General features: G+C 70.9%; 41 protein-coding genes and 1 pseudogene (2 of these 42 running past the window's edge). 30 read left to right on the plus strand and 12 right to left on the minus strand.

Going from position 1 to position 57,671, the window contains the following annotated elements:
* Together ACSRUE_RS38640 and ACSRUE_RS38645 are read left to right on the plus strand one after the other, a co-directional pair.
* Window positions 1-1,704 carry the 3' portion of an ATP-binding protein gene (locus ACSRUE_RS38640; protein ID WP_441287939.1) on the plus strand. The gene continues 1,116 nt to the left of window position 1, outside the view, so 1,704 of the gene's 2,820 nt are visible here — the last part of the coding sequence; the start codon falls outside the window, past its left edge; its stop codon occupies window positions 1,702-1,704.
* Window positions 1,705-1,803: 99 nt separating this feature from the next.
* Window positions 1,804-3,453 carry a response regulator gene (locus tag ACSRUE_RS38645; RefSeq protein ID WP_441287940.1) on the plus strand — a complete coding sequence of 550 codons (1,650 nt, stop codon included), beginning with the start codon at window positions 1,804-1,806 and terminating at the stop codon, window positions 3,451-3,453.
* Window positions 3,454-3,477: 24 nt separating this feature from the next.
* Here ACSRUE_RS38645 and ACSRUE_RS38650 read toward each other — a convergent pair whose 3' ends face one another.
* Window positions 3,478-5,244 (minus strand): hypothetical protein, encoded by a 1,767-nt coding sequence (locus ACSRUE_RS38650; protein ID WP_441287941.1) that lies wholly within the window; start codon window positions 5,242-5,244, stop codon window positions 3,478-3,480.
* Between the two features lie 154 nt (window positions 5,245-5,398).
* On the opposite strand from ACSRUE_RS38650, the gene ACSRUE_RS38655 reads away from it, so the two are divergent.
* A complete protein-coding gene (locus tag ACSRUE_RS38655) occupies window positions 5,399-6,370 on the plus strand; it encodes a hypothetical protein (protein WP_441287942.1) in 972 nt (323 codons plus the stop codon).
* Window positions 6,371-6,890: 520 nt separating this feature from the next.
* Here ACSRUE_RS38655 and ACSRUE_RS38660 read toward each other — a convergent pair.
* Window positions 6,891-7,337, minus strand: coding sequence for an RNA polymerase sigma factor (locus ACSRUE_RS38660; RefSeq protein ID WP_441287943.1), 447 nt, complete (start codon window positions 7,335-7,337; stop codon window positions 6,891-6,893).
* A gap of 681 nt (window positions 7,338-8,018) precedes the next feature.
* Between ACSRUE_RS38660 and ACSRUE_RS38665 the strand changes: the two genes are divergently transcribed.
* The 4 genes from ACSRUE_RS38665 to ACSRUE_RS38680 all read left to right on the plus strand — a co-directional run bounded on the left by ACSRUE_RS38665 (window position 8,019) and on the right by ACSRUE_RS38680 (window position 11,850).
* Entirely contained in the window at window positions 8,019-9,077 is a 1,059-nt protein-coding gene (locus ACSRUE_RS38665) for a hypothetical protein (RefSeq protein WP_441287944.1), read from the plus strand.
* Between the two features lie 66 nt (window positions 9,078-9,143).
* Complete coding sequence (locus ACSRUE_RS38670) at window positions 9,144-9,869, plus strand: Crp/Fnr family transcriptional regulator (protein WP_441287945.1); 726 nt, start codon at window positions 9,144-9,146, stop codon at window positions 9,867-9,869.
* Window positions 9,870-9,966: 97 nt separating this feature from the next.
* Complete coding sequence (locus ACSRUE_RS38675; RefSeq protein ID WP_441287946.1) at window positions 9,967-10,695, plus strand: Crp/Fnr family transcriptional regulator; 729 nt, start codon at window positions 9,967-9,969, stop codon at window positions 10,693-10,695.
* Window positions 10,696-10,974: 279 nt separating this feature from the next.
* Window positions 10,975-11,850: a hypothetical protein gene (locus ACSRUE_RS38680; RefSeq protein ID WP_441287947.1), complete on the plus strand. Its 876-nt coding sequence runs from the start codon at window positions 10,975-10,977 to the stop codon at window positions 11,848-11,850.
* Window positions 11,851-12,011: 161 nt separating this feature from the next.
* Here ACSRUE_RS38680 and ACSRUE_RS38685 read toward each other — a convergent pair whose 3' ends face one another.
* On the minus strand, window positions 12,012-12,284 hold the full coding sequence (locus ACSRUE_RS38685) for a hypothetical protein (protein WP_441287948.1): 273 nt from the start codon (window positions 12,282-12,284) through the stop codon (window positions 12,012-12,014).
* A 27-nt stretch (window positions 12,285-12,311) separates the two neighbouring features.
* Between ACSRUE_RS38685 and ACSRUE_RS38690 the strand changes: the two genes are divergently transcribed.
* Both ACSRUE_RS38690 and ACSRUE_RS38695 read left to right on the plus strand, forming a co-directional pair.
* On the plus strand, window positions 12,312-13,016 hold the full coding sequence (locus ACSRUE_RS38690; RefSeq protein ID WP_441287949.1) for a hypothetical protein: 705 nt from the start codon (window positions 12,312-12,314) through the stop codon (window positions 13,014-13,016).
* Between the two features lie 448 nt (window positions 13,017-13,464).
* Window positions 13,465-14,061, plus strand: coding sequence for a hypothetical protein (locus ACSRUE_RS38695; protein ID WP_441287950.1), 597 nt, complete (start codon window positions 13,465-13,467; stop codon window positions 14,059-14,061).
* 1,486 nt (window positions 14,062-15,547) lie between these two features.
* On the opposite strand, the gene ACSRUE_RS38700 is transcribed toward ACSRUE_RS38695, so the two are convergent.
* The 5 genes and pseudogenes from ACSRUE_RS38700 to ACSRUE_RS38720 form a co-directional block, all read right to left on the minus strand.
* Window positions 15,548-15,871 carry a DUF7716 domain-containing protein gene (locus ACSRUE_RS38700; protein WP_441287951.1) on the minus strand — a complete coding sequence of 108 codons (324 nt, stop codon included), beginning with the start codon at window positions 15,869-15,871 and terminating at the stop codon, window positions 15,548-15,550.
* A pseudogene (locus ACSRUE_RS38705) lies at window positions 15,853-17,457 on the minus strand (RHS repeat-associated core domain-containing protein); the annotation flags it as partial. The pseudogene ACSRUE_RS38705 and the gene ACSRUE_RS38700, both read right to left, overlap by 19 nt.
* Before the next feature lie 50 nt (window positions 17,458-17,507).
* The gene (locus ACSRUE_RS38710; protein ID WP_441287952.1) at window positions 17,508-18,101 is read right to left on the minus strand and encodes an SMI1/KNR4 family protein; all 594 of its coding nucleotides are present in this window, start codon (window positions 18,099-18,101) and stop codon (window positions 17,508-17,510) included.
* A 645-nt stretch (window positions 18,102-18,746) separates the two neighbouring features.
* A complete protein-coding gene (locus ACSRUE_RS38715) occupies window positions 18,747-19,061 on the minus strand; it encodes a hypothetical protein (protein ID WP_441287953.1) in 315 nt (104 codons plus the stop codon).
* A gap of 12 nt (window positions 19,062-19,073) precedes the next feature.
* Window positions 19,074-25,790, minus strand: a complete 6,717-nt coding sequence (locus ACSRUE_RS38720) for an RHS repeat-associated core domain-containing protein (RefSeq protein WP_441293178.1) — start codon at window positions 25,788-25,790, stop codon at window positions 19,074-19,076.
* A 1,598-nt stretch (window positions 25,791-27,388) separates the two neighbouring features.
* Here ACSRUE_RS38720 and ACSRUE_RS38725 point away from each other — a divergent pair.
* The 11 genes from ACSRUE_RS38725 (at window position 27,389) to ACSRUE_RS38775 (ending at window position 38,800) form a co-directional block, all read left to right on the plus strand.
* A complete protein-coding gene (locus ACSRUE_RS38725; RefSeq protein WP_441287954.1) occupies window positions 27,389-29,677 on the plus strand; it encodes a putative monovalent cation/H+ antiporter subunit A in 2,289 nt (762 codons plus the stop codon).
* A gap of 5 nt (window positions 29,678-29,682) precedes the next feature.
* Complete coding sequence (locus tag ACSRUE_RS38730) at window positions 29,683-30,102, plus strand: Na+/H+ antiporter subunit B (RefSeq protein ID WP_437769190.1); 420 nt, start codon at window positions 29,683-29,685, stop codon at window positions 30,100-30,102.
* Window positions 30,099-30,446, plus strand: a complete 348-nt coding sequence (locus tag ACSRUE_RS38735) for a Na+/H+ antiporter subunit C (RefSeq protein WP_012234570.1) — start codon at window positions 30,099-30,101, stop codon at window positions 30,444-30,446. Before ACSRUE_RS38730 ends, ACSRUE_RS38735 begins: the two co-directional genes overlap by 4 nt.
* The gene (locus ACSRUE_RS38740; protein WP_441287955.1) at window positions 30,443-31,954 is read left to right on the plus strand and encodes a proton-conducting transporter transmembrane domain-containing protein; all 1,512 of its coding nucleotides are present in this window, start codon (window positions 30,443-30,445) and stop codon (window positions 31,952-31,954) included. The genes ACSRUE_RS38735 and ACSRUE_RS38740 overlap by 4 nt, the downstream gene beginning before the upstream one ends.
* A complete protein-coding gene (locus tag ACSRUE_RS38745) occupies window positions 31,951-32,424 on the plus strand; it encodes a Na+/H+ antiporter subunit E (RefSeq protein ID WP_441287956.1) in 474 nt (157 codons plus the stop codon). The genes ACSRUE_RS38740 and ACSRUE_RS38745 overlap by 4 nt, the downstream gene beginning before the upstream one ends.
* The gene (locus ACSRUE_RS38750) at window positions 32,421-32,687 is read left to right on the plus strand and encodes a monovalent cation/H+ antiporter complex subunit F (protein WP_441287957.1); all 267 of its coding nucleotides are present in this window, start codon (window positions 32,421-32,423) and stop codon (window positions 32,685-32,687) included. Before ACSRUE_RS38745 ends, ACSRUE_RS38750 begins: the two co-directional genes overlap by 4 nt.
* The gene (gene mnhG, locus ACSRUE_RS38755) at window positions 32,684-33,259 is read left to right on the plus strand and encodes a monovalent cation/H(+) antiporter subunit G (RefSeq protein ID WP_441287958.1); all 576 of its coding nucleotides are present in this window, start codon (window positions 32,684-32,686) and stop codon (window positions 33,257-33,259) included. The genes ACSRUE_RS38750 and mnhG overlap by 4 nt, the downstream gene beginning before the upstream one ends.
* A 137-nt stretch (window positions 33,260-33,396) precedes the next feature.
* A complete protein-coding gene (locus ACSRUE_RS38760; RefSeq protein ID WP_441287959.1) occupies window positions 33,397-34,671 on the plus strand; it encodes a trypsin-like serine peptidase in 1,275 nt (424 codons plus the stop codon).
* A gap of 186 nt (window positions 34,672-34,857) precedes the next feature.
* A complete protein-coding gene (locus ACSRUE_RS38765) occupies window positions 34,858-37,299 on the plus strand; it encodes a hypothetical protein (RefSeq protein WP_441287960.1) in 2,442 nt (813 codons plus the stop codon).
* Window positions 37,296-37,871 carry a hypothetical protein gene (locus ACSRUE_RS38770; protein WP_441287961.1) on the plus strand — a complete coding sequence of 192 codons (576 nt, stop codon included), beginning with the start codon at window positions 37,296-37,298 and terminating at the stop codon, window positions 37,869-37,871. Before ACSRUE_RS38765 ends, ACSRUE_RS38770 begins: the two co-directional genes overlap by 4 nt.
* On the plus strand, window positions 37,868-38,800 hold the full coding sequence (locus ACSRUE_RS38775; RefSeq protein WP_441287962.1) for an HTTM domain-containing protein: 933 nt from the start codon (window positions 37,868-37,870) through the stop codon (window positions 38,798-38,800). The genes ACSRUE_RS38770 and ACSRUE_RS38775 overlap by 4 nt, the downstream gene beginning before the upstream one ends.
* A gap of 25 nt (window positions 38,801-38,825) precedes the next feature.
* On the opposite strand, the gene ACSRUE_RS38780 is transcribed toward ACSRUE_RS38775, so the two are convergent.
* Window positions 38,826-39,047 carry a hypothetical protein gene (locus ACSRUE_RS38780; RefSeq protein ID WP_441287963.1) on the minus strand — a complete coding sequence of 74 codons (222 nt, stop codon included), beginning with the start codon at window positions 39,045-39,047 and terminating at the stop codon, window positions 38,826-38,828.
* A gap of 372 nt (window positions 39,048-39,419) precedes the next feature.
* On the opposite strand from ACSRUE_RS38780, the gene ACSRUE_RS38785 reads away from it, so the two are divergent.
* On the plus strand, window positions 39,420-39,785 hold the full coding sequence (locus ACSRUE_RS38785; protein WP_441287964.1) for a hypothetical protein: 366 nt from the start codon (window positions 39,420-39,422) through the stop codon (window positions 39,783-39,785).
* Between the two features lie 148 nt (window positions 39,786-39,933).
* Complete coding sequence (locus ACSRUE_RS38790; RefSeq protein ID WP_441287965.1) at window positions 39,934-40,326, plus strand: hypothetical protein; 393 nt, start codon at window positions 39,934-39,936, stop codon at window positions 40,324-40,326.
* A 108-nt stretch (window positions 40,327-40,434) separates the two neighbouring features.
* Here the strand turns inward: ACSRUE_RS38790 and fbaA are convergent, their stop codons facing one another.
* A complete protein-coding gene (gene fbaA, locus ACSRUE_RS38795; RefSeq protein WP_437769208.1) occupies window positions 40,435-41,508 on the minus strand; it encodes a class II fructose-bisphosphate aldolase in 1,074 nt (357 codons plus the stop codon).
* A gap of 212 nt (window positions 41,509-41,720) precedes the next feature.
* Between fbaA and ACSRUE_RS38800 the strand changes: the two genes are divergently transcribed.
* Complete coding sequence (locus ACSRUE_RS38800) at window positions 41,721-42,131, plus strand: nuclease A inhibitor family protein (protein ID WP_441287966.1); 411 nt, start codon at window positions 41,721-41,723, stop codon at window positions 42,129-42,131.
* Between the two features lie 9 nt (window positions 42,132-42,140).
* Here ACSRUE_RS38800 and ACSRUE_RS38805 read toward each other — a convergent pair whose 3' ends face one another.
* Together ACSRUE_RS38805 and ACSRUE_RS38810 are read right to left on the minus strand one after the other, a co-directional pair.
* On the minus strand, window positions 42,141-43,148 hold the full coding sequence (locus tag ACSRUE_RS38805) for a DNA/RNA non-specific endonuclease (protein ID WP_441287967.1): 1,008 nt from the start codon (window positions 43,146-43,148) through the stop codon (window positions 42,141-42,143).
* A gap of 124 nt (window positions 43,149-43,272) precedes the next feature.
* Window positions 43,273-43,440, minus strand: a complete 168-nt coding sequence (locus ACSRUE_RS38810; protein WP_441287968.1) for a hypothetical protein — start codon at window positions 43,438-43,440, stop codon at window positions 43,273-43,275.
* Between the two features lies 1 nt (window position 43,441).
* On the opposite strand from ACSRUE_RS38810, the gene ACSRUE_RS38815 reads away from it, so the two are divergent.
* The 7 genes from ACSRUE_RS38815 to ACSRUE_RS38845 all read left to right on the plus strand — a co-directional run.
* Window positions 43,442-44,332, plus strand: a complete 891-nt coding sequence (locus ACSRUE_RS38815) for a hypothetical protein (protein ID WP_441287969.1) — start codon at window positions 43,442-43,444, stop codon at window positions 44,330-44,332.
* A 586-nt stretch (window positions 44,333-44,918) separates the two neighbouring features.
* Window positions 44,919-45,920: an alpha/beta hydrolase gene (locus tag ACSRUE_RS38820; RefSeq protein WP_441287970.1), complete on the plus strand. Its 1,002-nt coding sequence runs from the start codon at window positions 44,919-44,921 to the stop codon at window positions 45,918-45,920.
* A 125-nt stretch (window positions 45,921-46,045) separates the two neighbouring features.
* Window positions 46,046-46,342 (plus strand): DUF2288 domain-containing protein, encoded by a 297-nt coding sequence (locus ACSRUE_RS38825; protein WP_437769213.1) that lies wholly within the window; start codon window positions 46,046-46,048, stop codon window positions 46,340-46,342.
* Between the two features lie 36 nt (window positions 46,343-46,378).
* A complete protein-coding gene (locus ACSRUE_RS38830) occupies window positions 46,379-47,278 on the plus strand; it encodes a WGR domain-containing protein (protein ID WP_441287971.1) in 900 nt (299 codons plus the stop codon).
* Window positions 47,279-47,501: 223 nt separating this feature from the next.
* The gene (locus tag ACSRUE_RS38835) at window positions 47,502-50,327 is read left to right on the plus strand and encodes a hypothetical protein (RefSeq protein WP_441287972.1); all 2,826 of its coding nucleotides are present in this window, start codon (window positions 47,502-47,504) and stop codon (window positions 50,325-50,327) included.
* Entirely contained in the window at window positions 50,324-57,226 is a 6,903-nt protein-coding gene (locus ACSRUE_RS38840) for a HEAT repeat domain-containing protein (protein WP_441287973.1), read from the plus strand. Before ACSRUE_RS38835 ends, ACSRUE_RS38840 begins: the two co-directional genes overlap by 4 nt.
* Window positions 57,223-57,671 carry the beginning of an SWIM zinc finger family protein gene (locus ACSRUE_RS38845; RefSeq protein WP_441287974.1) on the plus strand. Its footprint extends 1,441 nt past the window's final position, so only the first 449 of its 1,890 coding nucleotides appear in the window; its start codon is at window positions 57,223-57,225; the stop codon falls past the right edge of the window. Before ACSRUE_RS38840 ends, ACSRUE_RS38845 begins: the two co-directional genes overlap by 4 nt.

Below are 57,671 nucleotides of genomic sequence, written 5' to 3' on the forward strand. Positions count from 1 at the left end.
AGGCCGATCACGCGCCTCGCCCAGGCGGCGTCGCAGCTGGCGAGCGGGAAGCTCGACACCGCGGTCGAGGTGCGATCCCACGATGAAATGGGCACGCTGGCGGATTCCTTCAACCAGATGGCGCGCCAGATCCAGGGGTCGTTCGAGGAGCTCGAGCTCCGCGTCGAGCAGCGCACGGCCGAGCTGAAGGACGCGAAGATCGCCGCGGACGCCGCCAACAAGGCGAAGAGCGACTTCCTCGCCAACATGAGCCACGAGCTCAGGACGCCGCTCAACGGCATCCTCGGCTACGCGCAGATCCTCCGGCGCTCGCGGGGGCTGAGCGAGCAGGACCTGCGCGGGATCGACGTCATCCATCGCTCCGGCGCCCACCTGCTCACGCTGATCAACGACGTCCTCGATCTGGCGAAGATCGAGGCGCAGGCGATGGAGGCCCACGCGAACGACTTTCACCTGCCCTCGTTCCTGCGATCGACGGCCGAGATCTGCCGCATCCGCGCCGAGGAGAAGGGCATCGCGCTGGTGTATACGCCCGATCCCGAGCTCCCCACCGACGTGGTCGCCGACGAGCGGCGGCTGCGGCAGGTGCTGATCAACCTGCTCGGCAACGCCGTGAAGTTCACCGAGAGGGGCCGCGTCTCCTTCACGATCAAGCGGCTGGGCGACGGGCCGCGCCCGCCGCACGGCTCCAGGCCGGACTCCGCCGCGATCCAGAGCGCCCCGCGCAGGGCGCACCGGGTGCGCTTCGAGATCGAGGACACCGGGACGGGCATCAGCCCGGATCAGCTCGACCAGATCTTCCTCCCGTTCAAGCAAGCCAGCGACGGCAAGCGCCGCGTCGACGGGACGGGGCTCGGGCTCGCGATCAGCCAGCGCATCATGAAGCTGCTCGGCAGCTCCATCGAGGTGAGGAGCGAGCCCGGCAAGGGGAGCGTGTTCTGGATGGACATGATCCTCGCCGAGTCGCCCCGGCGAACCCAGCCCACGGCGCTCCGGCCCGCCTCGGCGGTCGTCGACTACGAGGGCAAGCGGCGCCACGTCCTCGTTGTCGACGACCAGCCCGAGAACCGCGCGGTGCTCGTGACGATGCTGCAGTCCGTCGGGTTCGAGACGTCCGAGGCGACGGACGGCAAGGAGGGCCTCGCGGCGGCGTCGGAGCGCGAGTTCGACCTGGTGATCACGGACCTCGCGATGCCGGAGCTCGACGGCTGGGAGATGATGCGGCTGCTCCGGAAGGCGCCGGATCGAGCAGGATTGAAGATCTTCGCGTCGTCCGCGAGCGTCTTCCTCTCCGATCAGGACAAGAGCCTGGCCGCGGGCGCCGACGATTTCCTCCCGAAGCCGCTGCAGATGGAGGAGCTCCTCGACAAGATCCAGCGGCACCTCGGGCTCTCGTGGATCTACGAGCAGCAGGGCGATCCCGGCGCGCCGGGCGAGGCGCCCACGGGCGCCCACCGCGACCCGAGCTCACCCGAGCCCGCCGGCGGCGCAGATACCCCGATGATCGCCCCGGCCGCCGAGGATCTGCGGCTCCTCTTCGATCTCGCGCACAGGGGGCTCTTCCACCAGCTCCAGAAGCACCTCGACAGGCTCGACCGCGCCGAGCCGAAGCTCGCGCCGTTTTGCAGGCACCTGCGCCGCCTGATGCAGGATTTCAAGATGGAAGCCGTGGAAGATTTCATCAAGATGCACCTGCGCGATTGACGTTGCTTGGACGGCGCGCGCCTTGATTGTGGCAATGGGAGCGCGCGCCTCCTGGAGGGTAGAACGATGGATGCCAGTGAAGCCGGGATGATACTCATCGTGGACGACAATCCGAGGAACCTCGGTCTCTTGTCCGATACCCTGACGGGCTCAGGCTTCGACGTCGCGGTGGCGGTGGACGGCGCGCGCGCCCTCCGGCTCGCGCGGGAGGGGATGCCGGATCTCATCCTGCTCGACGTGAAGATGGATGGGATGGATGGGTTCGAGACGTGCCGCCGGCTGAAGGGCGACCCGGCCACGGCCGCGATCCCCGTCATCTTCATGACGGCGAGCACGGACCTGTCCGCGGACCGGGTGAAGGGCCTGAACCTCGGGGCCGTCGATTACCTCGCCAAGCCGTTCCTGGACGAGGAGCTGCTCGCGCGCGTCCGGGTGCACACCAAGCTCAGGAGGCTGACGATGCGCCTCGCCGCGCAGGTGGACGAGCGGATCGCGGCGGAGGCGGCCTTGCAGCGGCTCACGCAGGAGCTGGAGAGGCGCGTCGGAGAGCGTACGGTCGCGCTGGAGCGCGCGCTCGAGGGGCTCACGCAGGCGCAGGCGCAGATGGCGACGGTCATCCGCGCGGCGCAGGCGGTCTCGGGCGAGATCGTCCTCGACGACGTGCTCGACCGGCTGATGCGGCTCACGCTGGAGCACGCCGGCGCGCGGAAGTGCGTCCTCGTCCTCTCGCGCGAGTCCGGGCTGGTGATCGAGGCGTCGATCACGAGCGATCCGGACACGGTGGTGCTCGGGCTCTCGACGCCGGTGGGCCCGGGCGCCGATCTCGCGGCGTCGCTCGTGGAGGAGGTCGCGCGGGCCCGGCAATCGATCTTCGTCTGGGACACGGGCCGCGAGGCTCGCCCGGCGGACGCGCGGTACCTCGCGGAGAAGGGGCCGAGGTCGATCCTCTGCCTGGCCATGATGTGCCAGGGCGAGCTGATCGGCGTCCTCTACATCGAGGGCGACGCGGCGCCGGAGCCGCTGCTCGCGGCGCAGCTGGAGACGCTCGGGCTCCTGGCCTCCCAGGCGGCGGTGGCCGTGAAGAACGCCCTGCTCTACGGGCACCTGGCGGACATGACGTCCGAGCTCCGCCGCTCGAACGAGCGCCTGGAGACCGAGGTGGCGCGCCAGACGGAGGAGCTCCGCCAGACGAACGAGCGCCTGCAGCGGGAGCTCGTGGAGCGCGCCCGGGCCGAGGAGGAGCGCGCCCGGGCCGAGGAGGAGCGCGCCGCGCTGCAGGCGGAGGTCATCGACGCGCAGAGCGCCCGGCTCGCGGAGCTCTCGACGCCGCTCATCCCGATCACCGATCATATCATGGTGATGCCGCTCATCGGGACGATCGACTCCGCGCGAGCAGAGCAGGCGCTCGAGGCGGCGCTGAACGGCGTCCAGGCGAACCGGGCGAAGGTCGTCATCATCGACGTCACCGGGGTGACCGTGCTCGACTCGGCCGTCGCGAGCACGCTGATGAGCACGGCGACGGCGCTGCGGCTGCTCGGGTCGAAGACGGTGATCACCGGCATCCGCGCCGAGCTGGCGCAGACGCTCATCGATCTGGGCGTCGATCTCGGCGCCATCGTGACCAAGGGGACGCTCCAGAGCGGCATCGGCTATGCGCTCCAGCAGGCCGGCGGCGGCGTGGCGGGCCTGCACGTCAACGGCAAGCACGCCCGCAACGACGCCGCGCCCAGGCGCAGGAACGGCCATTGAAGGGCGGCGGGGCGCGCCCCGCCCTCAGCGCCCGGCAGATCGCCGCCATTCGCTCGCCGCGCCGGGGAGCGCCGCCCGGTACCCCAGGTAGCGCCCGAACGCGCGCATCGCCTGGTTCCAGTGCTTGGGCTCCTTCACCAGCATCTCCTTCACGCCGACGTCGGCCAGCGCGTCGCCCACCTCGATCCACCGCGGCTCGCGCGTCAGCGCGTAGGCGGCGCCGAACACGGGCACGATCAGCAGGTTGAGGTCGGCGGTCCCGCTGTCGTCGTACGGGTCGGTCTCGCAGCCCCACAGGTACCGGAACGCGCGCCCGTCCGAGGTGATGGCGCGCTCGGCGAGCCAGCCTGCCGCGCGCGCGACCACCTCGCGGACGCGCGGGTCGCCGGTGAGCGCGTGGTAGTCCATGAGCGCGTCGACGAGCAGCGCGGTCATGAACGGCGAGCCGCCGCGCGGGCCGCGCTCGCACTCCGACGGGTCGGCGCGGGTCAGGTCGTGCTCGAACGCGCCCGACGCGCCCTGCCGCTGCCACGCGACCGTGCGATCCGCGAGCCCGCGCAGCGTCGACAGGAGCTCGGGCCGCGGGTCGAGCGCGTAGTAGCTCGACAGGGTCATCATCACCCAGGCCATGTTGCGCTCGGTCACGCGCAGCACGTCTTCCCTTCCGCCCGTGAGCGCGGCCTGGTTCTGCCGGAGCGCCTCGCCCATGGCGAAGACCGCCTCCCTGGCCGCCGGATCGCCGGTGAGCAGGTAGTCGTCGACCATCCCCTGGCCGAGCATGCGCCGCAGGACTTGCCAGGCGAGGGGCGCCGCCGGGCTCCAGTCTTCGCGCTCGCAGACGTGGACCGCGAGGCGGCGATCGGGCGAGAACCTGAGCTCGTGCTGCCGGTACCAGACGGCCTCGGCGCGCGCGCGCCGGTAGCACGCGGCGTCGCCGTTGCGGAGGAAGCGCTGGTAGAGCGCGTGCGGGCCGTCGTAGTACGTGCGGTACGGGGCCGAGCAGCTGACACCGTACGCGTCGTAGGCGGGCGTCATGCGGGCGAGCGCGCCCTCGATGCCGGCCTCGAAGCCGGGGAAGCGGCGATCGTCCATGGCCGGCAGCTGCGGCCCGGACACGAGGCTCGCCGCGTACCACGACGGCGGCAGCACCGCCGCGATCGGGCCGTCCGGGTTCGGCAAGAGCGCCTCGTCGAGCACGGCGGCCTGCGCAGACTGCGCGGCCTGCGCGCCGGCGCGCTGCGGGGGAGCTCCCGGCGGAGGGGCGCCGTACTCGAGGGTGTAGATCGCCCGCCCTCCTGCCGGGAGCGCGGCGCGAAAGGCGACGAGCGCGCTCCGGATCGAGCGGCCCTGGGGCCAGACCGCGAGCGGCTTCGCGCGGATCGGGACCGCCGCGCCGCGGTCGTCGAGCAGGCGGAGGAGCTGGACGTCGCGCAGCGCGCCCGGCGCAAACGGCACGGCCGCCGACACGGCGACCTCGGGCGGCGGCCCCGCCGCTCCCGGCGGGCCCTTCACGGGCGCGGGCGCGCTGCCCGCGGCGTCGGCGGCGCCTGCGGCCTCGGCGACGAGCAGCAGCGGGACCTTTCGTTCGCCCGGGGGCGCCGGACGCGCGGCGGCGACGTGCGCCTGCAGGACGGCTCGGACCTGCGGCTCCACCCGGCGCGCGGCGGGCGAGCGGGCGGACAGCCGGCTGCAGCCCGCCGAGAGGAGCGACGCAGCGAGGAGCAGCGCCGCGAGGACGCGGCAGAGGCCGACCGGCGCCGGGCGCCGCGCGTTCGGAGGAGGCGTGGCCATACAGCCTCCGATGACCCGGCGCCCGCGCGCGTCGCCGCTGGCCGCCGCGGCAGCTCGTGGCGTAGACGCACACGGGAGCGTCACGGCAACACGCAACCGTTGCCGGTACCCTTGAGCCCGCTCGTCGGTGTAGCCTCCCACGCAGGAGGATCTCATGAGCAAACCCAAGACATCGAAATCCCCGAAAGCCCCGAAGGCAACGAAGGCCGAGCGCACCGAGGCCGAGGCGCTCGCGCCGCTCGACAAAGCGCTGGAGGACGCCAGTCCGACGGAGCTCGACGCCGAGACGACGGCCTTCCTCGCCCGCGTCCACACCTTGCTCTTCAACATCCCGCGGTACCTCGAGCGGGCGAGGCGCCACGGATACACGCAGAAGGAGCACGATCTCGGCTGGGAGCTGTACACCACGGCTTCCGGCAAGAACCGCCGCTTCGAGCACTGGCTGGCTGAGGGCGATCAACGCGAGGTCGCGGCCGGCGGCTCCGTTGAGCGGATGCGCTTGCTCCAGGAGATCGACGACTTCGAGAACCTCTGGTTCCCGCGGATGCGGATGATCATCCCCCGGGTGATCCCGCGCGAGAACGCCGCCCGGTTCGCCGCCGCGTTCTTCAAGAACCTCTCGCAGCAGCCGCTCAGCCCCGCGGTGGTGGACTCGGTGAAGACGTTCCTGAACCGCATCGACGAGCTCGCGTCGAGCGCCGAGCCCGGCGCGCGGGAGCTCTACCGGACGCTCGGCGAGCGCGGGCTCACGCCGAAGAAGATCGAGTCGATGCGCCGGCTGATCGCCGCCGCGGAGGAGCACCGGACGCCCGACAGGACCGCGCCCGCGGTGAGCCCGGCGGAGATCGCGAAGGCCAAGGAGGCGCAGCTCGCCGCGCTCCAGTCGCTCCGCCTGTGGTTCAACGACTGGGCCACGACGTTCCGCGGCATCTTCAACACGCGCGAGCAGATCACGCTCGGGCTGACGACGCTCAAGCGACGGAAGAAGGACGCCGAGGCCGAGGATGCGGAGGCCGAGGCCGAGGACGAGGACGACGCAGAGGACGAGGACGACGCAGAGGCAGAGGACGAGGACGACGCGGGAGACGACGACGAGAAAGACGAGGACGGCGCCGCCGACCAGTGACGGCGCTGTCCGAGATACTCCAGCTGAGCCGCTGCTTGCCGACGCTTCCGATCCTCGTCCGCACTGCGCACCAGGGGGATGCTCACCACCGCGACCTCGCCACGGGACGTGCTCCGCGCGTCCCGCGACCGCAGCCGCGACTGTCATCCCCCTCCGCTCCACCGTCTTCAAGAAATCGCCGAGTCGCTCACCCAGCCCAGGCGGCGCATCCGCAGAAAGGCTGCCTGATCGAGCCTGAGGATCCGGTGCTTCGGCAGGTCTAGTACCGCGGGTCGGAAATCCTGCCAGGGATCCATCCCGCGAGCGAAGAGAGATTTCAACGCAAAGGCGCCAAGTCGCAAAGGCGCAAAACTGCATGAAATTTGTTCCTTTTTCGCGACTTTGCGTCTTTGCGACTTGGCGTTGAAATCTCTCTCCGGATCCCTGGCCGGACTCCTGGCGGGTGGAACTAGGCGCTCGACGTGCAGCGTCACACGTCGCGGGCAGGGGCTGTGCCGCCGGCTGCGGGGCGTCGCTCGGCCTAAGCACGCCGGGAGCCGGCCGTCGGGCATGCCTCGGCCATCCGCCAGAGGTGCTCGAGCTCTTCGCAGGCGCGGGCCAGGCGCTTGTACGCGGTCGAGACTGGGAGGGAGAGCTGCGATGCGATCTCCTTCATCGGCATCCCAGCCAGGTACCGCGTGAGCACCTCGCGCAGGTCGGGCGAGATCTGGTGCATCAGGGCGTGCGCGTGCTGGCGTCGCGACAGGTCCTCGACGAGCTCAAGGGCCGTCGGGCTCTCGTCGGGACTCTCGGGATCCGGCTCGACACCTGGCCGCTCCCAGGGGCGGCCCTTGATTTTCTCGTGATAGTGCAGCGCCGTGAAGACCGCGATTCGGTTCTGCCATCGCTCGACCGGTCCGATGTTCGCGTCGTACTTGCTCCATGACTTGAGCAGCTGCTCCAGGACGTCCTGCGCTACGTCGTGCACTTCTGATGGCGGAACACCTAGGCGTACAAGCCATCGCGCCAGGCGCTGGAGGGCGCGATCCGAAAGAAGCGCGTCAATTCCAGGATAGCGTTCATCTCTCGCTGCCATGCCCAATGGTGTCACAAATGCGACAGTCATTTAAGGACCGCGCGCCAATTTTCATCAGATAGGGGATCACGCGCCATTGCAGTGCATGGCGACATCGCGCAGGGCGTGCGCGGGAATCAGACCGGGGCGCTCACGTGCGCTCGCACGTCCAGCGTGGCGAGGCTGACGGCGCACACAAGCACGCAGGCCGCTCCTCAAATGCGCTCACGTCGCGGCAAGAGCCGGAGCCCGGGCGCACGTCCGTTCTGCGGGCGGCACCTCGCCAGCCTCGGGGGTCCTCGGCAGGACGGCCGGCCGGAACCAGGCGGCCCGCGGTCGAGAGCCCACCCGGCGAGCGGCTCGATCTGCTCAGGCTCGCCGCGCCCGTGGTGCACGTCGGGGAGCAGGCCGACCAGACCTTGCAGCACCTCTCGATTTCCCATTTTTGGTCTCCCCATGGTGTCGCAAATGTGACACCATGTACCGGCGGTGTCCAGCTCGCTCGGCGGCGTCCCCGACCGCCCCCTTGGAGGGACGACGCCGACGCGCGGTGCGTCCAAGGCTGGCTGGGCCGCGCTTTGTTCGGAGGTGCCTATGACATGGACACAGATACATGAGACGTTCCGCGCCAACGCCGGTGTGCTCGCTCTCGGTTTGCTTGTCTCTGTGCTCGCGATCGCCGGTCTCGTCGGGGAGCTCGCCCTGGCGAACCGAAAGCTCGGCAGAGCCAGAGGCGAGCGGGACGCCGCGGTCGAGCGCGAGCGCGCGGCGAAAGAAGCTGTAGGGGCGATTCAGAATTGGGACGTCGAGGAGATGCAGCGCCTCGTTCAGTTGTTCGTGGCGACCGCCGATGCCATGGTCGCCGAAATCGACGAGTTTCGCGGTCGATCCGTGCCGTCTCCCGCAGAAGCCTTTCGGCTGATCTGCCGCGGGGAGGACGATTGGCAGACCAGATTTGCTTACGCATGTGGCATCTCCCCCGGTGCCGCCGCGGCAGTCATTCACGGGCGTCGCGCCGTCAACGAACGGATGGCACGGCACCTCGCAGACTTTACGGGCGTCCCTGTCAACGCGTGGCTCACCCTCTCGCGCATTCATGGCGCCTATCGCCTGATCTCGGAGACGACCATGGTTCGCACGCACGACGCCCTCACGGCGGCGCTCTCGCGTCGTCGTGCCGCGTTCGCCGAGCTGGCCGAGCTCCCGGGCGTCCCCGCTCCTGCCGACAGCGCCGAGCCACCGACGCCGACCCCGGTCGAGCCGCCGGCGACGCCCCCGGTGCCGGCGGTGCCCCCAGGCGAGCCGCCTCCCCCGCCGATCGCGCCGCCGCCTACGGTCCCGGCACCGCCGCCGCAGCAAAAAGGACCGCCGCCGGGCCGGTACGTTCACGTCCCGGGGCCTGGCCCGAGCCCGCGCCCGTTGCGTCGTCCCGCCCCTGCGCCCGAGGTGAAGGTGGTCGCCGCGCCGCCCGCTCGTCCAGCCCCGACCGCTGGCGAGCGGCGCAGGCAGTGGAGGCCGGCCGATGATCGTGAGGCCGCCGCGCGCGCAGCCGCGCTGACCGAGCTCCCCGTGCTGAGCGAGCCGGGCGAGGAGGACGAGCCCACGTCACAGTTCCGGCCCGATCGCACCCTGCCCGGTGCGGGTCTGTCGTAATGTCGCAAAAGCGACACTGTACCTCCGCTCTTCCGGACACCGGGCGCGCTCGCGTACCATGCGCCCGTGCCCCCGCTCGCCGACGAGGCCCTCCGCAACCGTGTCGAGCTGCTGGCGCGCTCGCCGGTGCTCCAGCGTGCGAGCGCGGACACGTTGACCCAGATCGCGAGCACCGCCACGACCGCGCAGGCCGAGGGTCCGGCTCCCCTCTACTCCGAGGGGAGCCCCGCGGTGCACGCGCTGTTGCTCGTCCGAGGGGCCGTCCGGCTCGACGCCACACTCCGGGGGCGCACCGTGCCGACCGGGTGGTATCGCGCGGGCGAGATCATCGCCGAGGAAGCCGCGTATGTGCCCATGTACCGCGCGACGGCGGTCCCGCTCTGCCCGACGTCGATCGTCCAGCTGCCGGCCGGCGCCCTGCGCGCGGCGCTCGCGTCCGATGCCGCGCTCGCGATCGCGTGGGGCCACCTGGAGCACGAGCGCTTGGTCGAGACGCAGCTACGGCTGGGCGCGCTCGCCGCGAAGACGCATGTTCGTCTCGCGGGCTTCCTGCTGGACTACGCGCGCCGGTTCGGCAGCACGGAGCTCGAGACGACCAAGCTCTTGCTGGTCGAGCGGCCGACCGCCTCGCAGATCGCCGCGTATCTCGGGGTCGTGAGGCAAACGGTGCAGAAGGACTATGACAAGCTGGAGGAGCTCGGCGGAATCCTGCGCGTGAGCGCTGGCCTGTACCTCCATCCCGAGGTGCTCGAGCGCATCGCCGACCAGGAAGGCCCGCCATCGAGCAGGTGAATCGAGCCGCCGACCCTCGCGCGGTGTCGCTCGGAGGCACAACGACAGTCGAGATCGGGCCTTCCACGCGCCGGTCGCGCTCGTGTACGGTGCGCGCGTGCCGCCGCTCCCCGATGACCCCCTGCGCGACCGCGTCGATCTGCTCGCGCGCTCGCCGGTCCTCAAGCGTGCGAGCCCCGACACGCTGATCCGGATCGCGAGCGCCGGTAGCACGACGCAGGCCGAGGGGCCCGACCCGGTCTATACCGAGGGGAGCCCCGCGGCGTGCGCGCTGCTCCTCGTCCGCGGCACCGTTCGGCTCGACGCCACGATCGCCGAGCGCACGGTGCCGATCGGGTGGTACCGCGCCAGAGAGATCATCGGCGACGAAGCCGTCTATGAGGTCACCTACCGCACGACGGCAATCGCGCTCAGCCCGCTCACGTTCGTTCAGCTGCCGGCGCGTGCCCTTCGAGCCGCGCTCGCCTCGGATGCCGAGCTCAACTTCGCATGGGGGAACGAGCAGTACCGGCGCATGGTCGAGACCCAGCTCCGGCTCGGCTCGCTCGGGGCGACGACGCACGTACGGCTCGCCGCGTTCTTGCTCCATCACGCTCGCCGATTCGGCAGCAAGAAGGGCGGCGCGAACCACATCTTCCTCGAGGAGAAGCCAACCGCCTCGCAGATCGCCGCGTACCTCGGCGTGGTCCGGCAGACGGTCCAGAAGGACCTCGACAAGCTCGAGGCGCTCCGCGCGATCGAGCGCGTGAGCGGCGGCGGCCTGCACCTCTTCCCGGAGGTCCTCGCGCGCATCGCCGGCAACGAGGGGCCGCCGTCGAGCAGGTAGCGCCAGAAAAGAGCTGGCGTGGGCGTGTCCTGCGCGGGCGCGTGGTTGGAAATCGTAGGGAGTTGACAGGGATGGCTCTCCCGTACGACCCGTGCGCCACGCCGCCTTCTCTGTAATCTGGATCGCCCTTGCGTTTAGCGCGACGAAATTCTCTCAAAATCGACCGATCCGTCTCGAAATACGAATGAAGGATCGGAGACGGCCGGCAAAGAGCCACAGAGGATGGGGATTCCCATCGCCTCGTGGTTTTTTTCGTTTTCTTACGGTAGCCTCGCCAACATGCGTTCCCTCGGTGTGTGTCTGGCCGTCCTGCTCGCGGCGGAGGGCGCCCGTGCCGAGCCGCCGCGACGTGGCACCCGCGAGCAGACGATCCAGGCGGCCAACCGAGCTGTCGCCGAGGGGCGCTTGGCCGACGCTCGCGAGCTCTGGCAGGCGCTGTGGAACGCCGAGAAGGGACCAGAGGCCGCCTGCAACGTTGGACAGCTATCGAGCCGCATGGGCGAGCTCGTCACCGCCCGGGAGTACCTGGTGCTCTGCATGCGGCTGGAGCCCCGCGAGACGCACCGGATCGAGCTCGCGCGGGTCGAGGCGCGGCTCGGGCATCTGATCGTCCGTGCAGCTCCTGACGTGACCGTGCGCGTCGATGGGCAAGAGCTCGAGTCCGGAGTGCGCGAGACGTGGGTGCGAGCCGGCGACCATCTCGTGGAGATCGAGCGCACGGGGCGGCGGGCATCTGCTCGCGTGGTGGTGCCTGCGGGCGAGCGCCGGCAGGTGACGCTGGAGCTGCCCCCGGAGCGGCCCACCCCCCCTGTGCGCCGGCCCCCTCCGCCGCCCAAACGGGGCCCGACGTGGCCGATCCACGCGCTCCTGGGTGGCGCCGCCACGGCCGCCGTGGCCGGCGGGGCCCTGCTCGCCGTCGCGGAGGACAGGCGCATCACCGCAAACCGGCGCGCGTTCCAGTTGTACCCCGAGAACGGCTGCGCTGTGCCACGCCCGGGGTGTGATGAAGTCCGAGACACCGCAGCGGAGCATTTTGCGTTCCGCACCGCCGCGATCGGCGCGTTCATCGGGGCCGCGGTGCTCGGCGTTGGCACCGGTGTCTATTGGTATTTCCGGCCTGATGGCGCATCCGTGGCAGTGGCACGCCGATGGTGATTCAGGGCTACGAAATAGGCGACCGGATCGACTCGCCTCCGCCACTGCAAGGCTGGCGATGCACCAAGGAGGGCAATCCGTGGTCCATCTACGCGGCGCCCCGAGGTGACGTCGACTTTCCACGACGACTCGAATCTCTACGGCGAGTCAAGCTCCCTTGGTCACCGGCCATTGTCGACGGGGGCATCAGCGCCGACGGATGGGCGTTCGTCGTCACCGAGCCGGCAGGGACGCCCATCGTGCTCTCCGGCGGTTGGCAGGGCATCGCAGAAATGCTTGGTCACGCCTTGAACGCCGCGGGGGCGCTGTCGGCCGCTCACGAAATGGGCCTGGTTCACGGGGATCTGACGCTCGAGTCGCTGAGCCTCGACGCGCGGGGAGAAGTCCGCATCGCGCGCCTCGGATTCTTGAATTTGTTTGGTGTCGAGCTCCATGCGACACATCGACCGCTGGCGCCCGAAGTGCTGAAGCGCGGCCATCCGACCGGCCCGCAGGCCGACGTGTACGGCTTGGCGGCGATCATCGGTCGTGTCGTCCAGGAGCGCGTGCCCGCGGGCGGCGTCGTGCCGGCGCCGCTCGCGGAGCTCATCGCGAAGGGGACGGCGGAGCACCACGAGGCGCGTTACGGCGACATGCTCGAGCTCTTCGATCGCTTGCGCGACGCATCGACAGAGGTGCTCGCGGCCCTGCCCGTGGTGCCCTGCGATCGCGATACGGCCCCAATCCAGGTGGACGATGGACCGAAGACGCCCCGCGGTCGAGAGAGCCGCGAGACGCTCCCGGCATCGATCGAGATACGAGCGGTGCGGGCAGGGGCGGTGCAGCCGCCGCCCGTGCACGAGCTCGCCGCGCCGCCGCCCCCTCGCGGGGCGACGGGGCCCGTCGCCGTCGTGGCGCTCGGCCTCGCGGCGGTGGCGCTCGGGGCTGCTGGCAGCCTGGCCGTGCTGCTCCGCCCGCCGCCCGTCGTGGTGCAGGTACCTGCGCCGGCCGCTTCGCCGCTGCCGTCCGTCACGGCGCCACCCGCGCCAGCGGCACCGGCGCCAGTCGCCACCTCGACACCCCCGGCGGCGTCACCCGCGCCGCCCCCCCGGCGCAGAACGCTCGAACAGCTTTGCGAGTCTGAAGAATGGTACTCGTGCACGATGCGTCGTCCAGCCAGGAGGTGATATGTCATTCCGAATGCTCGCGTCCGCCGTTGTGACGGCGGCATGGTTTGCAATCCCCTTGGCGTGCGACTCGCCGTACACCTACGGAGACTGTGAGGTGACCGACGACTGCTACAAGGGGGCGCAGACCATTCCCGGCACGTTCTGCCATAATGATTTATGCAGGTGCCAGGACCTGACCCACGAAATTTGCTGCGACTACCGCGAGGCCGACGATCCAAAGTGCAAGCTTGCGTGCCGGCCATGTTATCAGTGCGCCGAGGGAACCGAGCAATGCGAGGGGAGGGTGTACGAGTGCCGTTCGCCTGATGACTGCCCCGCTGCAGCGACCATATGCCCGAACACTCGCTCGTGCGAGCTCGGACGATGCGGACATTTATTCGTCTCCGGAGACGCGACATCGCAAAAGCGGGGCGACTGTGTTCGCCTCGCCTGCGACTCGGCCGGCATGGTCACGGTCATCGTAGACTATGGTGATGTCCATGACGACGGCAACGATTGCACTGTTGATCAGTGCGACGAGACCGGACCAACTCACAAGGTTAGCCCGGATGGCACAGGCTGCAAAGGCGGCAAGGGCTACTGCGTCGCCGGCCAGTGCGTAGAATGTATGTACCAGGCCGACTGCGCGATCACAGACAACGCCGTCTGCCAACAGCACAAGTGCGTCCCAGCGAGTTGCGTCGACAATCGTCTTGGCAGCGACGAAGCGGACACCGATTGCGGCGGTCGCTGCGTGCCGTGCGCGAACGGCGCGAAATGCACTATTGACGCCGACTGCTCCTCGGGCGCCTGCAAAGCCGGGCGCTGCGTCGCCGCCACCGCCAGCGACGGGCGGACGAACGGCAGCGAGACGGGCGTGGATTGCGGCGGCCCGGACGCGCGCGCGTGCCGGGATGGGGAGCGCTGCGCCTATCACATCGACTGCACGAGCAGCGTTTGCTTCGCTGGCCTATGCCGCGCGCCCACGTGCACCGACGGCACGAAGAACGGCAGCGAGACCGGCACAGACTGCGGCGGCCCCTGCGACGTCGCGTGCGAATAGACCCGGCGTAAGCGAGCTCGATCGTGAGCTCCTCGTGGCGCGAGCGCCCCGCCCTCGTTGGTATTCTTGCTCGACGCCTCAACCAGCCAGGAATTGATACGCCATCTCAAATGTTCACATCCGCCGCCGTGACGGCGATATGGTTTGCCATGCCATTGGCATGCGAACCCCTGTATATGTATGGCGAATGTGGCGAAACCGACGATTGCCACGGCGGCCTCCAAAAGCTTCCAGGCACAATCTGTCAAGACAATCGATGCGTATGCGAAAACCGAGATTACGCCATCTGCTGCGACGCCCAGCAGGCCGACGATCCGAAGTGCCTCATGGCATGCCGTCCCTGTTCGTTGTGCGCTGAAGGGACGGAAGGATGCGAAAACTAGATTGGGTGCGGCTCTTCTGGAACGAGCTGATTCCGCAGCGATCGAGCCACTTTCTGCTACCTGGCTGGTCCCCGGAAGCGCGAGCCAATTACCTCGAACTACTCGCCCCGAATCGCCTGGACATCGTCGAAAACGCGCGCTGCCACTGATTACATGCGATCGAATTCGACGCTGCAAGCCTTTCCGGCGTGTTCCCAATGCCCTTCCGCCTGCCTCTCCGCTCGCGATGAGACACGCTATTTCAAGCACTTAGCCGTCGTCGCAGAAGAGCCGCACCCTTCTGAATCTCCAGGCGCGCCCCGCTGCCGTTGGGGTGCTCAGCCAATATCACCATAAATGAGTTGGCATCTGAACACTCCGCCGACACCAGTGTCTTCGCTTCAAATCTGCGCACGTACTCGCCATGTTTCTATCTATGGGAACTCGCCCACAGCCGCCGAATCCACTCGTTGTCGGCAGGACACGGCTCGCTCTTGACAGGACTTCCTCCGGGAGCCGATTCGATAAGATGGAGGAGGGTCCATGCAAGGCCGTAACAATCGTCCGGCCCGAATGAGCCGACCAGCAGCGCGGCCTCCTCATCCGTCAGCGGCCGTTTGATGCGCTGCAGGTGTACCTGGTGCAGCGCGATTGTCTCCTCAGAAGCGCCAAAATCTGGGAGTGGCCCAAGCCGAACGAAGTCTTCCACCGCCTTGCGAACAGTCATACCTATCTCTCCATGAGTTCGGGAAGATCTCGCCTATAGAACTGCAATAGATCGCGGAGCCCTTGGTCGTACTTGGGGCCGACAATCTGGCGGACGTCGCGGATGTCACGAGCGAGCACATCACGGAACGACATTCCGGCCTCGGTTCGAGCCGTAACGCGACCGAGCGCGTCGTCGGGTCCACGGATGTGATGTGTGTGGCCGCGTTCACGTGCTCCTCGAAGCAGATCCGCGGGAGCGTGGCGCGCGCCATCTCGGGCGGAACCGCGACGCGGGCAGCCGCTGTGCGAACTCAGACGCGAGGAAGCGCACCTCGGCGTAGAGCAGGCCAAGGGGCGCGTTGCGCAGGATCGGACCGACGACCTGGACATGGTCGGTTTCCGTGCGACGAGCCGATTCATTCACGCAATTTGCCCACCGGCACGTGCTGGGGATCGATGAACGCGTCATGTCGCGCATAATGCAGAACCGCTGCGAGCCGCTCTTCAGCCGACGTATCGCGCCGAAGCTGGGCCTCGAGCCCGACGATGGCGTCCCTGACTTGCTCAAAACTCAAGATGTATTCGAGGTCTTCGACCCTCCGAGGACGATGCCGATCGAACGAAAGAATGACAACGGGTGTGTTCAAGGTGACACTCGTTCCGGATGGAACATATAGGTCGTCATCGGGCTCGTACTTTTCCCACTCCTGAAGAACTTCTTTTAGTAGAGGTGTCCCCATTCACTCATCCCTCCCTGTCCGTTTGGGTGAAGTGGATTTTGCCAGGGCGAGCCCGACGCGTGTTGCTCGATTGGAACCAACTGAAGCACACCAGGTCTACCGGGAACGTGATGCCATGTCCACCCCATGGGTGATCTTCCAAGAACGCGACCTGTTGGACTCAGGACCGTGCTCTCGAACTGTTGCCCGAGGGTTTGACGAAGCATTTGCGCGAGCTGTGGATCTGCCATCGCTTGAAGCATATTCTCATTCGCTGCGGCGAAGTGCGCAGGGTATCTGCCGACCCCGGCCTTCGGGATGGTGGTCTCGAACGCCACCGAGTACGCTCTCGGTGTTGCCGTTGCGGCTCCCGCCGCCGTCGACCCCTCCGCGAGCGCTCCCAGCCCTCTGCCCGCACCGAACACCGTCGCCGCGCCGAGGAGGATCGCCTTCACCCCCGCCGCGCCCGCCGCCCGATAGTCATCCCGATCGATGGCGAGCGCCGTGTCCGCCGCGCCGCGGCCGACGTGGTAGAGCGGGTTCACGGCATTGAGCGCGCCGACGAGGCCGTCTTCATCGTAGCCGTCCCACATCGCGCTGGCGAACTCGTAGCCGCTGTACATCCCGAGCGTCAGCGCGTTCAGCACGAGCATCCGCCCGATCCCTGCCCCGAGGTCGCGCGTCCCCTCCGCGGCGCCCAGCAAGGTCTGGCCGACGACGGTTCCTGGCCCGCCGGCGCCCGAGTGCTCCGGCGAGACGGTCACCGGCTGCGGCACGTACCCGGACGAGCTTCCGGTCGTGCCCACGTCGATAGGCGCCGTCGTGGCGCCGACCTCCACGGCCTCGCGCGGCCCCTCTTCAGGCTGGTTTGCTTTCGGCGGCGAGTAGAAGATCTCTACGGCGTAGTGTTCCGGGCGCACCACCGAGTCGACCGGCAAGATCGGCGCCTCCACCGGCTCTTCCTGGAACCCGCTCGGATCCACGTGATTGAGCGGGCTGTTGCGCACGTAGCTGTACGGATTCCAGCTCTGCCCGGAGGACGGAATCGAAACGATCGGGTCCGTCGTCAAGAACCGCCCGATCCTTGGATCGTAGATCCTGCCCTTCATGTTCACGAGCCCGAGCTCGTCGTCGCTCTCGTGCCCGGTGAACCCCTGCGTCGTCTCGCTCGGGAACGACGCCGGCGGGCGCTCCCCCCACACGGGGCTCCTGCGCTGGCCGAACGGGTCGTAGCTCCGCCGCTCGATCACGTCGCCGTCCTCGTCGGTGAGCGCATCGATCGAGCCGAGGTGATCGACATGCACATAGCGCGTGCCGTCGTCCGAGCCTCCCCGGGTCACGATCGCCACCACGCGCTCCGGCGAGTGGACGTGGTACCGGTGCTCCACGGCGCCTGACGCCACCTCGGTGACCCGCTCGGACAGATCGCCGAAGTAGAGCGTCTCCTTTTCCGCCGTGGTCTTGCGGATCCGCTGCTGGTCGCCGTCGTAGCCGAACGTGATGGTGCTCGCGCGCTGCGTGATGCGCTCCGGCAGATCGAACGGAGTATAGCGCACCGTCGTGCCACCTGGGCACGCGATCTGCGCGATCTGATTGCCGACGGCGTCGGCTGATGGACCGCTGCATGTGAGCCCGATGCGACCAGACAGGCAATGCATCAGTCGAATTTGACGCGCTTGTATGGGGCGCCAATGGCGCCAGCCGGTGTCCTTACCAGCATCGGCTGCTTTGTAAATGGATTGGTTATCGTACGTTCGTAAAATGTGAGCATCTGCCCAAACAATTGCTCACCTCTGAGCCAATCGATCAGCCACGCATGGAAGCTCCAGGGTGTCTCAGTGAGGCCGCTTTCGTCCAATGTGAGCACGGCGCCTGTCTCCTCGTCGATGCAAGACCAAATGGAGTCGCCCCAGTCGCACAAAGCGAGTACCTTTTCTGGCAATCCGGCGCGCTCCGGGCCACTCCACAGAACGTACCGAAGCTCCACGATAGACCGACCATTGTCATCCAAACGTCCGCCGGGAAGACCAATGAGACCATCACCAGGACCGAAGCCACCGTTACCGACGTCCATCAGCACCCGCCTGTGGAGTGGATGCAGCGGGAAGCCCAGCACGGACTCAGCCTGGGCCACGGCGTATGGCGCAGCTGGGGGCGCTAGCTCAGGACAGTCCCGGTCCGCGTAGTCCGTGCGCGTCCTCACGTCCTTGGCGCGCTGTTTCAAGGCGTGGATAATCCCGTCTTGGCTCATCAGTCTTTCGATTCGTCTTCTGATGTTTTCCTCGGCGTGTTCGAGGCCTGGACCACTCGCTATGCAGCCGCGCGCTCGCGAACCAGGTCGAACGCAACGCGTCACATCAATGACTCCGCTGGTGTCAATACACCCAATCCTGTTCCCATTCAATTGCGCCAGCGATCTCTCCTTCGCTGCAAAACGCCTCATCGCCTCCCGAGCAACGAGAATCGAAACACTGCTATTTGCTGAAAACTCAGACCATTCGCCTGCGAAACAAAGGCAATATCATCGCCGATATCCGTCTCGCCTGGCTTGTGAATTGCGGAGGATTCTTGTCGCCCCTTACATAGCCCAATATACTTCTTTCGCGACCGAGGCCAGTTGCGAGCGAGTCTCCTGACTCGGACAGCTCCACGGCCAGAAGCGTTGGATCGGCCTTCACAAACTCGGCATGAAGCTCGTCAAGGAGAGCATCTAATTCTATAATTGACAACAGATGTCGTTTTTTCCACTCTACCGAACATGTTTCTTGCTCCTGTCAATCCGTAACCTGTCACCGCACCGTTCTGAACGAACGGAGTTCTCGGCGGCAGTGCCCTTTGACGCCACGGTGCCTCGGTGCTCATCTGTGTACGCCGAATCGAAAACGTGGACTCGTGACTACCGCTGAATGTACCCAGGTCTCCAAGCCTCGGCCAGAAGGCCATCAATATCCCCATCTATGAGCCGTCGCCACAGTTCCAAGGCACGCGTCTTGTTCACGGGCATCATGTGCCGTTCGCCACCTTCTCTAAGGTGCTCGAAGACGAGTCGACCATCTCGATGAGCTGACATGCACCATCCAGAAGCGTCATGAATGACGGACACGTCGCCGTGCTCGCGGTCAACGGAGGCAAGCTCGTCGTAAAGATCGGAGAGGCTGTCCAGAGGCGGATTCTCTTCGCCCGAACCATCTGTATGAACAATGCTGAACATTTGGGGAACCTCTTAATTGGGGGGAGCGCCTGCGGGAATAGCCCATTGCGTGTAGCCTCCGCCACCATTAGGCAGCGGATGGAGAAGGCGCCAGAAGGGTGAGCTGGGCGTGTGCTGCGCTTTCGGTACGAGTTGCAGAATACCAGTTCGCCCGCCTGCTTGCTCGATCGTCGCGTGTTGCCAAACCCAATCCGCAGGAGGCCGCCCCCATCCGGCAGGGGCCGGAACTAGCTCTGCCAGTGCTGGATTGACTCCCCGATCCGCAATAAGGGACTCGTTGGCGAGCTGGAAATGTCTGGCCCGGCTAAGGCCAAATTCCGCTGGAGAAAGCTGGGCCTCGAACGCCACCGAGTACGCTCTCGGCATTGCCGTCGCGGTGCCCGCCGCAGCCGACCCCTCCGCGGCCACGCCCAGCCCCCTTCCCATCCCGAAGACGGTGGCCGCAGCGAGCACCATCGTCTTGGTCCCCGCCGCGCCCGCTGTCCGATAGTCATCCCGATCGATGGCGAGCGCCGTGTCCGCCGCGCCGCGGCCGATGTGGTAGAGCGGGTTGACGGCATTGAGCGCGCCGGCGAGGCCGTCTTCGTCGTAGCCGTCCCACATCGCGCTGGCGAACTCGTAGCCGCTGTACATCCCGAGCGTCAGCGCGTTCAGCACGAGCATCCGCCCGATCCCTGCCCCGAGGTCGCGCGTCCCCTCCGCGGCGCCCAGCAAGGTCTGGCCGACGACGGTTCCTGGCCCGCCGGCGCCCGAGTGCTCCGGCGAGACGGTCACCGGCTGCGGCACGTACCCGGACGAGCTTCCGGTCGTGCCCACGTCGATAGGCGCCGTCGTGGCGCCGACCTCCACGGCCTCGCGCGGCCCTTCTTCAGGCTGGTTTGCTTTCGGCGGCGAGTAGAAGATCTCTACGGCGTAGTGTTCCGGGCGCACCACCGAGTAGACCGGCAGGATCGGCTCCTCCACCGGCTCTTCCTGGAACCCGCTCGGATCCACGTGATTGAGCGGGCTGTTGCGCACATAGCTGTACGGATTCCAGCTCTGCCCGAAGGACGGGATCGAAACGATCGGGTCCGTCGTCAAGAACCGCCCGATCCTGGGATCGTAGATCCTGCCCTTCATGTTGACGAGCCCGAGCTCGTCGTCGCTCTCGTGCCCGGTGAACCCCTGCGTCGTCTCGCTCGGGAACGACGCAGGCGGGCGCTCCCCCCACACGGGGTTCCTGCGCTGCCCGAACGGGTCGTAGCTCCGTCGCTCGATCACGTCGCCGTCCTCGTCGGTGAGCGCATCGATCGAGCCGAGGTGATCGACATGCACGTATCGCGTGCCGTCGTCCGAGCCTCCCCGGGTCACGATCGCCACCACGCGCTCCGGCGAGTGGACGTGGTACCGATGCTCCACGGCGCCCGATGCCGCCTGGGTGACCCGCTCGTACAGATCGCCGAAGTAGAGCGTCTCCTTTGCCGGGGTGGTCTTGCGGATCCGCTGCTGGTCGCCGTCGTAGCCGAACGTGACGGTGCTCGCGCCCTGCGTGATCTGCTCCGGCAGGTCGAACGGCGTATAACGCACCGTCGTGCCGCCGGGCCGCGCCGTCTGATTGCCGACAGCGTCATGCGCGAAGCTGTCCGTACCCGCGCCGGTGATCGCATGCGGGTGCAGCGGGTCGGCATACGAGAGGTCACCGACGTCCGACTTGAAGGTGAGATTGCCGTTCGGGTGGTAGTCGTAGCGGAGCGCGCAGGGCGCCGACGCGCTCTCGAAATCGCCGAAGTACGCGCAGGTCAGCCGATGGATCGGGTCGTACCGGAAGCGCTCCGTCGTGTTCTCGGGCTGGAGCGCGTCGGTGCGGCGCGTGAGATTCAGGAGGTCGTCGAACCCGTAGTCCAGGTCCTGCACCTCACCCGCGCCGCTCTGCGTCGCCATGTGCCTCAGGCGCTGCTTGTCGGCGAAGTAGCTCCGCTCCGTGACGGCGCCGTTTCCGAACACCTCCTCCCGGATGCGCCCCGCGTCGTCCACGTCCGTCAAGCGCCAGTAGGCGAGGTTCGTTCCGCTGTCGCGCACGGCGAGCACATGGCCGTGCGCGTCGCGATCGTGGGCCACGACGAACGGCGCCGCGCCAGCTGGCGCCGGGTACGTGACCGTCTCGACGCGACCGAGGTCGTCATAGCCGAGCCTGGCCTCCAGGGGAGAGCGCTCGCCGTCGATGCGGAGCGCGATCGTGTCGAGCTGGCCACGGCCCGTGTACCCGTACGTCTTCTCTCCATCCGGGCTCGCAAGCGAGTGGAGCTTGCCGACGCCGTGCGCCGCGGTGTCCCATGTCCACGTGGTCGTCAAGCTCTCCGTGCCGTCCTGGTCCACGCGTGAGCGGGGTCGACCGAGCGCGTCGTACGCCCACGTGACCTTTCGCTCGAGCGCATCGGTCGACGAAATCAGCTCGCCGAACCCGTCATGGATCGAGACCGTCGTGCCCCGATCGGGATCGTCGAGCTGACGGACGCGGCCGAACGCGTCGCGCGTCGTGCGCGTCACCGCCTCGCCCGGATCGGTGACCGTGTGCAGCAATCCGAAGGGACCGTACGCGTAACGGGTGATCCCGTCGGCGGCGTCGGTGATTGTCTTGATGCGCCCCAGCGGGTCCTGCTCGGTCACCGTCACATGATCGAGCGGGTCGGTGACGCGCACCTGCAGGCCATCGTACGCCGTCGTCGTGACCGCGTTCCACGGCGTCGTATGGCGCACTTCGCGGCCCGCCGCGTCGTACTCGTAGCGATCGTACAGGATCGCGCTCTCGGGCGAGTCCTCCCTGACCGGCACCGAGCGCCGCGCGATGTGCTCGCCCAGCGCGTCGTACCCGATCTCCTGCATGATGCGCTTCGCGCCGCCCGAGCCCTCCGACGGCTCCGGTTCGGACCCGTATCCCAGCCATCGGATCGGGCGGCCGAGGCTGTCGAACTCCACCGTATCGTCGGCACCGCCGGTCGTGATGCTCTGCTGCCTCACCCGCCACGCATCCTGCTCCGGCCCCCCCTCCTTGCTGCGAGCGAGGGTGACGGTCGTCGTCGTGCCGTCCGGGCGCCTCTCGATGCCGGGCCGCCCGAAGCCGTCGTGCGCCCACGTCGTCACGAGCTGATTCGGATCGACCCGCTTGAGGAGCACGCCGAGCGCGTCGTCGAACTCCACGAGCGTGGCGTGCCCGGCCGCGTTCACGTACTTCTCGGGGAACATGCCCTCCTCGTCGAAGTCCGTCCTGGAGGTCCGCTTGTGCCCGAAGGCGTCCTCCGCCGTGACGCCGGTGATGTTCCCGAAGTCGTCGCGCGCGTAGGTGAGCTTCAGCTTCGTGTCCGGCAGGCCGCCGTCGCTCTCGGTGGCCTCGGTCTCCACCTCCCCGTGGATCGTTGTCGTTCGCGTGAGGGTCCTGCACTGCGACATCCCCGCCGCCGCGCTGCACTCCTTCTGCGTCTCGAGCTGGCCGAGGACCCAGCGCTCCGTGTCGTTCTTGAACGACCGCGTGATCTCGAGCGTCAGGTCGACGCCCTCCGTCGACACCTCCTCGGCGCGCACGTTACCGAACGTGTCGAAGTCCGTCACCTTCGATACCGAGTCGCGCAGCAGCGTCGCGCCATCGCCGCCGCGCTCGATCTCCCGCACGTACGCCTCGATCGCGGTCGCGTCCCCGCTCGGGGGCGGATAGACCCCTTGCGCTCGCCTCACCCGGCGCTCGGTGGGCAGCGTGAAGTACGTGGCGCCGTCGTTGGTCGGCACGAGCGTCCGCGTCACGTCGCGGAACGAGAGCTCGATCAACTCCGGTCTGGGCTGGCCGGGCAGCCCCGGAGCGCCGTGCCACGTCCGCTGGACGCTCCCCGCGAAGGGAAAGACCTGGAGCTCGTCGTCGAAGGTGCCGTGGTCGTAGACGTCGATCGTCACGGCACCCGTGTCCAGGTCGGTGACGATCCGCTCGCCGAACCCGAGAAAGCCGCGACCCAGCCGGTGGTAGCGCCCGTCGCGGTAGCCGACCTCGAAGCGCCTTGCTCGATCCGCGCCGTTGTTGAGCGCGTACGCGCTGACCACCCGGCGAGGGCCCACGACGCAGCGCCGCGGATAGCCGCAGTCGTCCGCCGCGCCGGACCGCGCGACGTAGAGCGCGCTCCTCCGGTCCGGATCCTCTTCCGCGCCTCCGCTCGTGACCGGCGCATCGGTCAGGTGGCCGTACGAGATGCTCACGTTGGGCACGAAGCCCGGTTCGGTCGGCTCGTGCGCGTTCATCCCGTCGGAGACCGCGACCAGGAGATCCTGGTCGGCCGAGAGGTTCTGGAAGACGTTGAACACGCGGCCGAGCGACAGGATCACGTCCTGGGCCCCGTCCCCGTTGAGATCGCCGGTGCGCGGCCCGCGCGGATCGGCGAGCGTGATCGCGTCACCGAGCTTGGCCTCGAAAGGAACCCCTGCGTCGACGAGCTTGAACGGCGGCCCCGCCAGGTCGCCCGTCGCTTGCAGGACGGCCCAGGAGGGGAGGACATCGGAGCCACCCAGCAGCATGCCTGGTGGGACGGGCATGAGCAGATCCTGCCGTCCATCGCCGTTGAAGTCGAGCGGCACCGCGAGGCGGAAAAGCGCGTCCTGATCCGGGATACCCAGCAGATCGCCGAAGCTGAACGCGTTGACGGTCCGGAAGGGCGACATCACGAACGTCGACCCCGTGTTGAGGTAGGTGTAGAGCTCACGACTACTGAAGCCGGATTCGACGGCATCGGGCAGGCCGTCGCCGTTGACGTCGAGAAAGACGACGCGGCCCCCGGGCCGCACGACAGGGAGCTTGGTGTCGACGACCTCCCAGCGTCCTTCGCCCCGGCGCATGATGGCCTCGTAGCTTTCTCCGATGAGGACCGCCCCGGCACCAAACGCCTTCACGGAGGGCACGATGAGATCGATCTTGCTGTCGGCGTCGATGTCGAGCGTGTGGAGCTCCATCGCGCAGGGAGTGCCGGTGAGCAGCTCGATCGACTCGCCCGTGGGGCCGAACCCCGCGGGCGTCGCGCCGCGCGCGGGCCTCCAGAGGTGGACGGTCCACACCGCGGAGAGCGGGTCCGGTACCAGCTCCTCGGCGTGGTCCTGGCACTGGATCAGATCCGGCACCGCGTCGCCGTCGAGATCGGCGAGGTGCACCGAGGCGCCGGGGCGTCTCAGGCTCGGCGGCGCAGGCGTGACCCCGAGCGGGAACGGCCGGCGGATGCCCGTGTCATGCAGCGCGAAGGTCCGGTCCGGCTGGGACAGGAGCACGTGCGATGTGGTCCTGGTGTCGAAGACGTCGTGGAGAAAGACGTCCATCTGCCCATCGTCGTTGTAATCGAGCACCGTCCCGAGCTCGGGCTGAAGAAGGGCCGGGTCGGACGGTCCATCCGGATCGGCGACGAACAGCCAATCCTGGAGGAAGGCGAGCTCCGGCGCCGCGAGAAAGGACGGCGACGCACGGGGCCCGAGGTTGCGCGCCACCTGCCACGCGGTGATCGGATGCGACGGCGTGCTGGACCCCGCGACGATGTCCGGAATCACGAGATCGTCGAGGCCGTCGGCGTCGATGTCGAACACCATCGGGCTCGTCTTCTCGGAGACCGGCTTGTCGATGTCCGTCGTGAGCCGCTCGAATCCGGGTTTTCCGCGGCTGTACTGAAACCGTGTCGGAGGCTTGCAGCCCCCGTCGCTCGCGCACTCCTCGACCTGGGTCAGGAGCGTCCGGCTGGTCGTCGGGCTCAGCTCGTAGCGAAAACCGTAGCTCCGGACCAGCGCGTCGCCCGGACCGAGCATCTGGATCTCCTCCAGGCGAAGCGAGCGCTGGAGCGCCATGCCGCCCGAGTAGCCCGTGCGAACCGCGGCCGAGTCCTTGGTCCCGTACACGAAGCGCACCGCCCGGGAAGGCTCGAGCGACGGCGTGCCCTCGAAGCTCGTGTAGCGGATCTCGTCGATCGCGTACTCGGCGGCATGACCGTCCGCGGCCTCGGCGAGGCAGTACGCGTACGACATGGCGTTGCCGCGGCCGTCACGGGCCTCGTTCGCGAGCCACGCGCGTGGGACGCCGCCCCGCGCGAGCGGCTTGCTGCCCTCGGCGCGCCCGTACTCGACGACGCGGCCGGTGGGCAGATAGGCCTCGAAGAAGAGCGCCTCGGCGGGCGCGCCGCCTTCCGGAGCGTAGTGACCGACCACCTTCACGAACGTATCCGGAAACGTCCGGTACTCGATGGTTCCCGGCCCCTCTCCCACGGGGACGAGGCGCTGGCCGTCGAGGCAGAGCGCGTCGTCGCCGTCGTACCGCACGCCGCGGATCTCCCCATCTTGCGCGAGGCTCTTCGGACATCGCGTGATCGCGGAGAGCCCGGTGATGGAGAAGCCGTTGCCGAGCACGCCGTCGCCGCCGTCGCTGCGATAGACGATCTGGAGCCCAGGACCCATGCCCGCGCGCGACGGCGGGGAGGCCAGGTCCATGGTGTACACGGCCTCTCCGGTGCTCGTGATGGAAAACGCCCCGGGGACGGTGCCGGCGGCGACGGTCTCGACCTCCGGCGCGGGGCGGGCCGTGGCAGGGCTGTGCGCACGCGGTGTCCGGCAGGCGACGAGGCCAGGTGGCTCCGGAAGCGGCTCGCCGAAGGTGCACTGGCACCCGCCCGACGCGAGCACGCAAGCGAGAAACATCCAGAGCGGGATCAACGCCCTGCGCGACCAACGCGGAACTGGCGACATCGCAGCCTCCCCGGCGAACAGCAGTGCCACGGCGCTGCATCGCGCGTCAAGCGCTGCGCTCATGCCGAACCGCGCCATCCATGCTGAGGTCGAGGGATTCGTGACTGCATCCGTGCCGATTCGGTGTGCGCGCGGCGGGCGACACAGCTGCCCTCGCCGAGGTTCGAGTGGCCGTCCGTGATGAAACCGCGGCGAGGAGAGAGCGAGCCGGGTATGAGAGCGCTCGGCTCGGGCGGCGTGCGCAGCGCCTCGACGACCATGAGCGCGGAGTTCGGCTGAGCCTGGTACAGCTCGATCTTGAATGGATTGAGCCGGTACGGGAGGACAGCGCGCACGACGGCGTGATCGGGAGGCTCCACGCCGGCCCAGGCGCGGCGAGGGGAGCATGGGCGCGGGCCGCCGTGGTGGTGACTGAGGCGGCTGCGCCCATGGCCCTGATTGAAGCGCCCGCGGTGCTCCATCAGGAGCCGGAGCTCACGCCGCCGGGAACGGCTGCTTGACGGCTGCCCACGAGGGACTGGACGGCGGGGGGAGGTGCCGTGTAGAAGGGGGGACGGCAGACCGGTTGCGAGAGGGGGAGTGACACGAAGATCCCTGGAGGCGCTCGCAACGCTGGCAGGTGTTTGAAATGACAGACGAAGTCGTGAACGACCTGGGTGTGCGTAGCGCCTCCGGTGCCCGGAGCGAGGAATGGATCGGGCCCCTCTCGCAGACCGGGTCGCAAGCTGCGCGAAATGTCTCGTAGTCTTCGTGACAACTCTCCACCGCTGAAAGGCGGCGGCCCCATTGAAGCGTGTCGTGGCCGGCCTGGTGGTGCAGGATCGACATCCTCTCCGCCGCTGAAAGGCGGCGGCCCCATTGAAGCCCTCACAGGCAATGCGGTGAGAATCAGACACGCTCTCCTCTCCGCCGCTGAAAGGCGGCGGCCCCATTGAAGCAGCGCATTGTCCACACGCGTCTTCGTTCACTCCACCCTTCTCCGCCGCTGAAACGCGGCGGCCCCATCGAAGTGGCGCCCGCTCGTCATCGACGTCGAGCCAGATGACAAAAACTACCAGGGCTCCCGGTCGTTCACACTCTCGAGCACAATCCCGGGGGGTCTCGAGCACAGTCCGGAGGGGTCTCGAGCACATCCCCTGGGGTCTCGAGTACAGTCCGGAGGGGTCTCGAGTACAGTCCGGAGGGGTCTCGAGCACATCCCCTGGGGTCTCGAGTACAGTCTGAAGCGGGCTCCGCCGCGGTCCGACCGCCCGTGACGGCAGGTCGGACCGCTCGTCAACCCCACCAGACCCTCGGGGCCTCCACACGGGACCGCCCACATCGCAGTCGAGCTCGCCGCGGTCGTCTGGCGCCTGACCCGCCGGCAACTCCAGCGCCCGCACCCACGCGGTGCCAGGCCGCCCGCCCCTCGCCGCGCGTCGCGGCACAGCCGTCGAGCGCACGGCCGCTATGAGGCGGGCTGCTCGGCACGGCGCGCTCGCCCGATCGCGCTCGCCGCCGCCGCGAGAACGAGGGCAAGCAACGCGTCGAGCTCGCTCGGCAGGCCAGCTTCTCGAACGCCTCGGCCCCTCGCCGGCATCGAAGGGGAACCTGCCGCGATGCTGTGGGCTGTCCTGAGCGTGTTCGTCGGAGCGCTGCTGGCGCCGGCCCTCTACCGCGGGCTCGGGCGCCCGGCCGGCTGGCTCTTCGCGGCGCTCCCGCTCGCGGTGCTCGTGGTCGCGGCGCGGCTCGCCCCGAGGCCCTTCGCCGAGGGGGAGGCCCATCACGCGTCGCTGCCGTGGATCCCGTCGCTCGGCGTGGAGCTCGCGGTGAGGCTGGACGGGCTCTCGCTCGTGTTCCTCGGGCTCATCTGCGGCATCGGGGCGCTGATCCTCGTGTACGCGAGCGAATACCTGCGCTCGCACCCGCGGCTCGGACGGTTTTACGCCTACCTGCTCCTGTTCACGGGATCCATGGCGGGCCTCGTGCTCGCCGACGACGTCATCTTCCTCTTCGTGTGCTGGGAGCTCACGAGCGTGAGCTCGTATCTGCTCATCGGGTGGGACCACGAGCGGCCGGAGGCGCGCAAAGCCGCCTTGACGGCCCTCCTCGTGACGGACGGCGGCGGGCTCGCCCTGCTCGCGGGCCTCGTCCTCCTCGTCGTGGTCACGGGAGAGACGCAGATCTCGCGGTTCTCGGGAGACGTCGTCCGCGAAGGCCCCCTCTACCTGCCGATCCTGCTCCTCGTCCTCGCAGGGGCCTTCACGAAATCAGCGCAGGTGCCCTTTCATTTCTGGCTCCCTCGGGCGATGGAGGCGCCCACGCCGGTCAGCGCCTACCTGCATTCGGCCACGATGGTGAAGGCCGGCGTCTATCTGCTCGCGCGCCTGCATCCCACGCTGGGCGCGACGCGCGAATGGCACCTCATCGTGACGGGCTTCGGCGCCGCGACGATGGTGGCGGGCGCGGCGCTCGCGGTCACGCAGAAGGACCTCAAGCGGATCCTCGCCTATTCGACCGTGAGCGTGCTCGGCCTCCTCACGATGCTCCTCGGCATCGGGACCCGGGCGGCCGTCTCCGCGGCGGTGGTCTATCTGGTCGCGCATTCGCTGTACAAGGGCGCGCTCTTCATGACCGCGGGGACCCTGGACCACGAGACAGGGACCCGCGACGTCACCCGTTTGCGGGGCCTCGCGCGGCGGATGCCGATCACCGCGACGGCGGCCGTGCTGGCGGCGATCTCGGGCGCGGGGGCGCCGCCCCTCCTCGGCTTCCTGTCGAAAGAGCTCTTCTACGAGGCCGTCCTGGCGCCGCCCTCGATGACGGCGCTCCTCGCCGGGGCCGCGGTCCTGTCGAGCGCCCTCCTGGTCGTGGTGAGCTTGATCGTCGCCCATCGCCCCTTCTTCGGGGGTCCCCCGGCGGCGCCCGTGCTCCCCCACGAAGCGCCGCTGTCCTTGTGGCTCGGGCCTGCCACGCTCGCGGCGGCGAGCCTCGTCCTCGGGGTGGCGCCGCGGCTCCTCGGCGACCTCCCGGGCGCGGCGGCGACCGCGATCCTCGGCCGGCCCGCGCCGCTCGAATTGCACCTGTGGCACGGCCTGACCCCCGTGCTCGGGCTCAGCGCCGCCACCCTCCTCGCCGGCCTCGGGCTCTTCCGCGCCCTCTCCGGCCGCGAAGGGCGCCTCCTCGACGCCGCCGCGCGCCTCGGGGCCTGGGGCCCTGCGCGCGTGTACGACGCTGCCTTCGCGGGGCTCCTCCGGTTCGCGGAGTGGCTGACCGGGCAGCTCCAGACAGGGCACTTGCGCCGCTATCTGCTCATCACGGCCCTGACGACGGTCGTGCTCGTCGGGACGCCGCTGCTCCGGAGCCTCCCTTTCACGATCCCGTCGCTCACGGTGGAGCTCCCGGAGCTCGTGCTCGCGGGCGTGATCCTCGCGTCCGCGGCCATGGCGACGCGCACGCAATCGCGCCTCGCCGTCGTCGCCGCGCTCGGCGCGATCGGCCTCTGCGTCATGCTCGTCTACGTGATCTTCAGCGCGCTCGATCTCGCGCTGACGCAGATCATGGTCGAGGTGCTGACGGTCGTCATCTTCGTCCTCGTCCTGCACCACCTGCCGCGCTTCGTGCCGCGATCCCCCGCGCGCGTGTGGATCCCGGACGCGATCGTCTCCGTGATCTTCGGGGCCACGGTGACCCTGTTGATCCTCATGTCGTCGACGCTCTCCCCGGAGCCGATCCTGCGCGAGTTCTTCGTGGCGAAGGGATACCCGGAGGCCCACGGGCGGGACATCGTCAACGTGATCCTCGTGGATTTCCGGGCGATGGACACGCTGGGCGAGTCCACGGTCCTCTGCGTGGCCGGGATCGGGGTCTATGCCCTGCTAGCGACCCGCACGCGGAAGGGGGCCTGAGCCCCATGCCCTCCGTCGTCCTGCGCGCCGCCACGCCGGTCTTGATGGTGCTCCTGATCATCGTCTCGATCTACGCGCTCCTCCGCGGTCACAACGAGCCCGGGGGCGGGTTCCTCGGCGGGCTCATCATCGCATCGGCGTTCTCGCTCCACATCCTCGCTCACGACGTCCCCTCGACGCGGAAGCTGCTCCGCGTCACGCCCCAGACGCTCATGGGGCTCGGGCTCTCGACGATCCTGCTCTCGGGCGTCATCGGGCTCGTGGACGGCGGATCCTTCCTGCAAGGCGTGTGGGCGACCGTCCCCGTGCCGGGGCTCGGCGACGTCGCGGTGGGGACGCCGGTGCTGTTCGACGTCGGCGTGTATGCCGCCGTGATGGGCATGGTGCTCATGATCCTCCTCATGGCCGCGGAGATGAGCGCATGACGGTCGTCCTCGCGATCGTCGTCGGCGGGCTCTATGCGTCGGGGCTGTTTCTCATGCTCCGGCGCAGCATCGTGAAGCTCGCCTTCGGGCTCGTGCTGCTCGGGCACGGGACGAACCTCCTCATCCTCACGGCGGCCGGCGTCGTCCGCGGCCGTCCCCCGCTGATCCCCAAGGGGGAAGGGGCCTTCCACGCGCCGCCGGCCGATCCGGTGGCCCAGGCGCTGATCCTGACGGCGATCGTCATCAGCTTCGCGGTCGTCGCGTTCGCCGTCGTCCTCCTTCATCGCGTTCATCGGACGATGGGCAGCGACGACATCGACTCTCTCGAATCGACCCGCCCATGAAGGTGCTCCTCGTCCTGCCCGTCCTCGTCCCCCTGGCCACGGCGGCCCTCTCGCTCCTCTCCTTCCGGCGCGTGGGGAGGCAGCGCGCGCTCGGGCTCGTCGGGAGCGTCCTTCAGCTCGCCGTCGGGTTCGCCTTGCTCCGCGCCGTGCACCGGGGAGGCATTCAATCGACCCAGCTCGGGGGCTGGCCCGCGCCGTACGGCATCACCTTCGTGGTCGACCTCTTCTCCGCGCTGATGGTCCTGCTCTCGGGCGTCATCGCGGTCGTCACGTCGATCTACTCCCTGTCGGACATCGACCGCGGGCGGCGGGCGCACGGGTTCTACCCGCTCATGCACGCGCTCCTCATGGGGACGAACGGGGTCTTCGTCACCGGCGACCTCTTCAATCTGTACGTCTGGTTCGAGGTGACGCTGATCGCGTCCTTCGTCCTCCTGGTGCTCGGCAACGAGCGGCCGCAGATGCAGGGCGCGATCAAGTACGTCGCGATGAACCTGATCTCGAGCGCCCTCTTCCTCACCGGCCTCGGCATCCTCTACGGGTCCGTCCACGCCCTCAACATGGCCGACCTCTCGCTCAAGCTGCCGAGCCTCGCGCCGGCGATCCGGTTCACCCTCGCGATGATCTTCCTCGTCGCGTTCGGCATCAAGGCCGCTGTCTTTCCCCTCTTCTTCTGGCTGCCGGACTCGTATCACACGCCCCCCGTGACGGTCACCGCGCTGTTCGCGGGGCTCTTGACGAAGGTGGGCGTCTACGCCCTCGTGCGCAGCTTCACCCTCCTTTTCGTGGACGACCGGGAAGCCACCCACGCGCTCCTCCTCGGGATCGCGGCCTTCACCATGGCCGTCGGCGTGCTCGGCGCGGTGTCCCACCGGGAAGTCCGGCGGATCCTCGCGTTTCACAGCGTGAGCCAGGTCGGTTACATGGTCATGGGCCTCGGCCTGTTCACGCTGTCGTCCCTCTCGGGGACGATCTTCTTCGTCTTGCACCACGCGATCATCAAGTCGAACCTCTTCCTCATCAGCGGGATCATGCAATCCGGGGGGAAAGACGCCCGCCTCGACCTCCAGGGCGGGCTCCTCGCGCGGAGCCCCGGGCTCTCCGCCTGCTTCCTCGTCACGGCCCTCTCCCTCGCCGGCATGCCGCCCCTGTCAGGCTTCTGGGCCAAGCTCATCCTGGTGCGGTCGGGGCTCGAGGTCGGCTCGCGAGGGGCCGCGGCCGTCGTCGCCACGAGCCTCGCCGTCGGCCTCGTCACCCTCATTTCGATGACGAAGATATGGAACGAGGCCTTCTGGAAGCCCGCGCCCGCCGAGGCCGAGTTCTCCCCGCGCGAGGGCGGGACGCGGCGTCGCGCGCTCCTGTACGTGCCGGTCGTCCTCTTGACCGCGCTGGGCGTCACGCTCGGAATGGCGCCCGAGCCGCTCCTCGCCGTCGTCCGGCGGGCCGCCGCGCAGCTCGCCGATCCGACCGACTACGTGCGCGCCGTACTGGGGGAGGGTCGCCCATGAGAGCCCTCGTTCTCAATCTGTTCCTGGCCATCGTCTGGGTGGGCCTGACCGGCCGCGCCACCGCAGGGGGCCTCATCCTCGGCTTCCTCGTCGGGTACCTCCTGCTCCTCTGGCTCCGGCGCCTGATCGGCCCCACGACCTATTTCGAGAAGCTGCCAGGGGTGCTGTCGTTCATGCTCTTCTATGCGAAAGAGATGGTGCGGGCGAACCTCAGGGTCGCCCGCGACGTCATTTCGATCCGGCGAAAGAGCCGCCCTGGCATCGTCGCGGTCCCCCTGGATCTGACGACCGATCTCGAGATCACCGTGCTGACGATCCTCCTCGCCCTGACGCCCGGCACCTTTGGCCTCGACGTCTCGGGCGACCGCACGGTCCTCTTCGTCCATGCGATGTTCGTGGACAGCGCCGACGCGCTGCGCGCGACCATCAAGAGCGACCTCGAGCGCCGCGTGAAGGAGCTCTTCCGATGACCCCGCTCCTGCTCGTCGCGATCGCCGTCGTCACGGTGGCGTTCGTCGTCGCGTTCATCCGCCTCCTGCTCGGGCCGAGCCTCCCCGACCGCGTGGTCGCCATGGACCTCATGGCGACGGTCGGCAGCGGGGGCATCGCCCTCTACGCGATGGTGACCGACCACGGCGTCCTCCTCGATGCGGTGATGGTGCTGTCGCTCATCTTCTTCCTCGGCACCATCGCGTTCGCGCACTACCTCGAGCGGCGGGGGGAGGCGTCGTGATCCTCGAACTCGTCGAGGGCGCGCTCCTCGTCGTCGGATGCATCTTCATGCTGCTCGCGGCCGTGGGCATCCTGCGCATGCCGGATCTGTTCACGCGCCTCCAGGTGACATCGAAGGCCTCGGTGTTCGGGATGACATGCATCATCTCGGCCTCTGCCCTTCATTTCTACGACCCGGCCGTCACCACCCGGGCCATCGTCATCATCGCGTTCGTTGCGCTGACGATGCCCGTGGCGACGCACTTGCTCGCTCGCGCCGGTTACACGACCAACACGCCCCTCTCGCCGGAGACCGTGGTGAACGAGCTCGCGGCGCATTACGATCCGACGACCCACACCCTCGCCGGCACAGAGCCGAGGACCCGCGCGTTCGAGCTCGCGCCCGGGGCCGCCGTCGTCGGCAAGCGTATCGCCGAGCTCGGCCTGCCCGCCGGCGTGCTCATTCGCGCGATTCACCGCGAGGGCGGGACGGTCGTGCCCCGAGGCCAGACGATCCTCGAGGCCGGCGACAGGCTCGAAGTGCTCGTGGAGCCGGCAGAGCTCGGCCGCGTGCGCGAGATCTTCGAGGCCTAGCACTCCAAGCCGCATCTCGACACCCCCGGCGCTCGGCGGGCCGGCGTGTTTGCCAGGCTCGCCATCCTCTCTTATCCTATGCGGTTCGTCCGCTTGCGCCGCTTCCATGCGGTGACTCTGGACGAAGGGGGGTTGTAATGAACAGAAAGATGCTGGTCGCTGGGTCGCTCCTCGCGCTCACGGGGTGTGCTGGGAACGTGGACGCTCCCGGCGCAGGCGGAACCGACGACCCAGAGGAGCTCGACACGGCGCCCGAGCCGCTCCGGGCGGGTGACGTCATCGCGTATGCGGCCGAGACGTCCCACCCGTACGCGGGTGGCTGGAAGCAGGCGATCACCTCGCCGGGCGCAACGTTCGTGCGCGTGCACTTCAACGACTTCTCTCTCGCGAAGGGCGATTATGTCACCGTCTCGAGCCCCGACGGCGCGCAGTCGTTCCGGTACGAGGACCGCGGCCCGAACGGGGACGGCGACGTCTGGGCGTTCGCCATCGACGGAGAGACCGCGATCGTCGAGCTGCACAGCAGCACCGGCGGTGGCCACGGGTTCTCGATCGCGGACATCGGCCACGGGACGATCGCGATCGCCCCGGATCCTGTGACATCGGGCGAGGCGACGCCGGGCAGCGTCGCCCTCGCGAGGAGGCCCGGCGGAGGCACGCCGGATATCGTGTGTGCCACGGAGGGTCGCGAACCCATCGTGTGTCACCCGGAGCTCGACGTTCAGCAGAGGCCCGTGGCGCGGCTGCTCTTCGCGCGCGGCACGGGCATGTACCTGTGCACGGGCTGGCTGATCGCCACCGAGGACAAGGACCGAACCACGCTCATCACCAACAACCATTGCATCAGCACCCAGGAGGAGACGAACAGCCTCGAGACCCGCTTTGGTTACCAGAGAACGGCCTGCGATAGCTCGACGATGGCGGCCGTGGCGGCAGGCGAGGGCCTCATGGGCGGCTCCCTCCTCAAGACCAACAGCCGGACCCGCACCCGCTCCAGAGGCGGCCTCGATTACACGCTGATAAGGCTGCCGGGCAACCCTCAGACGACCTGGGGCGTGCTCACCCCGACGACGAAGGCACCCCGCGTCGGCAACCCCATCCACTTCATCCAGCACCCGGCCGGGCGCCCGAAAGAGATCGGCTTCTGGAGGGATGACGCGCATACCCTCCGCTGCCAGATCGACGCGCTGGATCAGACCTACTCCGGCACGCTCCGTGGATCGCAGATCGGCTATTCGTGCGACAGCGAAGGCGGATCGAGCGGGTCGCCGATCATCGACGCCGGCACGGGCCTGGTGGTCGGCCTCCACCACCTCGCCGACGTCGCCTGGCTCTCCTGCAGGAACGGGGGAACAGAGATGTCCGCGATCTGCGCGGACGCCGGCGAGCTCATCCGCTGCGTCAACAATTGAGTCGGACGAAGGCTCCGCGCGCCTCGTTCCCCGAGGCTCCCCCGGCGTGGAGCCCCGCGCGCCTCGGCCCCGGGGCCCGCGATCGCCGCCCTGCGCGAGCGCGACGAGGCCGCCCGCCCCTCGCGCCGCGGCCGAGCGACGGCGGCGATCGTGCGCGCCAGGCGCCGTGTTAAGCGTCGCCGCACCATGCAGGCGCCCGACACCGATCCCCCCCCGCCCTCGGAGCCGCTCCAGGACGGCGCCCCCACGGCCGAATCCCCCACGCTCGCCAGCCGCGGCGCCGCCTCCACGCCCCCGCAGCCCCGCCGCTGGGCCGTCGGGCTGCTCAGCGCGCTGCACGCCCCCGTCTTCGCCTGGGCCGCGCTCTCCCTCCCCTTCCGGCCGTGGACGCTCTTCGCCGTGGTCACCGCCGCGCTCGCGCTGCTCCACGTTGCAACCGCCGTCCTCTCGCTCCTCCCCCACCCGCTCGCGCCGCGCGCCTTCCGCGTGACGTCGTTCTGCTCGCTCGGCTACCTCGCCTTCCTGAGCTTCGGGCTCCTCTCCTCCGCCGTCTACGTCGCCTCGCTGAACCGCGGCCTCGGCACCGGCATCGCGGCGGCGCTGCTCGCGGTCTGGGCGGTCGTCGCGCTCCTCACGCTGCCGTTCGCGTGCTGGGGCGTCGCCTCGACCGGCGGCCTCCGCCTGCTCCGCGCGAAGCGCCGGCCCTCGCCCGCGCTCTCCGCGCTCGCCGCGCTGGTCGTCCTGGCCGCCCTCTCGCTGCTCTTCCGCCACCGCGTCGCCAAGGCCGACGTCATGCCCGTGCCGGGCGGCGCGCCGTCGCGCACCGGGGCGGCGCTGCGCGAGGCGCTCTCTTCCTTCGACGCGCTCCCCGCACCGCCGGCCAAGGCGCCCTCGCTCATGACCACGGCGCCGGCCGCATGCGCCGCGCCCCCGGAGCCCGGCCGCCCCACCCTCGTCGTCACCCACCTCGCCCCCGGCCGCGACCCCGAGCGCGCCGCCGTCACGACCCGCTGCCTCCAGCCCGCGCCGGGCGAGGACGCCGCGGCGGCGCTGCGCGGAGCGCTCGCCGAGGCCCTGCGCGGCCCACTCAAGATCGACGTCGTCTCGGCCACGCAGCCGCTCGCCTCCCCCGGCCCGGGCCTCGACGGGCTGTCGCTGCGCCCCGGGCTCGACGGCCTCTGCCTCGCGGAGCGGTGCCTCATGCCCTGGCAGCTCATCGCGCTCGACGCGTTCAACACGAACGCGCCGCTGGCCGGCGTCCCCGACTTCCGCTTCGGCGTGGATCTCGCGGTCCTGCGCCGCGCCCTCGGCGAGCCGGAGCCGCCCGGCGGCCCCACCGCCGGCGGCGCCGCGCTGCGGGGCGGCCTCGTGCGGATCGAGACGCTCAGCTACGCCGTCGACGCCGAGGGCGCGCTCCACCTCCTGTCGCGGATCGGGGAGCCGTCGGTCCCGCTCACCGAGGCCGCCGCGCAGCAGGCGGCGGCCGCCGCCCAGCGCTACATCCTCGGGGCGCAGCGGAAGGACGGCATGTTCCGCTACATCGTCCACCCGTTCACCGGGCGCGCCTCGTTCGACGGGTTCTCGATCGCGCGGCAGGCCGGCACGACGCTCGCCCTGTGCGAGCTCGGGGTCGGCGCCGAGGGCGTGCCCACGTCGCCCGAGCTCGCGAAGGTGGTGCAGCGCTCGCTCGGGCTGCTCGCGAAGCTCGAGCGCAGGGCCGGCGAAGGCAACGCCGTCGGCGCGCTCTTCTACCCCAAGGACAGCCCCGGGACGATCGCGGGCCTCAACCCCACGGCGCTGAGCCTTGTCACGTTCCTCTCGTGCCGCGACGCGCACGGCACGCACGACGCGCTCATCGGGCGGCTCGCCCGGATGGTGCTCGCGACGCAGCGGGACGACGGCGGGTTCGCGCCGCAGCTCGACCTCGCGCGCGTCGCGCCCGTCCTCGGCCCGACGCAGCTCTACGAGGGAGGCCAGTCGGTGCTCGCGCTGACGCTGCTCGAGGCGCTCGCCGCCCGCGAGCCGAGCCCCGGGCTCCCGCCCGCGGCCGCCGTCCGCGCCGCCGTCGATCGCGCCATGGACTACTACGCGAACCGCTACTGGGACCATTTCGCCAGTAATTTCGTGTACATGGAGGAAAACTGGCACTGCCTCGCGGCGCGCGCGGCGCTCGGGCACCACCGCCGCGACGACTACGAGCGGTTCTGCCTCGATTATGTCGCGTTCAAGTCGCGGCTCGTGCTCGACGAGGACAGCGGGGTGACGCCCGATCTCGTGGGCGGGTACGGGTTCGGCAACGTGCTGCCGCCGCACAACACGGCGACAGCGGGGTTCGGCGAGGCGCTGGCCGCGGCGATGGCGGTCAAGGAGGCGCGCGGCGAGGACCTCGCGCGGGACCAGGCGCTGATGCGGCGGGTGCTCGGGTTCCTCGTGCGGCAGCAGTGGTCGCCCGCGACCTGCTTCGCGTGCAGCCGCGACGTGATCATCGAAGGGGGCTTCAGCGAGAGCATGGCGTCTCCCCGGATCCGCATCGATTACGTGCAGCACGCCTGGGCCGCGCTCGGCCACGGGGGCCGGATGCTCGGGCTGGTGCCAGGGCGGAGCGCGCCGGCGGCGGGGCCTCTGTGAGCGCGGGCGGCGAGGGAGAGGCCGTCGCGAGCGCTGGCGCCGGCGGTGAACCGAGCCCGTACGGCGGCGCCGTGGGCGCCGGGACCAGCGGCGGATCGAGCCCGCGCGGGGCCGCTCGCTTCGGCGAGCGCCGGGCGTACGCGTACGGCGTGACGGCCGCGTTCCTGCTCCTCATGCTCGCCCCGCTGTTCCGCCGCCCTCCGGTCGACAGCTTTCCGCTGTCGACCTACCCGATGTTCTCGTGGGGCCGCCACGACGCGCGCACCGCCGTGGAGCGCGCCGTCGGCGTGGACTCCCGGGGCGGGCGGCGGCCGATCCCGCCGCGCCTCGTGGGCAGCGAGGAGGTGCTGCAGGCCAAGGCCACGCTGGCGCAGAGCATCCGCCAGGGCGCCCGCGCGGCCCGCGCGCTCTGCCGCGGCATCGCGTCGCGCGTCGCGGCGCAGGACGGCTACGCGGATGTCGTCGCGGTCGAGCTCCGGACCGACACCTTCGATGCCGTCGCGTTCTTCGAGGGGCAGGAGGCCCCGATCGACTCCAAGCTCCACGCGACATGCAAGGTGGGCGCGCGATGAGGCGGCTCCTTGCGCGGCTCGACCGCGCCTTCTTCGCCGAGGCGCCCGCCGAGCGGCTCGCGCTCTTGCGGCTCCTGGTCGGCGGCTTCGCCCTCGTGTACCTCTGCGTCCGCGCGGTGCACTTCCAGCGGGTGAGCCACCTGCCTCCGGGGAGCTTCAGGCCCGTCGGCGTGGTCTCGGTGCTGTCCGCGCCGCTCCCCCTCTGGGCGGTACAGAGCCTCCTTGGCGCGGCGATCGCCGCCGGCGCGGCGTTCGTGGCGGGCTACCGGTTCCGCGTCGCCGGGCCCGTCTTCGGCGCGCTCCTGCTCTGGGTGCTGAGCTACCGGAGCTCCTGGGGCATGGTGTTCCACACCGAGAACCTCCTCGCGCTCCACGTCATCGCGCTCGGCCTCGGGGCCGCGGCGGACGCGCACTCGCTCGACGCGCGCGCGGCGCGCCGCGCCGGCACCCCGGCGCCGGCGCCGGACGGCCGCTATGGCTGGCCGATCCGGCTGCTCTGCGCGATCACGGTGATGTCGTATTTCATCGCCGGGGTCACGAAGCTCCGGAACAGCGGCCTCGACTGGGCGACGAGCGATATCCTCCGCAACTACATCGCTTACGACAACGTCCGGAAGATCGCGCTCGGCGACACGCACTCTCCGCTCGGCGGCGCGCTCGTCCGCTACCGGTTCCTGTTCCCGCCCCTCGCGCTCGCCAGCCTGGCGATGGAGCTCGGCGCGCCGCTCGCCCTGTTCAGCCGGCGCGTCGCGGTCGTCTTCTGCGGCGCCGCCTGGCTCTTCCACCTCGGCGTGCTGCTCACGATGGCGATCCTGTTCCCGTATCCCCTGCTCGGCATCGCGTTCGCGGGGTTCTTCGAGCTGGAGAAGATACGCGATGTAAGGCGCCCGCGCCGCGTGAACGCAGCCATCGGGAACGGGAGGACGTGAGGGGCGCTCCCGGGCTCGCGCGCCGCTACGAGCGCTCGCTCGGCTCCTCGTCGAACGGCTCGCAGACGAGATAGACCTTCTTCCCGCTCGGATGGATCGCGAGCGTCGCGTAGCGCGGGCAGGCGAAGCACTCCCGCGCGTCCACCGTCGCCGCCCGCCGCGGGCAGCGCACCCGCCGTGGCTCGGTGCCACCCCCCTCGACCTCGATCCACACCAGCTTGTCCGATTCCTCCAGATGACAGGCCATGGCGACCTCCTCCCGCGGCCATCTGCCGGTGAAAGGCGGTTTGCAATCATCGAGCCGAAAGACGTCGACCCGCGGCGCCGCCATGGCGAGCCGCCAGGACCGCACCCGGATCGCGCCTGTTGCCACCGATTCCCGTGCTTCTTCACGGCTCCTCACGCCGTCTCTCGGCGGCGGAGCGGGCCGCTGCTCCTCGCCACGGGTCCCGGGGCGCACGCCCTGCGCCGAGAGGCGCGTGGAATGCACCAGCGATGAAACAAGGAACGGGCCCTGCCGCGCCGGCTGGGCCCACGCCTCGGCGAAGCGCATGGCGCACCCCTTGCTGCGTCGTACGTGCTGCGGTGGACGCCGCAGCGCTCTTCACAGGGGGTCGCGATGGCTGACTGGCTCGTCGTGCTGCTGGCGGCTGCTGGGGGCGTCGTGGCGTTGATCGCCGGGACGAGGCGCCTGCTCGCCCGGCGGCATTACCACACCTCGGAGGTCACCCTGGTCTGTCCACGGACCGGGGCTCCCGTGCGGTGTCGGATTGTCGTCGACGGGCGCTCCGAGCAGCCCGTCGAGGTCGCACGCTGCTCGCTTCTCCCCGGCGGGCGGCCCACGTGCGACCAGGACTGTGTGAAGCTCCTGAACCTGGGCATCCGGCTCGCGCCCGTCGAGCCCGCGCGTCCACAACGAACACACGAGCGCCCTGACGCGGGCGGGCCCGGCGCAGGCGAGGAGCCCGGCCCGCCCTCGCCCTGACGCGACCGGGGGATCGCGGCGCGCAAGGCGTGCGCTGCCCCGCACTCCCTGCATCACGCAGCGCGCCGGGCGGCCCGTCGCCGCCCGGGAGCCGTGATGGCACATCGCGTGCTGTCACCGCGGAAGCATGGCTTTCCAGACACCGAAGATGACGACCCGCTCCTCGGCCAACCTGCCGATCGCGATGGTCCTCCTGGGGACTGGCTCCCTGCTGTGGATCCGCGCCGCGCTGCGCACGCCGGGCGCGCTGGACATGACCCCCAGCGTCGACGGCTGTCTCACGGTGGGGATCGTCGGCGTGCTGCTCGCGTTGCTTCACGGCATCACGTACCCGACAGCGCTCCTGTCGATCGCGGCCCCGATCGCCCTGGTGCAGTTCCTCGCCACCGGGGGTTCCGGCGTCGCTTTCCTGCCCGTGCTGGGGATCGAGCTCACCGCGCTCGGCCTCTTCGGCCTGCCGCTCTCCCGGCTGCCTCGCCGCCGCCCTGCGGTGACGGCGCCGGCGCGCTCGCTGAGCGCGGCGCACTCGGCGCCCTCGTGAGCAGCCAGCCGCCGGTGGGTTGAACGACGCGCCGCGATGTCGCCGCGGCGAGTACAGGCGTCGCTCCGGCCCCGCCCGCGCGAGCGGAGCCTTCGCTTTCGCCGCGGATCAGAACTCGAACTTGTCGAACGAGTTCAGGTCCTTGCACGCCTCGACGAGGCGCGCCGCCACGCCCTTCTCGCCGAGGTGGAGCCAGCCGCGCGGGTCGATGTACTTCTTGTTGGGCTTGTCCTCGCCCTCGGGGTTGCCGAGCTGCGACTTCAGGTAGGCGCCCTTGTCGTCCATGTACTTCTTGATGGGCTGCGTGAAGGCCCACTGCGTGTCCGTGTCGATGTTCATCTTGATGACGCCGTAGGACACCGCCTCGCGGATCTCCTCGCGCGTCGAGCCGGAGCCGCCGTGGAACACGAAGTCGACAGGCTTCGGGCCCGTCTTGCGCTCCTTCTGGATCGCGTCCTGGGAGTTCTTCAGGATGGGCGGCCGGAGCTGCACGTTGCCCGGCTTGTAGACGCCGTGCGTGTTGCCGAACGACGCGGCGATCGTGAAGTTGCCGATCGGCTTCAGCGCGTCGTACGCGGCGAGCACCTCCGCGGGCTGGGTGTACAGCTTGGAGTTGTCGATGCCGCTGTTGTCGACGCCGTCCTCCTCGCCGCCCGTGACGCCGAGCTCGATCTCGAGCGTCATCTTGAGCGCCGCCATCTGCCGCAGGTACTTCTGGCAGATCTCGAGGTTCTCGTGGAGCGGCTCCTCGGACAGATCGAGCATGTGAGAGGAGAACAGGGGCTCTCCGTTCTTCTCGAAGAACCTCTTGCCGTGCTCCAGCAGGCCGTCGATCCACGGCAGGAGCTTCTTCGCGGCGTGATCGGTGTGCAGGATGACCGGCACGCCGTAGGCCTCGGCCAGGTTCCGCACGTAGTGCGCGCCCGCGACGGCGCCCGCGATGGCGGCCTTCTCACCCTTGTTGTCCAGGAACTTGCCGCCGAAGAAGTGGGCACCGCCGTTCGAGAACTGGATGATGATAGGGCACTTGGCCTCTCGGGCCGCCTGGAGCGCGGCGGTCGTGCTGTGCGAGCCGATCACGTTCACGGCCGGCAGCGCACACTCGACGCTCTTCATGTACTCGAACAGCTCCTGAAGAGCGGAGCCAGTGATCACGCCGGGCTTGAGCTTCATCTTGGACATGGCACCTTGAATCCTTGTTCCTTGCTCGGGTCTCGCCCGAGCATGCAACGCGGCGAAGGAAAGCGGAAGGGTGGATCGGAGCCGCAGGGCGGGCGCGGTCCGGGTACCATCGCCAAAGCCCAGGGAGCAAGCGGATTCTCCGCTGGCTTCACGGTGGAATGACCCCCCCACGGCGAGCTCGCCCTCGCCGAGCAGCCCGCCCGGAGATCCGCATGCAGGCCTCATCCATGTCGCCCGAAGAGCTCCTCGCATCCCTCGCGGAGGCCGCGCAGGGCCTGCTGTTCCCCAGCGAGTCCGATCACGAGCTGCGCCCGTTCCGGTCGCGCGGGGACGCGTCCTCGCCGGCCGCGCTGCTCGAGGCCGAGGGCCTCGACGCGGCGACGCCGGTCGAGGTCACGACGGCGGGCGACCTCTTCGCGCCCGTGATCGACGTGCCCGGGGACGCCGGCGACGCGGCGCTGGCCGAGGCGGGGCGGTACCGGCGGCTCGTGGACCTGCTGGAGCGCCACCTGACCGACGTCCGGGTCTACCGCGTCGGGCGCGTCGCGATCGATGTCTACGTCCTCGGCCGCCATCCGTCGGGCGCGTGGCTCGGCCTCGTGACGAAGGTCGTCGAGACCTGAGCGCGCCGCTCAGCGACCGCCGGCGGGCCCGTCGTCGACGCGCGCCTCGAGCGTCCGCTGCGTGGCCTCGGGGAGGGCGGTCATGAGGTCGTAGCCCGCGCGCCGCTCGATCTCGTCCACCGTCGTCCGGTACTGCCCCCAGCCCCGATCGAGGATGCCCGTCTCGTTCGGCATCACCACCGCGATGACCCGCGTCGCCGGGCCGATGTCGCCGGGCCCCTGCCCCGGCTCGAGGACCACGGCGACCTTGAAGAACGCGTCCGGCACGGCGACGCCCTTGCCGATGGTGGCGGCCGGGAGCTCGCGCTCGTCGAAGAGGCCGCCGGCGATCAGGAACAGCACCCGCCGCTCCTTCTGCGCGAGCTCCTGGCACGCCTCCTCGAGCCTCAGCCACGGACCGGCGTTGAGCTCGTGCCGCTGCGGCAGGATGTTCGTGAGGAGGAACGTCGCCTTGTTGTCGTCGGGGGTCCGCGTCCGCTCCTCGGAGCGGACCATGTGGCCTCGATCGAAGCCGGAGCCGGTGTAGTCGTCGTGCTGCACGCGGTACCAGCCGTCCGGCAGCGCGCTGTCGGCCAGGAACTTGCCCCGATGGCGGGGCGCGTCCCCGAACGACGCGGCGTCGAGCCGCCAGCCGACCCAGTTCGCCACGTTCCTGGAGCGGTTGTAGGAGAGGGCGTACTGGGGCTTGATCATCAGGTGATCGTCGGACGCGTCGGCCCGCGCGGCGCGCGCTCCCGTGCGGGCCGGGACGCCGAGCTCGAGATGCGGGCTCGGCGCGGGCGGGCGCGAGGAGGGCGCGTCCTTCGGCGGAGCGCCCTTCGGCGGCGAGGCGCTGCCGGATCGGCCGGGCGTCGGCGATGGCCTGGAGGGGCGGTCGCCGCCGAGGTCGAGGCCGAGCTCCTCGAGCCCGCGCTCGAGGCCGCACTTGACCCCCACCGCGCTGAGCCCGGTCACGAGGAGCGCGACGAGCACGCGCGAACCCGAGGACTTCTGCTGTCGCTTCCTGTTCGAGCCCACGTCGGCGCTGTCAGCTATCTAAGGCAGGGACGGCGCGGTCGTCCAGCGCGACGTCGGCGAGGCGCGCAGCGCTCGGCCCGAAAGGCCCGTCGGTACGTTTTGCTTGAGCGTGCCGCCGCGACTCTCACTTCCCGACCCGGAACGACAGGGCGCTCGCGCGCCTCTTCACGAGCCGGGAGGACCTCGCCGCGGGGCTCTGGGCCGACATCGTCGTCCGCGCCGCGCCCGGGTTCGAGGTGATCCCGGGCCTGCGCGGCGACCTCTTCGCGTCCGGCGGCGCGACGAGGGCCACGGTGGATCCGCGGCTCGCGACGCGGCTGCAGGCGACCCCGCGCGTCGCCCTGCTGAGCGCCTTCGGCGTGACCCACCAGCCGCCGAGCTTCCTCGGCGCGGTGCCCGGCCTGCAGGTGGGCGGCCTGCGCGGCGGCGTGCAGACGGGGCTGCTGGCGAGCGCCGGCGTCGAGCTCCGCCTCCCCGGGGAGATCAAGGCCACGATCACCGGGTTCCGGGGCGGCTTCTTCGACCTGAGCGACGCCCTCGGCAACCGGCCTCCCGGCACCGACGCTGGCCTCGCGCAGCGGGCCGAGCTGCGCGGCGCCGGCAGCACCCATGGGCTGGAGATCCACGCGCACCGCAGCCTGTCGAAGCGCATCGGAAAGTTCGTGTCCTACACCCTCTCCCGCTCCGTCCGCCATGTCGGCCGGGAGAGCTTCGACTCGGCGTTCGACCGCCGCCATGTGCTCAACATGGCGGCCGCGGTCGACGTGGGCCGCGGCTGGAAGCTCGGGGCCAGGGCGGTGTTCCACAGCGGCATTCCCATGACGGTCGATTACGACCTCTGGGACAACGACGGCGTCGACGGGCAGCGCCCGGATGGCAACGACGACCGCCCCGACACGGAGCAGGACATCCGGCGCCGCGAGCGGCAGCGCGAGCGGATCGCCCAGGTGGTCCGCCGGCTGAGCCTGCCGGAGCGGCTGCCGGCGTTCTTCCGGCTCGACCTGCGGCTCGAGAAGCGGTGGATCCTCCGGGAAGGACGGACCCTCTCGCTCACGGTCGAGGCGCTCAACGCCACCGCTGGAAAAGAGACGCTGCAATACGAGTGCTCGCTCCTGCGTGGATGCGAGCCGGAGACGCTCGGACCCATCCTCCTACCGAGCATCGGCGCCGAAGCGACCTTCTGAGCGGCATTGACGTCATCGCGCCGCGGGCAGCGCTCCCGCTCACCAGCGGCGCCGCGGCTGCGCGCCCGCGCCGCGCCGAGGATCGCCGGGCTCACCCGTGCACCCCCGAGCACAATGCAGCAGAGCCACAAAAATCCCATATCGATTCATCGAACGATCTCCGTGCCGCGATGGCGTCTCCTGGCCATGACGTCCGGCAAGAGCGGTAAAGCACGGGGAGATTTGTTCGCCAGCACAGAAGCCGTCATGAGGACGCCCTCCCTGGCACATGTGCCGTGACCGGCAGCCGGCGTCACCCCTCATGCAAAGCATTGCGGCATCACGCAAAGACTCGTGCAGCGTCCACTCCTCACGACGGGCCCGGCGAGCCCACGGTCAACGCGCTGGAGACCAAACAGCGCTCCGAAATGGCGGCGAACGGCGGCGCGGGCGGAGATCGTGCGCTATCCTGTTGACGTAGACGCTTTCTGGTCCAATGTTTGCGAACATGGCGTGGCGGCGCTGGAGCTGAGAGACAACGGGATATCGCACCGCGATAGACGTTGCCTCACCTCCAATCACCTGCCGTAACCATGAGGGTCAATTCATGAACTTGTATTATCGCGCACTCAGCACGGTACTCTTCTCGGCGACGCTCGCGGCCGCCGCGCTCTCTTCGGGCGATGCCGAGGCGTCGTCGTCGAGGCAGCCCACCAAGGTCGAGCGCCTGGTGTTCCCGGTGACCCTCTCCGACGGCAACACGTACGACGTCGTCGGATACCTCTACTATCAGGGTCAGACCACGTACCGCCCCCTTCAGGTGCTCGTCCACGGCCTGACCTACACGCACGAGTACTGGGATCTCCCGTCGTTCGGCGGACACGATTACTCCTATGCCCGGCACATGGCGAAGGAGGGATACGCCGTCCTGGCCCTCGACATGCTCGGGGCCGGAGAGAGCAGCCGGCCCGACGGCGACTTCCTCGATCTGGCAGAGACCGCCGACAGCGTCCATCAGATCATCACCGAGATGCGCACGCCGGGCGGCGTCTACAGGACGCCTTTCACGCGCGTCGCGCTCGTCGGCCACTCGAACGGCGCGATCATCAACACGTTCGTTCAGAGCACCTACAATGACGCCGACGTCCTCGTGAACACCGGCCTGGCCTTCACGCCGCACCCGATCCCGGTCCCCCCGGAGGCGATCTCCGCGCTGCTGCAGACGCCCTATATCGCGATCCCGCCGGAGATGCGCACCGCCATCTTCTACGACACCGCGAACGCGAACCCGGCGCTCATCGATTTCGACAACGCCACCATCGCCGACACGTCCACGCGCGGGCAGTTCCTGAGCCTCCTCGCCGTCTCCGAGGACCCGACGCTCGCCGGCATCGACGAGGTGACGAGCCCGGTGTTCATCCAGTTCGGGGAGACGGACGCGCTGCAGCCGGCGTCGTACGTGGACTCCGACGCGGCGCTCTATGCCAGCGCCGAGAGCGTCACGACCGCGATCGTCCCCGACGCGGGCCATATCCTGAACGGCCATCGCAAGGCGCGGGTCGGCTGGGAGCAGATCGACTGCTGGGTCCACCACAACATGGGCTGGTAAGGCGCGCTTGGAGCCCCGGGCAGCGCCGCCTGCCCGGACCGCCGCGGCCGGCGGCCGCCGGCCTCCCTCGCCCGGGCGGCGGCGCGCAGGCTTGGCGGCCGCTGTCCGGGGCCTATGCTGCCCCCATGCGCGAACAGCTCGCCAAGACGCTCGGGGAGGTCTTCTGGACCGATCTCCGCACCCATACGGTGCGCGACGCGGTCATCGTCGTCGCCGCCGATCTCGACCTCCTGGACGTCGGCGAGGCCATGGCCGCGAACGACACGGCCGCGGTGGAGGCCTGGATCGCGGCCGGCAAGCTGACCAAGCCGACGGCCGCCGATCTCGCGCGCTGGCCGCAGCAGCACGATCTGCGCTTCCTGTCGCTCGTGGTCGCGCCGTTCGTGCTGATCCGCCAGCCGCCCTCGCCGCCGCCCTCGTGAGGCGCGCCGCCAGCGCGACGTGATATCGTCGCCCGCATGCGCCGGTTCGAGTTCGTGCAGGGGACGAGCGCCAAGTTCTGGATGGCCGACGTGGACGACACGACCTTCATCGTCGTCTACGGGCGGCTGGGGACCGCCGGGCAACGCAAGGAGAAGGCGTTCCCCACGGCGGAGGCCGCGCAGCGCGAGTGCGACAAGAAGATCGCGGAGAAGCTCAGGGAGGGCTACCAGGAAGTGGCCGCCGCGGGCAGCGCGCCCGCCGTCGGCGCCCCCGCGGCCGGCGCCGTCGCGGCCGCGCCCCCGCAGCCGCCGAAGCTCGATCTGCCGCCGCGCGTCCAGCCCGGCGAGGCCACCGAGGCGCGGCGCAAGGCCGCCGTCCACGCGCTCGCCGCGGTCTCGGCCGCGCGCGGCCGGCGGAGCTGGGTGCTCGGGCGCGCCGTCCGACGCGCCCGCCGGGCGCTCGAGACGCTCGGCGGGCTCGATCCCGCGACCGACGGGGCGCTGTCCGCCGCGCTGGACGCGCTCCTCGACCGCGTCGTCGCGCCGAGCGCGCGCGATCGCCTGCCGCTCGTGCGCGCGATCGAGCTGCTCTCGGAGCTCGACGCCGCGGCGTTCGCGCGCGCGGTGCGCGACACCTGGAAGGCCCCGCCGGCGGCCTCTCCTGCCGCCGGAGCGCTCGCCCTCCTGAAGCGGCAGCTCGAGGAGCTCGACGATCCCGAGCTCGGCCTCCGGCTCGGCGCCCTGCTCGTCGATCGGCCGCACCACGGCTCGATGAGCGCCGAGGCCGGGTGGGCGCGGCGCTGGAAGGCGCTCTCGCCGCACCTCGAGGCGCACCTCGCCCACCGCGGGCGCTCGCTGAAGGACCTCCTCGCGAGCATCGACGCGGGCGGCGACCCGCACGTCGCCGAGCGGGTCGCGCGGATGCGCGCGGCGTGAGCTGCTCGGCCTGAGCTGCGGTGACTGAGCTGCGCGTCCGGCGCGCGCCTCGAGGCAACGCTCCGGGCGCCGCGCGGCCCCCCGGCGTCCGCGAACACGCCCCACCCACAGGCGCACACCGCCGGAAAACGACGACGCTTCCGTCATCGTCAGATCGACTCCGGCTTGACCTGCACCGCGGGGCTCGCGATTCTCCCAGGCCATCCCGCCGCGGGAGGGCGCCTTGACGAGCTCACCGAACCCGATCGACATCGCGAACGTCAAGCAGCTCGCCACGAGCGGCTCACCCACCCTGGCCGAGGCCGTCGAGGCGTACCTCGAGCAGCCGGATCCCAGACCGGAGACGCCGCCGCGCGAGGGGGCGCTCACCTTCGCGGCGTTCCTGCAGCTGCTCTCTCGCGCGCAGGGCATGCGCTCGCCCGAGCAGCGGCGAGAGCAGTCGACCGACGCGTGGAAGCGCTTCCTCGCGCAGGTCGACGCCGCGCCGCCGCCGCGGCTCGAGCTCGCGGACCTGCTCGTGCGCATCTACGAGGAGGGCACGGACGCAGGGCGCAGCGCGCTGCGCGACGTCGCCACGAGCGCGCCGCTGGTCTTCGGCGCGTGGGGCGGGCTCAAGCGCATCTACAAGCTGGCCGAGGCGCGGCTCGACGCGGAGCTCTTCGGCGCGCTCGCCTTCCGCTTCGACGTCGAGCTCTCCCGCACCCGGCGGCGCGAGGTCTCCAAGGGCACGTTGATCTACATGCGCCGCCGCGCGTGGCGCTTCCTGCGCGAGCTCGGCCGGAGCACGCCGGAGCTCTACCCGCAGTTCGCGGTCGAGGTCCTCCGCCACTACGCGCCGGGCACGGGCTTCGGCGACCTCTGGGTCGCGAACCACATCTGGGCGCACGGCACGGGCAAGTACGACGGGCGCTCGTTCCACGGCAACGTCCCGCCGAACGACATGGTGAAGCACCGCGCCTTCGACGAGGCGTGGAAGCGATCGCCCGATCCGCTGATGCTCCTGCTCTCGGCCTGCCAGGCCGATCCGCCGGCCAAGTTCGCTATCCAGGGGCTCAAGAAGGACTTCGCCGACACCCTGCGGAGCGTCACGCCCGCGTGGCTTTCGCGCCTCGCGTACCGGCCGCTCGCGAGCGCGCACGAGTTCCTGATCGAGACGCTGCTCGGCTCGCCGGAGCTCCACCAGAGCAAGCTGCGGGGCCTCGGGCTGCACGACGCGGCGCTCGCGCTGCTCGGCTCCCCGAGCGCGAAGGCGCGCACGTTCGCGATCGAGTACGCCCGCGCGCACGCGACGGACCTCGACCCGGAGCGCCTCGCCGCGCTGCTCGACTCCGAGCACAAGGACACGCGCGCCTTCGCGGCGTCCGCGCTCCAGGGCAAGAGCCCGCGCGCGCTCGGCCACGCGTTCCTGGGACGGCTGCTCACGCACAGCGAGACCGAGGCGTGGGCCGGCAAGGCCCTGAGCGAGAGCTTCGACCGCGCCGAGCTGCCCGAGGGCTTCCTCGTCGACATGCTCTACGGCGAGTCCGAGCAGAAGAAGTGGGCCGCCGCGTACTTCAAGGCCAAGTACCGGCCCGGCGAGCCCGGGGCGGGCTTCTGGGTGCGCGTGCTCGACGACCCGCGCCACGAGGACGACTACCAGGCGACGAAGTCCGCGCTCGACGCGCTCGGCAAGTGCCCGATCGCGGCGATCGGGACGCCGTGGCTGCTCGGCGCGCTCACGCGCAAGCGCCTCGGGTCCACGGTCGCGACCTGGCTCCAGAAGGCCGACGCCCTGCCCGACCTGACGGCCGAGGGCGTCGAGCGGCTGAAAGGTCTCGTCTTCAGCGCCGAGACGCGCGCGGTCGCGCTGGAGGTGCTCGGCAACCCGAAGATCGTGTCGCCGCGGCAGCTCACGCTGCCCTGGCTGCTCGCGCTCGCGCGGCGCGCCGATCCGACGCTGAACGGCTTCGCGCGCCGCTACCTCCTCTCGCACATGAAGCCGCAGGACTTCGACGCGGGGCAGGACGCGAGCGGCCGCGGCGACCGCGAGGCGGGCACGGCGAGGCTGTTCGCGCTCGCGCTCGGCGAGAAGGAGCCCGAGCCGATGCGCGCGTTCGCGCAGACGTACCTCCGCTGCCACCACCCCGTCCTCGGGCCCGAGCAGAGCGAGGCCAAGGAGCTCGAGCTGAAGCCGGCGCTCAAGCGGGGCGCGTTCACCGCGGAGCGCATCTGGCCCGCGCTCTCCGACAAGCGGGACGACGTCCGGCGCTTCGCCGCGCTCATCACGCGCGCCGAGCTCCGGGCCTGGGGCTACCAGACCCGCGTCTACGAGCTCGCGCACAGCGACGCGAAGGAGGTGCGCAACATCGCCTTCGACGCGCTCCGCAAGGTCGGCGATCCGTCGGCCGATCCGGCGATCGCGCTCACGCCGGAGGAGCTCGATCCGGCGCAGGTCTTCGCGCTCACGGAGAGCCTGAAGAAGAGCGCGCGCGAGCTCGGCCTCTCGCTCATCCTGAAGCACTACGCGCGGCTCGGCGGCCCGGAGCGCCTCGGCTGGCTGATGCAGAGCGCCGACCGCGAGGTGCGCCTCTTCGCCGTGCGGATGCTCTGGGAGAAGCACCGGCCGCGCCATCTGCCGCCGGGCTGGCGGCCGCGGGGCGCGCGCGGAGGCGACGCGCGCACCGCGGCGGAGCTGCCCGAGGACGCCGGGCGGTTCGCGGACGTCGAGGCGCTCCGGCGCTTCCTGCGGTACGTGCTGTCCGGGATCCCCGCGGGGAGGTCGCCGGAGCCGGGCGACGACGCGGGCTCGCGCAGGCGCCTCTCGGCGAGCGAGGCCAAGCGGCAAGTGATCGAGGTGGTGCGCGATCTCGCGGTCGAGGACGCGGCGTTCGCGGCGCTCGTCGCCCCCGTCATCGCCGAGTTCACCGGGTCGATCGCGAAGGGCGAGTGGCAGGCGTGCCTGGCGGCGCTCCTGCGGCTCAGGCACGCGCACCCGGGGCTCGAGATCGAAGGCCTCGAAGCGGCCGGCGATGGCCGGGCGCTCCCCGGCGTCGGACAGGAGACCGCATGAGCCACGCGATCGGCCATTACGAGAAGGTCCGCGCGCTCGCGATCGGCCCGCGGCTCCTCGCGGTCGGCGGCGTGCGCGCGCCGGCGCCGGGCGAGGCGCGCGGGACGCAGACCACGCCATCCCCCGCCGGCGCGAGCCAGGTGACGCTGTTCGATCACGTGGCGAACAAGCCGGTGCGCTCGATCGACGTGCCCGCGCACGTGCTGGGCCTCGCCTTCGCGGGCGATCTGCTCGCGGCGGCGTGCTCCGACGGGGCGCTGCGCCTCGTCCCGGGCGGCGTGGCCGACGTGCGGGCGATCGACGCGCACCCGGGCGGCGCCACGGCGATCGCCGCGGCGCCTTCCGGCGCGCGCCTCGCGACCGTGGGGGTCGACGGCGCGCTGCGGGTGTTTCGCGTCGGCGAGGCCGCCGGCTCCCCTGCCCCGCAGCCCGGCGCCGCGGTCGAGATCGCGGCGTTCGCGCTCTCGGCGGCGCCGCTCCGCGCCGTCGCCTTCGATCCCGCCGGCGAGCTCTGCGCGGCGGCAGGGGACGACGGCGTCGTCCGCGTGGTCACGCTGTCGACGGGCGCCGTCCGCGACATGCCGGGCCACGACGGGCCGGTCACGGCGCTCGCGTTCACGCCGCGCGACGGGCGGCTTGCGTCGGGCGGCGACGACGGCACCGTGCGCCTCTGGTACCTCGTCGGCGACGTCGAGTGCGAGGTGCGCGGCGCGGACGGGAGCGGTCACGCGGGCGGCGTCCGCGCGCTCCTGTGCCTGCCCACCCCGCCGCCGCAGGAAGACGGCAAGGAGAGCGGCGATCGCCTGCTGTCCGCAGGCGCGGACGGCGCGATCCGCATCCACCGGCTCGAGGACAAGCGCAAGCCGCGCACGCTGGAGACGAGCGCGCTGGCGCTCCACGCGCTGGCGCTCGCGCCGGCCGCCGCGCGCAAAGGCGCGCGCGGGCAGGCCGCCCGCGGCGGCGCGGACGCGAAGGACGGGCTCGGCGCCGTCTTCGCCGCAGGGGACCGGCGCACGGTGTGGCGCTTCCCCATCGACGCCGCCGGCGCGCCCGCGGACGGCACCGCCGAGCTCGCGCACGGCTTCGATGTCCTCGCCCAGGCGCTCTCGGGCGCGCGGCCGGCCCGCGAGAGCGCCGTCAAGACGCTCGCCTCGCTCGACGAGCCCGAGGCGCTCGAGGCCGCGCTCTCCGCGCTCCGATCGGACCGCGACGCCGAGGTGCGCGCGCTCGCCGCCCGCGAGCTCGGGGCGAAGGGGCGCCGCGGCGCGCGCGCGAAGCTGCGCGAGGCGCTCGACGACGAGAGCCCGAACGTCCGCATGGCCGCGCTCGAGGCGCTCCGCGCGATCGAGCGCGACACGCCGCTCGCCCCGCTCGGGGCGGCGCTCGACGCCCGCGCCGCGGACGTGCAGCGCCGGGCGCTCCTCGAGCTCAGGAAGCTCTACGGCAGCTCGCCGCTCGTCCCGGGGCTCATCGCCGAGAAGCTCGCGGGCCGCGACGCGTCGGTGCGGCTCACGGCGCTCGACCAGCTCCAGCAGATCCACCCGGACGGCCCGCAGCCGCTCCGCGCCGCCTTCGAGCGCGGCCCGGCCGACCTCCGGGTCGAGGCGCTCATCCGGGCGGCGCTCGCCGGCTGGCTCTCGGCGCCGGAGTTCGCGCCGATCGCGGCGCGCGCGCTCGACGACGAGGACGCCGAGGTGCGCCGCATCGCGTTCGCGGCGAAGGTGATCGAGCGGCGCGCGCTCGCCCACGCGCTCGAGGCGCGCGACGAGGATCTCGGCCGCGCGGCGATCGACATCGCGCGGCGCGCGGCCGAGGTCCTGCGGCGCGCCGGCGCCGGCGGCGCGGAGAAGCCCGCGGCGAACGCCAAGGATGGGGCGAAGGACGGCGCGAAGGCGGCCGACGAGGCGGCCATCAAGGCGGCGCGCGCCCGGATCCCCGGCGTGGGCAGCCCGGGGGCCGAGCCCGCCGAGGCCGACCTCGAGCCGCTGCTCACCGCGATGGCGTGCCGCACGCCCGACACGGCGGTGCGTGGGGCGCGCGGCCTCGCGCAGCTCGGCGACACGCGCGCCCTCGGCGCGCTGCTGCAGCTCACGCGCGAGCAGGACCCGTCGCTGCGAAGGCAGGCGGCGACCGCGCTCGCCGAGCTCCGGGACACCCGCGCCGAGAAGCGGCTCATCTGGATGCTCGACGACGCGGACGGCGCGGTGCGCGCCGCGGCGCTCGACGCCTACGCGCGGCTGGAGTCGTCGGCCCCGCTCACCGTCGCCGAGGCGTCGCTGCGCTCGTCGCAGGAGGACATCCGCGTCCGCGGGCTCGACCGGCTCGTGGCGCTCGCCGGCGAGGGCAAGGGACCGAGGCCGCCCGAGGCCGAGGCGCTGCTCGCCGACGCGATCGAGGACGAGTCGCCCAAGGTCCGCCGCGAGGCGTTCCGGACGCTCTGGTCGTGGCACGCCTCGGATCCGCAGACGGCGCTCGACCGCGCCCAGCTCGCGCGCTTCCCCGACCTGCGCCTGCGCGCCGTCGAGGAGCTCAAGGCGCACGGCGAGCAGCCGTGGGCCGCGGAGCGGCTGCACGCGGCCATCGGCGACCGCGACGCGAGCGTGGCCCAGGCCGCGTACGACGCCGTCGTCAAGCTGCGCGGCAAGGAGGCCGCGGAGCCGCACCTCGCCGCCATGGCGTCGATCCACCCCTCGGTCCGGGAGAGCGGCGCGCGCGGGGCCGCGCACATGCCGGCGGGCGACGACGCGCGCAACGCCCTGCTCCGGCTGCTCGCCACGCGCGTGCCGGTGGGCGAGGCCGCGCGGAGCGCCCTGAGCAAGCTGCTCGAGGACGAGCACGCGGGGCCGCGCATCGCCGCGATCGAGGCGCTCGACAAGCTCCTGCCAGGCGAGGCGGGGCCGCTCCACATCGGCCTCCAGTCGAGCCACCTCGACCTCCGGGTGCGGGCGGCCGAGCTCTGCGCCGTCCGGCGCGACGAGCAGCTGATCCACCCGATGCGGGCGCTCCTCGCCGATCAGTCCCTCTTGAACGCGGGTCGGGGATCCGCGTTCGCGGTCCCCTCCGCGCAGCTGCCGATCCAGGTCCTCGGCCCGCTGCGCGCCCGCGCCGCGACCGCGCTGGCGACGCTCGGGTCGCAGCGCCTCGTCAAGTACTTCGCCACGGAGCTCCTCAAGGACGAGTACTCCGACGTGCGCGAGCAGGCCGCGCGCGGGCTCGCGATGGCCGCCCGCCGCGGCGAGGAGGGCTACCTGCTCGACGCCATGGGCCACGCCGACGTCGCGGTGCGCTCGTGGGCCGCCGACGGGCTCGCGCGGCTCGGCGACGTGCGGGCGCTGCCGGTGCTCACGGGCACGCTGCGCCATGAGCACCCGCCCATCCGCGTCGCCACGATCATGTCGTTCGCGGCGCTCGGGCCCGAGGGCTACGGCGGCATGCTGCAGGGCCTCGAGGACAGCTCGCGCGAGGTCCAGGAGATCGTCTTCGCGATCGTGCTCGCGCGCGACCTCAGGGCGTTCCGCCGCGGCGACCCGCCGGACCTCCTGACGAGCGCGCTCTCGTCGCAGCGCTCCGACGTGCGCTTCGCCGCGGCGCGCGCGCTGGAGCTCCGCATCGATCCGGAGGCGTACCTCGCCCACCTCATCGAGGCGCTGATGCCCCCGCGCCCCGACGCGGCGGAGCAGGGCCGCGCGGCCGACGGCGAGAAGCCCGCCGGCATGAAGGACTGGCCGCCCGAGGTCGCGCGCGGGCGCATCCTCGTCGGCCTCGCCGAGGCGCTCGCCAGCGACGACCCGCAGCAGCGCTACGCGGCAGCGCAGGTGCTCCGCATCCGGCGCAAGCCGGTCGAGTACTTCCGCGAGGCGAAGCGCGTGGCCGCGCTGCGCCCCGCGGGCGCCCACGTCGTGGCGGACACGACCCCGCGCGCCGCGGAGGAGAGCGACACGAAGCCCGCGAAGGGGTGGCTCCGCCGCCTCTTCGCGCAGCCCGAGCCGAGCGGGCAGAGCGGCCAGAAGCAGAGCGACAGGCCGGCCGGCGACGCGGTCCCGGAGGGCGAGCAGCGGCGGCTGCGCTGGCTCGCGTTCGGCGCGTACATGGGCCTCCTCCGGCAGGTCTCGGCGGGCGACGACGAGGCGCACCGCACGCGCCGCGACGCCATCGATCGCATCGTCGACGTCTGCGCCAAGGGGCACGTCAGCAGCACGGCGGCGGTCCCGCCGCTGGTCCGGGCGCTCGACGACCCGCACCACCTCGTGCGCAAGGCGGCGTTCGCGGGGCTCAAGGCGCTCTTCCCCGCAGGGGCGGGCGAGCCGCTCGCGCTCGGGCTCGCCTCGGCGTCGGCCGACGTGGCGCGGACCGCGCTCGACGAGATCGCCGCGCGGGGCGGCGACGCCCGCCCCGAGATCGTGCGCGCGCTGAGCTCCGCGCTGCCCGACGTGCGCCGCTACGCCTTCGAGCTCCTGGAGCGGCTCTCTCCGAAGGGCAGCCTCGACCCGCTCCTCGCGGCGCTCGGCAGCGAGCACGCCGACCTGCGCCTCGGCGTGCTCGAGCGCCTCGCGTCGTCGAGCGATCCGCGCATCGTGCCCGCCCTGTGCCGCGCGATGGAGAGCGATCACGACGACCTGCGCCTGCGCGCCGCGGAGCTCCTCGCCCGCAGCCGCGACGATCGCGCGGTCGACGTGCTCGCGGCGTTCCTGCGCGAGGGCGCGGCCGCGCCGGCGGCGCGCGCCCGCAAGGCGCTCGTCGCGCTCGCGAGCGACGCGGCGGTGCGGGCGCTCGCGGCGCGCATGGATGAGGCCGCCACGCCGGCGGACCGCGCCGCGCTGGCGGGCGCGCTCGGGAGCACGCGGAACCCCGCGGCCACCGCCCCGCTCGCGGCGCGCTTCGACGACGAGGCGGCCGAGGTCCGGAGCGCCGCGCTCAAGGCGTGCCTCGAGATCGTCGACAAGGGGCGCGAGCGCGAGAAGCGCGAGACGGCGCTCGCGCTCGCGTTCCTCGCCGCCGCCGCGCGCGCGAAGGACCCGGCGCTCCGCCTCGCCGCGGCGCGCGAGCTCGATCTCGGCGACAATCCCGCGCAGAACGACCTCCTGGTCGCGCTCTTCGCCGATCGCGACCTCCCCACCCGCGTCGCGGCCGTGACGTCGTACGCGAAGCGCGTGAAGGACAAGGGCGCGCCCTCGGGGCCGCTCGAGGCCGTGCTGCGCGCGGGCACGCGCGAGCTCGTGCTGCCCGCCGCGGAGGGGGTGGCCCAGCGGGGCCTCGCGTCGGCGCTCCGGCCACTCCTCCTCGTCGTGCGCGCGGGCGAGCCCGGGGAGCGCGAGCGCGCGCTGCTCGCGCTCGGCACGCTCGGCGACGCCCGCGCGCTGGAGGAGCTCGAGGCGGTGGCCGCCGGCGGCACCAAGGAGGCGGCAGTCAATGCGGGTCGGGGGTCGGCGTCCGCCGCCCCCTCCGTCGAACCGACGATGCAAGCCGCCGCCACGGAGGCGCTCGGCCGCATCGCCCCGAAGCTCGGGAGCGCCGAGCTCCGCAAGCGCGCCTCGGAGCGCGTCGAGCAGGCGCTCCACGCGGACTCCATCGATCTCCGCGAGTCGGCGGCGAAGGGCGTGCGCTGGCTCGGCGGCGAGCGCGCCCGCGTGCTGCTCGAGGAGCTCGTGCGCGCCGGCGACACGCCCGACAGGCTCCGCGTCGTCGCCGTGAGCGAGCTCGGCCTGCTCGGCGACGGTGCGGCCGAGCCCGCGCTCGCCCGCGCGCTCGACGCGCGGAGCAGCGAGGTCCGCAAGGCCGCGCGCAAGGCGCTGGAGAAGCTCTTCCCTGGCGAGCGGACGCGCGTCGAGCTCGTCGCGGTCGGGAGCGAGCACGACGACATCGCGGGCCCGGCGGCGAGCTACCTCGCCGCGGAGGCCGACCCGGCCGAGCTCTTGCCCCGGCTCGCGGCGCTCAAGGACGAGGACCTGCGGCAGCGCCTCGCCATGGGCCTGCTCCGCCGCGGCGCGCTGCCCGTGGCCGCGCTCCTGCGCATGCTCGAGGACGAGCGCGCCCCGGCGCGGCAGGAGGCCGCGCGGCTCATCGCCGCCGGCACCGTGGCCGGCGATCGCGGGGCCCTCGCGGGCGCGCTCGCCGCCGCGGCGCAGCGCACCGCGGAGCGCTGGTCGGCCGCGCACGGCGACGAGCGCTCCGCCGAAGCCGCGGCGTGGCGCGAGCTGCTCTGGGCCGCGGGGCGCGCCGGCGCGACCGCGATGGCGCCCGCGCTGCGCGCGCTCCTCTCGAACGACAGCGCCCCCGGCGAGGTCCGCCGCGAGGCCGTACGCGCCCTCGGCGCGCTCGAGTCGGCCGCGAGGTCCAGAGGGGCCGCGCCGCCCGCGGGCGCCGTGGAGGCGCTCACGGCGGCCCTCGAGGACATGGACGCCGGCGTCCGGGCCTCGGCGTCGGCCGCGCTCGCGGCGCTCGCGCCGGACGGCTCGGCCGCGATCGCCGTGGCGGTGAGGCCGTTCGACCCGGTCGCCTTCGGGCCGACCGCGCGCGTCGCCTCGCCCGAGGCGCTCGCGGCGCTCGCCGCGACCGAGCCGGGCCGGCGCCTCGCGCTGCCGTCGATGCTCGCGCGCCACGACGCCGCCGCGCTCGCCCCGCTGATCTCCCTCGCCCGAGGCAGCGGCGGCGACGCCTCCGCGCGCCTCGACGCCATCGCGGCGCTCGGCCGCGCCGGCGGCGAGCGCGCGCTCGAGGCGCTCGCCGCGCTCGCCTTCGACAAGGAGAAGGCCAGAGAGAAGGCCGACGTCGCCGTCCGCAAGGCCGCGTACCGCGCGTACCGCCGCGCGAAGCGCAAGGCGGCGGATCCTCGCGCGGCGCGGCTCGCGGCCGCGCGCTCCCCCAGAGAGCCCGAGACCCCCGAAGGAGTCAACGCATGACGGCCGCACTCGCCCGCCCGATCCTCCTCCGGTACGCCGCGCCGAGCGAGCTCGCCGCCGCCCCGCTCCACACGAGCGTGCGCCTCTCCCTCGACGGCGCCCGCGGCCCGGTCGGCGTGCGCGGCGCCGTCCGCGACGCGGCGCTCTTCCGCGACGCGATGGCCGCGCTGGCGACCATCCTGGAGAGCGATCTCCGGTACAAGGGCCGGGATCGGACCGCGTACCTCGCCTACCTGATGAAGCAGGGCAAGAAGGCGACGGCGGCCATCTGGGAGGCGCAGAAGGCGTTCCTGGAGGGCGCCTTCCCCGACGACGCGGCGACCCAGGGCGACGGCTCCGCCGCGAAGCCGAGGGCCTCCGGCGCGCTCGATCCCGTGCTCACGGTGCACCCGGACGAGGTCTCGATCGAGGTCTTCTCGCGCGACGAGAGCGCCTACGCCCGGCT

The organism is Sorangium sp. KYC3313, assembly GCF_052075895.1.
Classification (GTDB): domain Bacteria; phylum Myxococcota_A; class Polyangia; order Polyangiales; family Polyangiaceae; genus Sorangium; species Sorangium cellulosum_B.

Bases quoted from the DNA above. Each gene is read 5' to 3' on its own strand.
- ACSRUE_RS38665 (WP_441287944.1), top strand. From the start codon at position 8,019: ATGACATGGACACAGATACATGAGACGTTCCGCGCCAACGCCGGTGTG.
- ACSRUE_RS38700 (WP_441287951.1), bottom strand. From the start codon at position 15,871: ATGGGGACACCTCTACTAAAAGAAGTTCTTCAGGAGTGGGAAAAGTAC.
- ACSRUE_RS38650 (WP_441287941.1), bottom strand. From the start codon at position 5,244: ATGGCCACGCCTCCTCCGAACGCGCGGCGCCCGGCGCCGGTCGGCCTC.
- fbaA (WP_437769208.1), bottom strand. From the start codon at position 41,508: ATGTCCAAGATGAAGCTCAAGCCCGGCGTGATCACTGGCTCCGCTCTT.
- ACSRUE_RS38760 (WP_441287959.1), top strand. From the start codon at position 33,397: ATGAACAGAAAGATGCTGGTCGCTGGGTCGCTCCTCGCGCTCACGGGG.
- ACSRUE_RS38775 (WP_441287962.1), top strand. From the start codon at position 37,868: ATGAGGCGGCTCCTTGCGCGGCTCGACCGCGCCTTCTTCGCCGAGGCG.
- ACSRUE_RS38695 (WP_441287950.1), top strand. From the start codon at position 13,465: ATGGTCACGGTCATCGTAGACTATGGTGATGTCCATGACGACGGCAAC.
- ACSRUE_RS38745 (WP_441287956.1), top strand. From the start codon at position 31,951: ATGAGAGCCCTCGTTCTCAATCTGTTCCTGGCCATCGTCTGGGTGGGC.
- ACSRUE_RS38780 (WP_441287963.1), bottom strand. From the start codon at position 39,047: ATGGCCTGTCATCTGGAGGAATCGGACAAGCTGGTGTGGATCGAGGTC.
- ACSRUE_RS38800 (WP_441287966.1), top strand. From the start codon at position 41,721: ATGCAGGCCTCATCCATGTCGCCCGAAGAGCTCCTCGCATCCCTCGCG.
- ACSRUE_RS38750 (WP_441287957.1), top strand. From the start codon at position 32,421: ATGACCCCGCTCCTGCTCGTCGCGATCGCCGTCGTCACGGTGGCGTTC.
- ACSRUE_RS38790 (WP_441287965.1), top strand. From the start codon at position 39,934: ATGACGACCCGCTCCTCGGCCAACCTGCCGATCGCGATGGTCCTCCTG.
- ACSRUE_RS38840 (WP_441287973.1), top strand. From the start codon at position 50,324: ATGAGCCACGCGATCGGCCATTACGAGAAGGTCCGCGCGCTCGCGATC.
- ACSRUE_RS38715 (WP_441287953.1), bottom strand. From the start codon at position 19,061: ATGTTCAGCATTGTTCATACAGATGGTTCGGGCGAAGAGAATCCGCCT.
- ACSRUE_RS38765 (WP_441287960.1), top strand. From the start codon at position 34,858: ATGCAGGCGCCCGACACCGATCCCCCCCCGCCCTCGGAGCCGCTCCAG.
- ACSRUE_RS38735 (WP_012234570.1), top strand. From the start codon at position 30,099: ATGACGGTCGTCCTCGCGATCGTCGTCGGCGGGCTCTATGCGTCGGGG.
- ACSRUE_RS38785 (WP_441287964.1), top strand. From the start codon at position 39,420: ATGGCTGACTGGCTCGTCGTGCTGCTGGCGGCTGCTGGGGGCGTCGTG.
- ACSRUE_RS38830 (WP_441287971.1), top strand. From the start codon at position 46,379: ATGCGCCGGTTCGAGTTCGTGCAGGGGACGAGCGCCAAGTTCTGGATG.
- ACSRUE_RS38685 (WP_441287948.1), bottom strand. From the start codon at position 12,284: ATGGAGCTCGACACCAAACAAATTCAAGAATCCGAGGCGCGCGATGCG.
- ACSRUE_RS38730 (WP_437769190.1), top strand. From the start codon at position 29,683: ATGCCCTCCGTCGTCCTGCGCGCCGCCACGCCGGTCTTGATGGTGCTC.
- ACSRUE_RS38655 (WP_441287942.1), top strand. From the start codon at position 5,399: ATGAGCAAACCCAAGACATCGAAATCCCCGAAAGCCCCGAAGGCAACG.
- ACSRUE_RS38740 (WP_441287955.1), top strand. From the start codon at position 30,443: ATGAAGGTGCTCCTCGTCCTGCCCGTCCTCGTCCCCCTGGCCACGGCG.
- ACSRUE_RS38710 (WP_441287952.1), bottom strand. From the start codon at position 18,101: ATGAGCCAAGACGGGATTATCCACGCCTTGAAACAGCGCGCCAAGGAC.
- ACSRUE_RS38820 (WP_441287970.1), top strand. From the start codon at position 44,919: ATGAACTTGTATTATCGCGCACTCAGCACGGTACTCTTCTCGGCGACG.
- ACSRUE_RS38725 (WP_441287954.1), top strand. From the start codon at position 27,389: ATGCTGTGGGCTGTCCTGAGCGTGTTCGTCGGAGCGCTGCTGGCGCCG.
- ACSRUE_RS38680 (WP_441287947.1), top strand. From the start codon at position 10,975: ATGCGTTCCCTCGGTGTGTGTCTGGCCGTCCTGCTCGCGGCGGAGGGC.
- ACSRUE_RS38825 (WP_437769213.1), top strand. From the start codon at position 46,046: ATGCGCGAACAGCTCGCCAAGACGCTCGGGGAGGTCTTCTGGACCGAT.
- ACSRUE_RS38720 (WP_441293178.1), bottom strand. From the start codon at position 25,790: ATGTCGCCAGTTCCGCGTTGGTCGCGCAGGGCGTTGATCCCGCTCTGG.